Here is a 57,671-nt window from a genome sequence, read left to right as displayed (position 1 = left end):
ATGGTCGCGTACGACTGGTGCGCGTTGACATCCGACGCCGACTGCGCACGCGAGCTCGGAATCGCGCCGCTGCGCGACGTTCGGCTGCCGGTCGTGATCTTTCCGGACGGCTCGCGCCTGTACCAGCCGACGCTTGCCGAGATCGCCGAGCGGCTCGGCTGGGTCGCGACGCCGCGTTTCGTCGAATACGACGTGTCGATCTATGGCGCGGGTCCGGCCGGACTGTCGGCGGCCGTCTATGCGGCGTCCGAGGGGCTGCGCGCGGTGGTGATCGAGCGCGGAGCGGTGGGCGGGCAGGCCGGCACGAGTTCGCTGATCGAGAATTACATGGGGTTTCCCGACGGCATTCCGGGCGCGGAACTCGCGGAACGTGCGCGCGAGCAGGCGATGAAGTTCGGCGTCGAGCTGCTGACGATGCGCGAAGGCGTGCATGCGACGTTCGTCGACGGCAAGATCCGCGTCGAACTCGCCGACGGCTCGATTCTGGTCGCCCGCTCCAACATCTGCGCGACCGGCATCGAATACCGGAGCCTCGGGCTGCCGGACGAGCCGGCGTTTCTGAATGCGGGGCTGTTTTACGGCGCCGGGTCGAGCGAAGCGCCGATGTGCGCGGGCGAGCACGTCTTCATCGTCGGCGGCGGCAATTCGGCCGGGCAGGCCGCGATGAATTTCTCGCGGCATGCGCGCGAGGTGACGATGCTCGTGCGCGGCGCGTCGCTCGCCGACACGTTGTCGCGCTATCTGATCGACCGGATCGAGCGCACGCCGAACATCACCGTCCGGTATCGGTCGACGGTCGGCGCGCTGTACGGCGACGGCTGGCTCGATGCGATCGAGCTGCACTCGGAAGACGGCACGCGCGAGCGCGTGCCGGCCACGCGACTGTTCGTGTGCATCGGCGGCGCGCCGAATACGGACTGGGCGAAGGACACCGACATCATCCGCAATCCGGGCGGCTACCTCGTGACCGGCAGCGACCTGTACGACTGCCCGGCGTTCGAGCGCGTATGGCCGCTCGAGCGCCGCCCGTACTACCTCGAAACGAGCGTGCCGGGATCGTTCGCGGCCGGCGACGTCAGGTCGGGCTCGGTCAAGCGCGTCGCGTCGGCAGTCGGAGAAGGCGCGATGGCCGTGACTTTCGTGCACCGGTTTCTCGGCGAGGACGCGCACCGGCTCACGGCGGCGTGACGCGCGCGCGTCCTGAACGTTCCGATTTCTGCCGTCATCTGGCGTCACCTGGCGTCATTTGGCGTCATCTGGCGTCGGCCTGCGTCGGCGGTGTCCACCCGCCGCCCAACGCGCGCACGAGACTGACCGTCGCGACGGCCAGCGCCTGCCGGCTGTGAATCAGCTGGCGTCGTGCATTCAGTGCGTCGCGATCGGCGTCGATGACTTCGAGGTAGCTGACGTAACCGTGCGCGTAGCGGCTCAGCGACAATCGCGCGGCCGCGTCCGTCGCGCGCGCCGCGTTGTCGTAGCGCAGGATCCGCTCCTTTTGCGCGGCGATGTCGTTGAGCGCATCCTGCACGTCGCGTAACGCGGCGATCGCGGCCGCGCGGTAGTTCGCATCGGCGACGTCCATCCCGGCGCGCGCGGCGGCCACCGCGGCATCGCGCTTGCCGCCGTCGAGCAGCGTCAGCGCGACGTTCGCGCCGAGGCTCCACAGCGAGCTGTTGCGGTCGAGAAACGTGCGCAGGTCGCGGGTCGCGAAGCCGCCGTCGGCGGTCAACGTCAGGCTCGGCAACCACGCGGTGCGCGCGATGCCGAGCTCGAGCGACGCCGCGTCGGCGCGCCGAGCGGCCGCGAACACGTCCGGGCGTTGCGCGAGCAGCGCCGACGGCAATCCGGCCGGCACATCCGGCACGCGCAAGGGCCCGGCGCGCGTATCGATGTCGAACTCGGTCGGCGACACGCCAGTCAGCACCGCGATCGCATCGACGAGGTTCTCGCGCAGCCGGCGGCTCTCCGCGAGATCGGCATGCGCGGTATCGAGATCGGCCGATGCGCGCAGCGCGTCGAGGTCGCTCGCCGCGCCGGCCCGCACGCGGGCGGCGATCACGTCCAGCGCGGTGCGCCGCAGCCCGATCGCGCGCGTGAGCGTCGCGAGATCGTCGTCGACGTAACGCAGCGTCAGGTAATCGGCCGCGACTTCGCTCGCGATTCGAACGCGCATCGCATCGCGGTCGGCCGCGGCCTGCAGCACGTTCTGCGCGCCGATGTCCGCATCGCCGCGCAACCGGCCCCAGAGATCGACCTCGTAGCTCGCGGTGACGGGAACCGACCAGTTGTGCATCGTGCGCTTCGGCAGTGCGTTGTCGACCGTGCCGGACACGCGCGAGCGGCTGAACGACGGATCGATGCGCACCACCGGCGCAAGCGCCGCGTCCCGCACGCCGAGCAGCGCCTGCGCCTGGGCGACGCGTGCGGCGGCCGCGCGAATATCGAGGTTGTGCGCGAGCGCGGCGTCGACGAGGATGCCCAGCTGCGGGTCGCCGAACCACGCGGGCCACGTGTCGAGCGACGGCGCACGAGCGTCGGCCGACGGTGCGGCATGGCGAAATCGGTCTCCGCCGGCCGGCACCGGCGCGAGCGGCTGCGGCGCGATCGAGCAGGCGGCCAGCATGCCGGCGGCGAGCAACGCGAATGCGAGCTTCATCGCGAATCGCCGCCGCGCTGCAGCGTGACGACGACCGACAGCCCGGGCCGGATGCGCGGCTCCGACGCGGCCGGGCCGTCGAGCAGAATCTTCACGGGCACGCGCTGCGTGACTTTCGTGAAATTGCCGGTCGCGTTGTCGGGCGGCAGCAGCGCGAACTGCGCGCCCGTTGCCGGCGACAGGCTGTCGATGCGGCCGGTGAACGCGCGCTGCGGCAGCGCATCGAAGTGCAATTGCACGGCGTCGCCGGCGCGCACGTGACGAAGCTGCGTCTCGCGGAAATTGGCGACGATCCACGGATGCGGCTCGACCAGCGTGAGCAGCGCCTGGCCGGGCGCGACGTGCTCGCCCGTCTCGACGGTCTTCTTGCCGACGTAGCCGTCCGACGGCGCAACGACCGTCGTGTAGCCGAGTTGCAGCAGCGCGTCGTGCAGCTCCGCATCGTTCTGGCTCGACGCGGCGTCCGCGGCCAGCGCGGCGGCGAGGGCGCTGCGCCGTTGCGCGTCGGCCGCCGCGACGCGTGCGCGCGCGGACTTGCGCGCGGCATCGGCCGCATCGAACTCCTGCTTCGACAGGCCGCGCGGCGTCTCGCGGGTCAGTTCACGTGCGCGCGCGTAGTCGAGCTCGGCCTTGTCGGCATCGGCGTGCGCCAACACGAGCGTCGCGTCGGCCTGCTCGATCAGCGCGCGGGCGCGGCTCGCATCGGCGCGCGCCTGCGCGACGCGTGCGCGCTGCGCGGCGACGCGCACGTCGAAATCGCGCCGGTCGATTTGCACGAGCGGGTCGCCGGCATGCACGAACTGGTTGTCGTCGACGAGCACACGCTCGACCGTGCCGGCCACGCGCGGCGAGATCACGTGCAGGTGGCCGGTCACGTACGCATCGTCGGTGCCGCGATCGCGCGCATCGAACTCGTACACGAGCAGCGCGACGAGCAGCAGCGCGAGCACCGCGATTGCCGCGATGGCCGGCCGGCGCGAGCGTGCCGGCGCGGCGGGCGGCGGCGCCTGCGAAGCAGCCGGCGTATCGGAAGAAGGCGAAGTCATGGTCGGTGAGCTCCAACGTACGGGCAGGATTCTACGCACCGCGTTATGCTTGCGCCAACTCGACAGGGGAGCGCCGCTCGACGATGAACACCACGTTCGCCACCGGTAGTGCAACGCCCGCGCCGGCGCTCGGGCCGGCGTCGGACATTCCGACGTTTCGGTCGATCGCCGCGATCGCGGCCGTGCTGCTCGGCGCGGTCATCGCGACGCTGACGTCGCGCATCACGTCGCTCGGGCTCGCCGACGTGCGCGGCGCGCTCGGCGTCGGCGTCGACGAAGGCGCGTGGATCAACACCGCGTTTACCGCGTCGCAGATGTTCATCGGGCCGCTCGCGATCGCCGCGGCGTTCATGTTCGGCACACGCCGCGTGCTCGTCGCGGGTGCCGTCGTGTTTCTCGGCGCCGAAAGCGTGCTGCCGCTTTGCACGCAATTCGGCGCGTTCATCGTGTTCCAGGCGATCGCGGGGCTCGCGTCCGGCGTGTTCGTGCCGCTGACGGTCGGCTTCGTCGTTCGCACGCTGCCGCCGCGGCTGATTCCGTTCGGCATCGCCGCGTATGCGATGAATCTGGAGATGTCGCTGAACCTGTCGGCCACGCTCGAAGGCTGGTACAGCGAGCACCTGAGCTGGCGCTGGCTGTTCTGGCAGAACGCGGTGCTGACCGTGCCGTTCATCGCGTGCCTGATGCTGTCGCTCGCCGACGAGCCGGTCAAGCGCTTCGCGTCCGGCATCGATGCGCGCGGCATGCTGCTCGGCGCGGGCGGATTCGCGTGCCTGTGCATCGCGCTCGACCAGGGCGAGCGGCTGTTCTGGCTGCAGTCGCCGCTGATCGTCGTGCTGCTCGCCGCCGGCATCGTGATGGTTGCCGCGTTCCTGATCCACGAGCTCGCATCGGCGCGTGCGGGCCTCGATCTCGGCTACCTCGCGCGGCCGAACGTCGCGCTGCTGATCGTGCTCGTCGCGCTCGTGCGCTTCACGGTGCTCAACACGAGCTTCATCCCGTCGCTGTTCCTCGCCAGCACGTACGGCCTTCGGCCACTGCAGATCGGCGACACGCTGCGCTGGATCGCGATACCGCAGCTGCTGTTCGCGCCGTGTGTCGCGCTGCTGCTGCAGCGCGCCGATCCGCGCCGGCTGATCGTGGCCGGCTTCGTGATGGTGGCGATCGCGTTCGCGCTCGGGTCGCATCTGACGTCGGCGTGGGCCGAACCCGACTTCATTCCGTCGCAGCTGCTGCAGGCGCTCGGCCAGACGATGGCGCTGACGTCCGTCATCTTCTTCTTCGGCAAGCACGTCACGGCCGAACATGCGCTGACGTTCGGAGCCGTCGTGCAGACGACGCGCCTGCTGAGCGGGCAGCTCGGCACGACGTCGATCGCGGTGATTCAGCGGATCAGGGAGGGTACCCATTCGAATCTCGTCGGTCTGCATGTGTCGCTGTCGGATCCGGAAACGCTCGAGCGGCTGCGGGCCGGCGCGGCGTCGCTGGTCGCGCACGGCGCCACGCTCGCGACCGGCAACCAGGCCGCCTACGCGCTCGTCGACCGCGCGGTGCGCGTGCAGGCGACCACGCTCGCGCTGGCCGACAATTTCCGCGTCGCGATGGCTTTCGCGATCGCCGGCGCACTGATCGGCATCCTGCTGCGCCCGGTGCGGACGTCGTGACCGCGGCACCGTGCGGCTGAAATTTTCTGAAAAATCCTGAACGGCACGCCTGCCGCGGCGGCATGCTCGCCACGGCAGACGGCCCGCGTACGTGTGCTTGCGTGCGCTTACGCCTGCAGGAACGCGAGCAGCTCGGCGTTGATGCGATCGGCGTTCACGACGCACATGCCGTGCGATCCGCCTTCGATCACCTTCAGCACCGCGTGCTTGACGATCTTCGACGACAGCCGGGCCGAATCGTCGATCGGCACGATCTGGTCGTCGTCGCCATGCAGCACGAGCGTCGGCACGTCGATCTTCTTGAGATCGTCCGTGTAGTCGACTTCGGAAAATTCCTTCACGCACAGATACTGGCCGTGGATACCGCCCATCATCCCCTGCGACCAGAATGCGTCGATCGTGCCCTGCGACGGCTTCGCGTTCGGCCGGTTGAAACCGAAGAACGGCACCGCGAGATCCTTGTAGAACTGCGAACGGTTTTCCGCGACGTTCTTGCGGATGCCGTCGAACACGTCCATCGGCAGGCCGCCGGGATTGGTCGGCGACTTCACCATCTGCGGCGGCACCGCGCCGATCAGCACGGCCTTCGACACGCGCTTCGTGCCGTGGCGGCCGATGTAGCGCGCGACTTCGCCGCCGCCGGTCGAGTGGCCGACGAGCGTCGCTTCGCGCACGTCGAGCGCGTCGAGCAGCGCGGCGAGATCGTCCGCGTACGTGTTCATGTCGTTGCCGTGCGACGGCTGGCTCGAACGGCCGTGGCCGCGACGGTCGTGTGCGATCACGCGATAGCCGTGCTGCACGAGGAACAGCATCTGCGCGTCCCATGCGTCCGCGCACAGCGGCCAGCCGTGCGAGAACACGACCGGGCGGCCGCTGCCCCAGTCCTTGAAGTAGATCTGCGTGCCGTCTTTCGTGGTGATCGTGTTCATCGTGTGGGCTCCTGGGTGGGCTGAAGAGGCGCTGCGCGAAGGCGTGCCGGCCGCGGCCGCCATCGCGGGCAGGGCGGCTGCCGCGACGGTCGTCGCGCCCGCCAGCAACATGTCGCGGCGGCGGGGCGACGATACGGCGTCGGTGGGTTCGGAATGCATCTGGACTCCTGGAACGAGCGGCGCAACCTGGCCGCGCGGGATGGTGGATCGGTGACGATCGGCCGCGGCCATCCCGCCCGCGGCCGGTCCGCTTGCGTCGTCGCGCGCACGGTCGTGCAGCGCGGACGAGCGAATGCCGTCGGGAGCGTATCGCGGTGCGGTGCGTGCCGTACTGAAATCCGGCTGAATTTTCTTGAACGCGGCCGCGCCGCGCGGTGGCAATTGCCGCACTGCAGAAAAATTAAGCGCGCGACCGGGACTCTTCAGCGAACGGCGACTATCGTCAGCATCGGGTCACTCGCAACGCGTTTCGTGCCGCGCGCGCGGAACCGAGACCGCATACACCGCCCGTCACTTGCCTGGATATGCCGCCATGGACGCCTTCAATCGTTGGGAGCACATGATCACGTCGCTCAGGCCGTCGCCCGCCGCGAGCGTCCGAATGATGCCGATGCCGCGCGAGCGGACGGCGGACGGCTCGCGCCGCGCGCATGCGGACGATGCGCCGACGCCTTCGAGCGGCGACATGCGCCGGCGCAGCGCGATCGTCGCCGTGGAGCGGCAGACCGATTCGTCGATGCTGGTGTCGTGGAGCGATGCGACGCGCTGCCGCTACGACGAGCAGCGCTGGATCAGCGCGAAGGCGCGCGGGCCGGGGCGCTGCGCGCTGACCGGACAGCGGATTCGGGCGGGCGACCCTATTTACAAGCCGCAGTGGCGCGGCGCGAAACGTCCGGCCAACTGCCGGGAAATGATCCTCGCCGACGCGCTCGAGCGGTTCGTGAGCCGGCACGCAGCCGCGTGATATCGCGCGATGCAGCCGAACGACGCGGCGATTCATTCAGCGGTTCTGCCGAAGCCGATAAATGGCATCGCGCATTACTCTGTGCGACGCATTGCATTGTATTCGTCGGATATATCAAAACGAGAATTCAGATACGAATGCACCATTTGCGCAGGGTGCCCGCGCACGCGCGCCGCTTTTCGGTGCATGAGCCCGCTGGAACTCCGCACTCCACTGCCGCGCTTTTCGTCATTTCAAAAAATTCGAGCGTTTCATTCTGATAATTTGAATCATTCGGCCATGCAAATACCGTAGCATTGAGCGAAACCGGCGGCCGGCTCAAAACGGCGCGCCGTTGAATGTCACCAACAAGAAATTCCCATGATCCGGATTGGAACACTTCACGTTTTTCTCGACAGACGTGAAATACGTTCGAACGGCAAGCTGCTGCGGGTCGGCAGCCGCGCATTCGAAATTCTCGAGCTGTTGATTCGGGCGAACGGTGCGCTGGTATCGAAAGACGAAATCATGCAGCGCGTGTGGCCGCACACCGTGGTGGAAGAAAACAACCTGCAGGTGCACATCGCTTCGCTGCGCAAGGCGCTGGCAGGCGACCGGAACCTGATCGTGACGGTGCCCGGGCGCGGCTATCGGCTCGTGGCCGGCCAGCACGAGGACGACGCACCGGTGCGCCCTGCGATGTCGCGGCCGTCCGTTGCGCCGGGCGCGCTGTTCGGCCGCGAACAGACGGTCGCCGACGTGCTCGCGGCGCTGCAGACCGCGCGCATCGTGACGCTGGTCGGCGCGGGCGGCATCGGCAAGACGCGGGTCGCGATCGAGGCGGCCGCACGCGCGGACGCGCGCTTTCCGGAAGGCACGGTGTTCGTGTCGCTTGCGACGGTCGCGTGTCCGCGCTTCGTGCCCGACGCGCTCGCCGGTGCATTCGGCATCGCGCAGCCGACCGGCTCGCTGACGCTCGAAACGGTGCTCGCCAGCGTCGCGCGCCGCCGGATGCTGCTCGTGCTCGACAATTGCGAGCACCTGCTCGACGCCGCCGCGCAAATCGCGAGCGCGCTCACCGATGCGGACGACGGGCTGTGCGTGCTCGCGACGAGCCGTGAATCGCTGCGCATCCACGGCGAGCGCGTATGCCCGGTGCCGCCGCTCGACGTGCCGGACGAAGGCGCGGGCGGCGGCGACGCGATGAGCGCGAGCGCCGTGCAGTTGTTCGCGGCGCGCGCCCGCGCGGCCGATCCGCGCTTTCCGCTCGATCCGCGCAGCCTGTCGCTGATGGCGTCGGTCTGCCGCCGCCTCGACGGCCTGCCGCTCGCGATCGAGCTCGCCGCGGCCCGTGCCGCCGTGCTCGGCATCGACGTGCTGGCCGCGCATCTCGACGATCACTTCCGGCTGCTGACCGGTGGCTTTCGCACCGCGCTCCCGCGTCATCAGACGCTGCAGGCGATGTACGACTGGAGCTATCGGCTGCTCGGCGATGCCGAGCGCCTGTTGTTGCGCTGGCTCGGCGTGTTCCGCGACGGCTTCTCGATCGAGGCCGTGCGAGCGGTCGTCGGTCCGAATGGACTCGCCGGCGCCGATCTGCTCGAGACGATCGCGGGCCTCGTCGCGAAATCGCTGGTGATTCTCGAGACTTCGCAGGGCGCACCGCGCTACCGGCTGTTGACGACCACGCGCGCGTACGCGCGCCAGCAACTCGACAGTCACGGCGACAGCGCGGCCGCCGCCCGTGCGCACGCGAACTACTTCCTCGCGTTGTTCCGGCAAGCGCCGCACGGCCGCGCGAAGCCCGGCAGCGAGCCCGCCGGCGCGACGCGGCTCGATGCGGTTCGGCGCGAGCTCGGCAACCTGCGTGCCGCGCTCGATTGGGCGTTCTCGCCGCATGGCGATGCGGCGCTCGGCATCGCGCTCGCGGCCGTCGCGGTGCCTTGCCTGTTCGACCTGTCGCTCGTCGACGAATGCCGCGAACGTGCGCACGTGGCGCTCGATGCGATGCGCGATGCGGATGCGGACGCCATGGCGGTGTCCACCGACGCGCGCGTGCGATTGCTCGCCGCGTACGCGGCGGCGCTCGCGCATACGGCCGGATCGACGCAGGCGGCGCATGACGCATGGTCGGAAGTGCACGCGCTCGGACTCGATGCGGCCGAGACTGAAGCGCCGTCGGGCGATGCCTGACGGCGGGCCGGCGCCACGCAGTCCGTGCTTCAGAACGTTTCAGCGCCGATACAGGACGCCGGCGCCCGGCGCGCGTAGATTGCCTGAACGGACGGTGCGGACGGTGCCGGCGCGCGCGTGCCGCCTCTGCACCGGACGGCCTCGCGCGCGCCACTGAATGCCGGCGCACGCGTCACCGCGCATCCCGCTCAACCGACGAACTGCCGCATGAAACCTGCCCACCCCGACCTTTCCAGCCACGCGACCGACCTCGGCCTGCTGTTTCTGCGTGTTTCAGCCAGCGTGCTGCTGATCGTGGTCCACGGCTTGCCGAAGGTCCTGCATTACGCGTCCGAAGCCGCCGCGATCGAGGATCCGTTCCATCTCGGCCGCACGCTGTCGATCCTGTTCGCGATCTTCGCCGAAGTCGTGTGTCCGGTCTTCATGATCGTCGGCGTGTACCCGAGGCTCGCCGCGCTGCCGGTGATGATCGTCACGCTCGTCGCGCTGGTGTTCGTCCATCCGGACTGGCCGCTGCGCGATGCGCAGTTCGCGTGGATGCTGCTGATTCTATTCGGCACGATCGCGATCGCGGGTGCCGGCCGCTACGCGCTGCCGAGCATCGTGCGCCGGCGCGCGTAGCGCTTCGGCGGCGCGCACGCATGATTCCGTCACCAGCGACGACCCGGCCGTCACGCTGCCTTCGCCTTCGCTCCGATATGCGGATACTCTGCGACCCGGCAGGCTACGGTGCGCCGCGCGTGCTCGCCGGCACGCGTCTTCATGCGACCGTCGATGCGATCACTGCGATGACCGTCCGTCAACCGCACAGCGAAGACTCGTTGACGGTGATCCGCAGGAAACCGGAACCAGCAGGCTGATGTGCGAGGCGATCAGCCCTGTCGTGACAGGGGAACGGATGATGATTCGGCCGGCGAAGAAAGCGCACGCATCGTTCGGCCTGATCGCGTGGCTCGAGAAGGAAATGAGCGCCTGCACGATTCGATCGGCCGACGCGCGTCCGCTCGCGCCGCGCTGCCGGCGATGAGCGAGCCGGCCGGCAGCAGCGGGGACGCAAGCCGGCGGCACGCAGTTCGCGCCGCCGGCAGCGGAGATCAGTGACCTTCGCTCGCGCCGAACATCGTCTTCGCGTACGTGATGCCGAGGCCGTAAGCGCCGCCGTGCTGCGCGGCGGTCTTCGTCGTCTGTGCGTACGTTTCGGTGCGCGCCCAGTCGCGTTGCAGTTCGAGCAGGTATTGCAGCGACGTCATCGGACGCGCGCCGGCCTGGATCATGCGCTGCATCGCGCGTTCATGCGCCTCGTCGGACACGTCGCCGCACGCGTCGGCGATCACGTAGACTTCGAAGCCCTGATCGATCGCGGACAGCGACGGGCCGACGATGCACACCGACGTCCACAACCCGGCCAGCACGATCTTGTCCTTGCCGATCGCATTCACGCGCTCGGCGATGCGCGGATCTTCCCACGTATTCATCGACGTGCGGTCGATCAGCTTTTCGTCGGGGAACACCGACGTGATTTCCTCGTACATCGGGCCGGAGAAGGTCTTCTCGGCGACCGTCGTGAGGATCGTCGGCACGTTGAATTCCTTCGCGGCCTTCGACACGAGCGCCGTGTTGTTGCGCAGCAGGTTCGGATCGATCGACTTCGTCGCGAACGACATCTGCGACTGGAAGTCGATCATGATCAGCGTGTGGTTGGTCGGGTCGATGAGGGTCTTGCCGGGTTGGGCTTTCGCGATGGGCATTGCAATTCTCCATGGATTCGGCGGCGTCGGAAGATCGACGCGCCGGTGTTGGGCCATGCCGGCAGCAGGCAGGCATGGCCGGGCAGGGTGCGCGCCCGTGCCGGCGCGGCGTTGGCCGCGCCGATGGGCGCACATCGGACGCGCGGCGCCGGCACTCGGCACCACGCGCCCCGATTCAGGCAGGGCGCGGCTGAGCGCCGCGGATCAGAACGCGAAGCAACTGCAGCCGAGTGCGCCCCAGAAACCCTTGTCGTCGCTCACGGGCACGTCGTGGCGCCAGGCCGCGAGATGGCCGTGACCGTGCACGCCGCACTGATTCGCACAACTGTCGATGCACGCGCGCGCGGTCGCGACGGGGCGGTAGCGGCTGTAGCCGCCGAATTCGGCGACCGGCGACCACTCGGGGCTGACCGGCAGCGACGGCGGCGCAAGCGGCGCAAACTCATCGTCCGCGTGCACGACCTTGCCGTTGACCACCGTGAGCACCGACGACAGGTATTTGATCTGCGGCTCGTCGACGGTGAAATAGTCGTCGGTGAGCACCGCGAAGTCCGCGTACTGGCCCGGCACGAGCGCGCCCTTGCGGTCGTCCTCGCTCGAGAACCACGCACTGCCGACGGTATAGCGGCGCAACGCTTCCATCCGGTCGAGCCGGTTGCGTTCGCCGTACAGCGCGGTGCCGCCGACGGTGCGCCCCGACACCATCCAGTACAGCGAGACGAACGGGTTGTAGCTCGCGACGCGCGTCGCGTCGGTACCCGCGCCGACGGGCAGGCCCGCAGCCAGCATCGCGCGGATCGGCGGCGTGCGCGTGGCCGCGTCCGCGCCGTAGCGCGCGATGAAGTACTCGCCCTGGAACGCCATCCGGTGCTGCACCGCGATGCCGCCGCCGAGCGCCGCGATGCGCGCGATGTTGGCGTCCGAGATCGTCTCGCAGTGGTCGAAGAACCAGCGCAGCCCGTTGAACGGAATCTCGCGGTTCACCGCTTCGAACACGTTCAGGAAGCGGCTGATCGATTCGTCGTACGTCGCATGCAGCCGGAACGGCCAGCGGTTCTGCACGAGCAGCCGGACGACCGCGGTCAGCTCCGCCTCGAGCGAATCGGGCAGATCGGGGCGCGGTTCCAGGAAATCCTCGAAGTCGGCGGCCGAGAACACCAGCATTTCGCCCGCGCCGTTCACGCGCAGGAATTCGTCGCCGTCGCCGGGCTTCGTCATCTTCACCCACTTCGCGAAGTCCTCGATCTCCTGCTTCGCATTCTGCGTGAACAGGTTGTACGCGATGCGCATCGTCAGTTCGCCGCGCTTCGCGAGATCCATGATCACCGCATAGTCGTCGGGATAGGCCTGGAAACCGCCGCCTGCATCGATCGCGCTCGTCACGCCGAGACGGTTCAGTTCGCGCATGAAATGCCGCGTCGAATTCATCTGATCGTCGTAGCCGAGCTTCGGGCCCTTCGCGAGCGTCGCGTACAGGATCCCGGCATTCGGCCGAGCGACCAGCATGCCGGTCGGATTGCCGTGGCGGTCGCGCTGGATCTCGCCGCCCGGCGGGTTCGGCGTGTCTTTCGTGTAGCCGACCGCGCGCAGCGCGGCGCCGTTGAGCAGCGCGCTGTCGTACAGATGCAGGATGAACACCGGCGTATCGGGCGCGATCGCGTTGATCTCGTCGAGAGTCGGCAGGCGCCGTTCGGCAAACTGCAGTTCGTTCCAGCCGCCGACCACACGGACCCACTGCGGCGCGGGCGTGCGCTGCACCTGCCGGCGCAGCATGTCGAGCGCGTCGGCGAGCGACGGCACGCCGTCCCAGCGCAGCTCCATGTTGAAGTTCAGGCCGCCGCGGATCACGTGCAGGTGCGAGTCGTTCAGGCCCGGGATCACCGTGCGGCCGTTCAGGTCGATGCGCGGCGTATTGCCGCCCGCATGACGCATCACCTGATGGTCGTTGCCGGCCGCGAGCACGCGGCCGTCCTTGACCGCGAGCGCGGTGACGAACGACCGCTGGTCGTCCTGCGTGGCAATCTTGCCGTTGAAGAAGATCGTGTCTGCAATCGGCACGTCGTTCGGCTGGGCTGTCATCTGGCGTTCCCCGTAAGGCACTCGCGCGGCGAGTCGTGAAGGCGTGCCGGCTCGCTGTCGCGTGCCGGCGTCGTATCGCTACGGTAGGGGACGCGCGGATTAAAGTCCTGAGCGGCGGCTTAAACGATCTGAAAGGTGCGTGCCGAAGCTGTCGCGCGGGCGTGCGCACGGCGGCCGCCGACCGGTGCGAGGCGGGACTTCAGGCGGGGAACGGGTGTGTCGTCAGCGTGCGCGGTGCGCGGACGGCGCGCGCTCAGGCAGGCTTCGTGAAGCAATCGACCAGATCGGGGCGGTCGAGTTGCTCGACCCACCAGTGGAGTGCGCGGCCGGCCTCGTCGCTGCGCCATGCGAGATAGCAGTGCGTGGTGTCGCGCATGCCGGTCACTTGCCGGGCGACGAGCTTGCCGTCGGCGATCGCGCGTGCGGCGATGCATTCGGGCAGCGTGCCGACCGCCAGCCCTTCGCATTGCGCGTCGAGCTTGGCCGCGAGCGTCGGCACCGCGAGATACGGCTGGCCCGCATCGACCGCAACCGATTGCGGCTGCAGTTCACGCGACGTATCGCTGATCACCGCGCCGCGATACTGGACGACCGACGCCATCGACAGCGGCTCGGGCAGCGCCGCGAGCGGATGGCGCGGCGCGACCGCGAACACGTGTTTCAGCGAGCCGATCGGCCGCGCGATGATGTTCGGCAGTTCGGGCGGCTCGCCCGCGGCGCCGACGACGAGATCCGCGCGGCGCGAGATCAGCGCGTCCCACGTGCCGCCGAGCACTTCGGTCGACAGCCGCAACCGCGTGTCCATCTCGAGCGCATAGAACCGGTGCACGAACGGCCACAATGCATCGAACGGCAGGATCTCGTCGATACAGATGCGCACCTCGGTTTCCCAGCCTTCCTGCGCGCGTTGCGCCTTGAACTCCAGTTGTTCGGCCGCACGCAGCAGCCGCCGGCCTTCCTCGACGACGACGCGGCCCGCATGCGTGAGCTTCGCGCGCCGTCCGCTGCGATCGAACAGCACCACGCCGAGATCGCTTTCCAGCTTTTGGACCAGATAGGTGAGGGCGGACGGAACGCGGTGCAGCAGTTCCGCGGCTTCGGCGAACGTTCCGGTCCGGTCGATCGCATCCAGGGCTTCGAGCGCTTCGAATGACAGCTTCATCGCAAGATCAGAGAGAGGACGGCTGGCGCATCATATCAGTGCCCGAGAAACACGGGCGCGCGTCATTGCGATTTGCTGGAGCGGAATCGGCCAGCGCGACGCGCGCAGCGCAAGCGCGTTCACCTGCCCGGCCGACGTCGCCCCGCGATAGAGCCGAATGCGTCGATCGCGCCGTTGAAAGACGGATCACGCGGATACGGCGAACGATCGGTCCAGTTCTGCGCGGTTTTACCGATACGCCACGGCGCGAAGATGACGCCGTTCGCCGAGCCGATCGCGTCGCCCCTTTTAACATGCCGATAAATGCGCGAAACGTTGGCGATTGATACGTTGGCGAGATATGATCGTCGCCGGTTTTTCGGCCGTCAACTTGTCAGGTGTGCAGAGAGATGGATTCCCACTATTTCATACGGTTGTCATACGACGGATGACGTAGACCGGGATTCCATCGCGCGTCTCAGGCCAATGTCGTGTCCGAGCACGCAGACGGCCTGGCGTAGTGCGCTTCTCCGGCACGATCGCCGCGTCGAGCACGAACGGCATTGTCGGCGCGGCCGGTGCGGCACCTCGGTCCGTGAAGCTGCGCGGTGAATCGCCCTGTGCACACGGCGCCGGAATCGCACCCGGCCGAATTTTTAAAGACCGCGCGGCGTTCGGCCGATATCATTCAGGCGCCCGAAAACGACGCAATCGATCGGCGCGCACCGAAGCCGTGCGCGACCGGCCGCAAGACCGCCGAACCCGGCATGGAGCAAGACCGGGCACGCGGCACGAAGTACGAGGCACGAACGCAGCACGACGGAGAGTATCGAAACGATGAGGATGGCAACAGGTTCGGTGCGACGCGCAATCGCGTTCGCGGCCGGGGGAACGTTGTGCGTGGCGACCGCCGGCGGCGCACACGCACAGGCATCGAATGCGGCGTCGGCGCCGCGCTCCGATGCGTCGGCGCTGCTGCCGAAGATCGACGTGGCCGGCCACGCCAGCCGCGCGTCGCTGGGCCTCGTCGGATTACGCACCGCGACCGCGACGAAGACCGATACGCCGATCGCCGAAATCCCGCAAACGACCAACATCGTGACCGCGCAGCAGATCGAGATGACCGGCGCGACCGACCTGAATCAGGCGTTGCGCTACGTGCCGGGTTTCGCGACGTTCGGCGCCGACAGCCGGACCGACTGGTATGCGGCGTTGCGCGGCTTCACGCCGACACTGTATGTCGACGGCGTGGCGGCGCCGAACGCGGCCGTCATCGCGAACTGGCGCGTCGATCCGTACACGATCGACTCGATCGCGGTGCTGCGCGGCCCGACGTCGGTGCTGTACGGCGCGGGAGAGCCGGGCGCGATCGTCGATGCGCATACGAAGCTCGCGGACGGCGAGCGTGTTCGCGAAGCCGGCGTGCAGATCGGCAACCACGCGCGCAAGGAGACGCTGCTCGACATCGGCGACGCGCTCGACCCGGACGGCACGTATGCGTACCGCTTCGTCGGCGTCGCGCGCGACGGCAACGCGTGGACCGGCCCGAACGCCGACCGGCGTGTCGCGCTCGCGCCGTCGTTCCGCTGGCGGCCGACGGCCGATACGTCGCTGACGCTATCTGCCTCGTTCCTGCAGGACCATGGCGACATATCGTCGAACTACCTGCCGGCGTCGGGCACGGTATTGCCGAACCCGAACGGGCGTCTGTCGCAGGACATCTACATGGGCGACCCGGCGTTCAACGACTATCGGAAGAAGCAATGGTCGCTCGGCTATGCGCTCGACCAGCGCGTGAGTTCGATCTGGACGCTGCACCAGGACGTGCGCTGGTCGCACCTGTCGCTCGACGATGCGACCGTGTTCGGCAACGGGCTCGTACCCGGCAGCACGACGAACATGCGGCGCACCGCGGGGCTGTTCCAGCTGAACTACAGCCGCCTCGACGTCGACAATCGCGCGCAGGCGCGCTTCGCCATCGGGCCGCTCGAACACACGCTGCTGTTCGGCCTGCAGTTCGACCGGCAGACGACGACCAACAGCGTGTGGCTCGCGCTCGCGCCGTCGCTGAACCTGTATCGCCCGATCTATCGTCCGGTGACGGCCGCGATCTTTTCGGGGCCGGCGTCGCTCGGACACATCGATCAGTACACGGCGATGAATACGCTCGGCGCATACGCGCAGGACCAGATCCGCTGGAATCGCTGGACGCTGACGCTCGGCGGCCGCGAGGACCGCGTGAACGCGCGCTACGACGACCGGGCCGCCGGCGCCGGCACGCAGCAGGACGTCAGCGCGTTTTCCGGTCGCATCGGACTCGCTTATCAGGGCGACGCAGGGTGGTCGCCGTACGTCAGCTACTCGACGTCGTTCGATCCGGTGATCGGCGTGCGCATGTACGGCGGCGGTCTGCCGCAGCCGACGCGCGGCAGGCAGATCGAGGCCGGGCTGCGCTGGCAGCCGCCGGGCCGCAACCTGATGCTCACCGCGGCCGCGTACCGGATCGATCAGACCAACGTCGTGACGCCGGCGCCGTCGAATCTCGACCCGACCGGCACGTCGTCGGTGCAGACGGGCAAGGTGCGTTCGCGCGGCATCGAATTGAGCGCCGTCGGGAAAGTGACGCGCGGTCTGTCGATCGTCGCGTCGTACGTCTATCAGGACGTCAAGAACGTACAGGCGAACGATGCGTCGCTGAACAACTGGCCGGTGGCCGTGCCGCTGCCGCGGCAGATGGCATCGCTATGGGCGGACTGGTCCTGGCACACGGGCGCGCTGTCGGGCGTCGGGATCGGCGCGGGCGTGCGCTACCAGAGCGCATTGGCCGGCGCGCCGGACAACGGGCTGACCGTGCCGAGCGTCACGCTGTACGACCTGGCGATGCACTACGACGTGCGTCATTGGCGGTTCGCGCTGAACGTCGCGAATCTGTTCGACCGGCGCTACGTCAGCGGCTGCCAGTCGTACACCGTATGCGTGTTCGGCAACGAGCGGACCGTGCTGGCGAGCGCGAAATACAACTGGTAAACGTGCGGTCGTGCGTGCCACGCAGCGGATGACTACGCGCCGCGCTGCGGCTTCCCGGCGGAAGAACGCACGGCCGCGTGCCGTTGTCGCCGCCATTCGGTCGGCGTGATACCGAAGCATTCGCGGAACGCGGTGGCGAAGTTGGCCGCCGTGGAAAAGCCGATCTCCTTCGCGATGCTCGCGATGCTGAGCGACGTCGAAGCCAGCAGATCCTGCGCGATCCGCAGGCGCTCGCGCCTCAAGTACTCGAACACGGTTTGCCCGAGGTTGTCGCGAAACGCGCGCGACAACCGCTTCTCGTGCGTGCCGACCGCGCGCGCGAGCTGCTCGACCGTCGGCGGATCGTCCAGCGAACGCGACAGATGGCGAATCGCCGCGCGCACGATGATGTCGTCGTCGGTTCCGGACGCGAACGGCCCGCGCGCATCTTCAACATCGGCCGGCAACGGGCGCTTCGTCCGCTTCAACTGCACGCGAATGCGTGCGACGACTTCGGCCGGCTCGAACGGCTTCACGACATAGTCGACGCCGCCGATGTCGAGCCCCTCGATCCGCTCGTGCAGTTCGCCGGCCACCGTCAGGAAAATCACGGGGATCACGCTCGTCAGCGGATCGGCGGCCAGCCGCCGGCATGCGGTGAAGCCGTCCATGCGCGGCATGCGCACGTCCATCAGGATCACGTCGGGCACGAGCGCCTGCGCACGCTCGCACGCCTGCATGCCGTCGAATGCGACGCTGATCCGGCAACCCGTGCCGCGCAGGATGTCGATCAACAGGCGCAACTGCTCGGGCTGGTCGTCGACGATCAGGATGTGGGCGTCGCTCAATGCGGACAATGCGGAGCTCGGTGGAGGCATCGTGCACCTGTTCGGGAAAGGATGCGGGCAGTGTTCCAGCGCGGACACGATTCCGGTTCAGGAAAAGTATCGGAAGCCGCAACACGACCTCGCGAAAGCGCATGGCACGCTCGCATCGACGAGCGGATGTCGCCGGACTGCACGGCGGGCAGCGGCGGCGGAATACCGGCGTTCGTCGTTCTGATCGCCGGCCGTAGAGGTGCGGATGATCGCCGGACCGGAGTCGATGCGAGCGGGAATTGTAGGGCGATATTTTGATCAATGCCATATGACGAGCCACTATTCTCCAATTCCTGTTTTCACGACGCGGCGTTAATTTCGCCACTGCCCATGCGCCGCGTGCCCGCGATGCCATGATCCATTCTTAAAATATTTTTAAATCGCTGCAAACGGCAATCCGCCGCGGCAAAGTTTTTATCCTGCCGAGAAAACATTTTTATGGAGTGGACGTGTGGTAAATCGTTTGCGAATTCGGGTAATTTTGCGCAAGTGTTTGAAAATATTGGAATTCACAATCTATAAAGAATGCCACCTTCTCTAAGCCTGAGGCGTGTCTCATAATTCGCCCGAACTTTGGATGACGAGCGGATCAGTCAGATGAGGTGCGCGGCTCACGTGGCGGACGTTGCGTGATTCGAGTCCGGGGCATCGATTGATGCAGGTGTGATCCGGTATTCGAGGCGCGAAAAATTTCAGGCGTGTCGCCGCCCAGGCAAATTGAAACGTGCGGTGGCAAATCAGTCCGTTCAGTGACAAATGATGAAATAAGAAAGACGGGGTTGGTCGCGATTAGCGCGACATCGAATTCGGAATACTCAGGATGACGGATTGAATCGCGAGATTCAGCCGGGGGCGAACTCGTCCTTGCACATCAATCTGTATTCCTAATGTGTTGATCGAATGATCGGAACGGGCCGGCAATCATGCCGGCTGCCCGATGGACGCGTGCGTCCTGTCGACATGGGCGGTGGCCTCGCATCGCACGCGGCGCGACGGAATCGCGGCGAACGAGCAGCACGTTGCGCACCGAAGTCGAAGTTGGAGTCGAAGCTGAAGCTGTGAATAAACGTAAGTAGTCCGTATTCAAACCAAACGCAAAAAACGGAGCATAAGAAAATGAAGAGGAACCAGATTTCGGCGCTCGTCGCCGCCATGTTCGCAGGTGCAGGTGTGCTGGTCGCTGGGGCCGCACATGCGGACAACTTCGTCGATCGCGGCAACCCGGACAACGCGCTGAACGGGCAGTGCATCGACGGGACCAACCCCGCCTGCATCGCGACGAAGAACGGCACGTTCGTCGCGACCAGCACGACGAATTACACGTCCGGCACGAACGCGAAGGCGAGCTCCAGCGGCATCGCGATCGGCGACCAGTCGAACGCGGGCAGCCAGAGCGGCGGCAGCAGTGGCGGCGGGATAGCGATCGGCGTCGGTGCGCAAGCGCTCGCGAACTCGTCGACGGCGATCGGCACGGTCGCGCTTGCGCAAGGCAATACGGCGCTCGCGATGGGCCGCCAGTCGGCCGCGATCGGCGATTTCTCGATGGCGCTCGGCAACGTCGCGGACGCGCATGGCACCAGCTCGATCGCACTCGGTCACTCGGCACTCGCGAGCGGCGACCGGTCGATCGCGATCGGCGGCGCGAATCCGACCAAGAGCGACGGCGTATCGAACGGTGCGTCGTATGACGCGGCGACGCAGACGCGCGCCGGCGGCACGCAATCCGTCGCGATCGGCGCCGGTGCGCAGACGAACGACAACAACCAGGTCGCGATCGGCTCGGGCAGCGTCGGTGCGAACAACGGCGGCACGCCGGTGTTCGGCGGCACTGCGGCGCCGGTCGGCGGCGCGGTCTCGTTCGGTTCGATGGGCCACGAGCGGCAGATCAAGAACGTCGCGGCCGGTGCGGCCGATACGGACGCGGTGAACGTCCAGCAGCTGAAGAATGTCAACAGCACGCTGAGCACCGGCATCTCGAACGTCGACGCACGCGTGACGTCGGTCGGCAATACGCTGTCGACGTCGATCGCGAACGTCGACCAGCGCGTGACGAACGTCGGCAACAGCCTCAGCACGAGCATCGTCACCGCGACGCAGAACGTCGTCAAATACACCGACGGCACGCATGCCGCGATCGCGCTCGACGGCGCGGGCGGCACGACCATCGGCGGTATCGCGGCCGGCGTCGCCGATACGGACGCGGTCAACGTCGGGCAACTGAAAGGCAGCGTCGCACCGCTGCAGACGTCGCTGTCGACGGCCGCCGCGAACATCGCGAACCTGCAGAACAACGTGACGGGCATCAACGCGTCGCTGAGCACGGCCGCATCGGACATCGGCGCGCTGCAGGCGGCCGATGCGCGCAACGTGAAGTACGACGGCGCGAGCGGCTTCGACTCGGTCACGTTCGCCGGCCCGAACGGCACGACGTTGCACAACGTCGCGGACGGTGTGGCCGCGCACGATGCGGTGAACGTCGGTCAACTGGGCAGCGGGCTCGCATCGCTCAGTACGAGCGTGACCAATAGCGTCAACACGACAATCGGCAATCTGAGCACGTCGATCGCGAACCAGATCGGCAATGCGACGAAGAACGCGGTGCAGTACGACGACGATACGCATGCCGGCGTCACGCTCGGCGGCCAGAGCGCAGCGGCGCCGGTCGGCCTCCACAACGTCGCGGACGGCGTGGCCGCGCATGACGCGGTGAACGTCGGCCAGCTGGGCAAGGCCACCGACACGCTGAACCAGTCGATCGCCAACGTCGGCAACAGCGTGACGAAGCTCGGCGACCAGGTGACGGCGAACACCGGCAACATCGCCGCGCTGCAGCAGGACGCGCTGCAATGGAACGCGAACCTCGGCGCGTACGACGCGAGCCACGGCGGCAACGGTCCGCAACGCATCGGCAATCTCGCGGCCGGCCGGAACGGCACCGACGCGGTCAACGTCGACCAGCTGAACGCGGCGATTCACGACGGCACGAGCCAGCTCGACGCGCTCGCCGTGAAGTACGACGACGCGAGCAAGCGCCAGGTTTCGCTCGGCGCGGGCAACGGCGGGGCGCCGGTGCGCGTGACCAACGTCGCGGAAGGCAACGTCGCGGCCGGCAGCACGGACGCGGTGAACGGCGCGCAATTGCGCAGCACGATCGACGGGACGGCGGCCGCGTTCGGCGGCGGCGCGACGGCGAAGGCCGATGGCTCGATCACGGCGCCGTCGTACAAGATCGGCGGCGATTCGTTCAGCAACGTCGGCGACGCGCTGACGAACCTCGACGGCCGCGTCGGCAGCAACACGACGACGCTCCAGAACCACGAGACGCGTATCGGCAACGCCGAAACCAACATTGCGGTCAATACGAACGCGATCGCGGGGCTGCAGAAGGATGCGCTGCAGTTCGACCCGACGCTCGGCGCATATAGCGCCGCACGCGGCGGTGCGCCGACGAAAGTGACCAGCGTCGCCGACGGCAACGTCGCGGCCGGCAGCACGGATGCGGTGAACGGCGGCCAGCTGTACGGCGTGAAGTCGGACCTCGAGCAGCAGATCACGCAGGTGTCGAACCAGACGGGCGAGGCCGTGAAGAACGTCGTCAAGTACGACGTCGACGGCAACGGCAACCGGTTGAATTCGGTGTCGCTGATCGGCGGCAACCCGAACGCGGCGGTCGTGCTGAAGAACGTCGCGGCCGGCACGGACGACACGGATGCGGTGAACGTGAAGCAGCTGAAGTCGGTGCAGTCGAACCTCGACCAGCTCGGCGCGCTTGCGGTGCAGTACGACGACGCGTCGAAGGGATCGATCACGCTCGGCGGCGCGGGCGGCACGCGTATCACCAACGTGAAGGCCGGCACGCTCAGCGCGGCCAGCACGGACGCCGTGAACGGCTCGCAGCTGTACGCGACGAACCAGCAGGTGGCAAAGAACACGACCGATATCGCGGACCTGCAGGGCAACGTGACGAACATCGCGAACGGCAAGGCGGGGCTCGTGCAGCAGCAGGACGCGAATGGCGCGATCACGGTCGGCAAGGACTCGGGCGGCACCAGCGTGAGCTTCTCCGGCACGTCAGGCGACCGCGTGCTGACCGGTGTCGCGGCCGGCGTGAACGCCAACGACGCGGTCAACATGGCGCAATTCAACGATGCGCTGAAAACGGCGGCGGCGAACGACAAGGTCCGCGCGGCGGCAACCGATGCGAACACGACGTGGATCGCGCGTGCCGATGCGGGTGCGATCGGCTCGACGGCGACAGCAACCGGCAAGAACGCGGTGGCGGTCGGGCAGGGCTCGGTGGCCGATCGCGACAATTCGTTCTCGGTCGGCGCGAAAGGCAGCGAGCGGCAGATCACGAACGTCGCGGCCGGCACGGCGCCGACGGATGCGGTCAACGTGCAGCAGCTGAACGACAACATCAATGCGGCGTCGACCCAGGCGAAGGGCTACACCGACCAGCGGATCGGGCAGGTGTACAACTCGTTCAACGATCTGAAGAAGGACATGTACGGCGGCGTCGCGTCGGCGATGGCGGTGGCCGGCTTGCCGCAGCCGACGGGCGCGGGGCGCTCGATGGTGTCCGCGGCGACGTCGAACTATCACGGCCAGCAAGGGTTCGCCGCCGGGTATTCGTACGTGACGGAGAGCAACCGCTGGGTCGTCAAGGCGTCGGTGACCGGTAATACGCGGTCGGACTTCGGCGCGGTGGTGGGTGCCGGCTACCAGTTCTGACGTCCGCCGGACAGCGTTGAAGGAACGCAAGCGCCGGACCTGCAGTGATGACCGGCGCTTCCGTTACGTGCGTGGCCCGAGGTCGCAAGTCGACCTTGGGCCGTTTCGTTTTGCATGAAGACGCGGATCGCTGTCGCGTGTCGCCCGCACCCGAGCGGCCGTGCAACGCGGTGGCGTTGCCCGGCTCAGTTCCGTTTGACGTAGCGATCCGACACGACCGAGCGCCGCTGAATCCACGCAAGCCCCAGCTCGAGCGCGTGATTGTACGCTTCGCGCGTATCGGCGAAATCCCCGTCGACGCCGAGCGTGCGCGTTTCGCCGTCGCGACCGGTCACGATTGCCGCCGCCGAGTAGCGGCCCGTTTCCGTGTCGGTGACGACGGCCCGGACCTCGTATCCGCCATGTTCGATGATCTTGTCCGTTTGCATCTGGCACCTCCTGCAGCGAGTTGCGAAATGTTGCGCATGCGCGCATGCGTCGCGCGCTTCGCGGCCGGCCCGTGCAGCACGAACCGTACCGTCCGCATGTACGCCGAGAGGCGCGGGCGCCACCGCGGACGCGGCGCGCCCGCCGCTCATGCGGCGAGCCGCAGCCCGGCCGCCCCGCGACGCTTGCCGGACCTGTGCCGCCGCTGTTCACCCGTCTTTTTCGCGCGCCGGGCGGTGCCGTCTCCCGCGAGGAGCGAAACCGACACTGGCGGCGTGGCGTAAAAGAACGACACGTGACGAAGCACGGGTGTGTGCGTTGCTGTTCGTCGCCGCGGGCGCTTCAGGCGCCCGGCTCCACCGACCGTGTGCGCGTCGCGCAACGCGGCGCCGTCGCCGCTGTCATGCAGCGTGACGTCGTTCGCCGCGGCGCGGCCAGCTTCGCGCGGCGGTTGGTTCCAGGCATCCGTGCGACGCGTGCGCCGGACGCGGCGAACGCGAAGCGCGTGTAGAACGGCCGCGCGCTCGCCGCGCTCGCGGCCCGGTGCGGGCCTGCGCCGACGAGAAACGCCCGCACGCGGTTGACGACGCGGCGCGAGCCGGATCTGGGCCGAGTGCGCGAAACGCTTCCAGCGCATCCGTTCACCCCGCCGTCACCTGGATACGTCGCGGCTTCGCCTCTTCGCGGCGCGGAATCTTCAGCTTCAGCACGCCGTCGCGCAGCTGTGCGTCGATGCGCGACACGTCGAAATCCGCGCTGAGCGTGAATGCGCGCGAGAAGTGCGGGTGACGCACTTCGCCGTGCTGTAGGCGCAGACCGGACGGGGTCGGGACCACCGCCTCCGCTTCGATGCTGAGACTGCCGTCGTGCACGCGTACGTCGAGCTTGTCGCGCGGCACGCCCGGCAGGTCGGCATACAACGTGATGCCGTGCGCGTCCTCGACGATGTCGACCGGCGGCGCGATACGCGTACGCTGGGCGTCGCGCTGGGCCGGTTCGCTGTTGGTCACGGCCGTTTGCGTGTCGGCCGGACGCGTCGTCAATTCAGTGGTGTCACTCATGATGTCCTCCGTCATGCGTTCGTGACGTTGCGCGAGTTACTGCACGGTAATCGCGCGTGGCTTCGATGCTTCGGACTTGCCGACGCTGATCGTCAGGCAGCCATTCGTATAACGTGCCTCGATCTTGTCGGGGTCCGCCTGCTGCGGCAGCTCGACCACGCGGCGGAACGTGCCCATGAACCGTTCGTTCGCATAGACGCGCCGCTCGCCGTCGGCCGCGTCGTCGTCCGGCGACACGCGCTCGCCGCTGATCGTCAGCAGCCCGCGATCGACCGAGATGTCGATTTTCGCGGGATCGAGCCCCGGCGCGAATGCGACGATCTCGATCGTGTCGTCGGTGCTGCCGATGTTGACCGGTGGGAATGCGCCCGGGCGCGGCGCGCGCAGGCTGACTGGAAAGCCGGTAAACATGCCGGCCATCTGCCGTTGCAGGCGGTCGAATTCCGCCAGCAGATCGGAGGGGAAGAACAGATCGCTCATGACTCGCTCCTGGTTGCACCTCCTGCGGAGGACGAGCCGGACCACGCGCTCCAGTTCGTCGATCCGCGGGAGGCCGCTGACAAACAAATCGAAACACGCAGCGCGGAAAGCCGCGACTGCCTTGAGCGATACATAAAATAGGACGCGCCGGATGAATTTCAAGGGGGCGGCGCGCAGCAAAACGCGGGGTTCAACGCGGGTGCTTGACGTCTTCATCACGCGCGCGGCCGGGTGTTTGCTTCGACCCTGTCGACCCGCGGTCGCCTGGTGCGGGCGCGCCGGCGCTCCGTCCGGAGTCGTGATCGAGGTCGTGCTGCACCGGATCGCAAATCAGCTCGAACCCGCGCGTCGATAGGCGGCCCCGGCCGCCCGCCGCGCATCGGAAGCGACCGCGGCGCCGGGGCCGCCCGATGCGGGCAGAAGGCGGAATTTGCAACGACTCCAGAAAAGACACGGCATCGCATGCGGCCGGGATCGCACCGTCGCGCCGCGCCGTTTCCGGCCGCTCAGCGGGCCGGGCCGGACGGAGGCTTCACTTCGGACAGGTCGTCCTCTCGAACCTCGGCCTGGCGCACGGTGGTGCCGTCGTCGCCGGTTTCGGAAATATCGGTTTCGAACGTCGACTGCCCGTCGTCGGGTTTCTCGGCGGGCTTCTTGTCATCCGTCTGTTTGCCTGGTTGCTGCTGTTGACTGGTCATCTTGCTCTCCTGATCGCAACGTCGGATGTTGCGCATCTTCCAGGAGAGCAAGCCGCGGGCCGCGTGCGCGTCCAGCTCGATCGAGCCCGCAGAACGATTTCGAGCCCACCGCGTGCAGCGCCGGCGTTACACGTCAGAATCATTTTCCGTCGATATCCGGCCCGCGCGCCGCGCCCGGGCGCGCGTCGGCGCGACGCCGTGCCGCACGAAACGGCATCACACCGTCCCGCGACACGGCCCTGCCTGCCGCCCCCCATTGGGCCACCGCGCACGCCGTATCGGCGCTGCAACATTTTCCGCGCGAATTTCCCGCGCCGGCCGCTTGCCCCGGCCGGCCGCCGTCCCGGTAACGGCGCCGACACCGATTGGCATGGTGTTCGCTTGATCCGATGCGGTGAAACCGATCGTTGCCGCGCGTTCTCGAAGTCGGACGAATCGATGCGCATGCGTGTCGGCCGAGCCCGATACGCGGCACGTTCGCTCCCCGCCGCCCGCCGACGGCGCGACACGGCGCGGATGCCGCCGCGCGATCACGATGCTCGGATCGCGCCAGCAGCACCGTGTTGCGCATCGGCAGTCATTCCCCTTCGACGGGAGAACAAAAATGTTGGCCAAGTCAATCCGGATCCTGCGAGGCTTTCTGATCGTCTTCTCCGTTTGCCTGATGACGTTCGCGCCCGGACGGGCGAACGCGCTGTCGAACCAATTGCTGTTGCTGCTGCCCGACAACTTCACGCTGCCTGACCCGCGTGTGTCCGCGTGGCTCGACTCGGCGGCGGAGGAGGGGCTGCAGATCTCGCTGATCAGCGACACGCAGTTCAAGCAGGGCGGCACGTCGCTGCAGCAGTATCAGGGGCTCATCCTGCCCGACCAGGTGCATACCGTCGCCGACGATGCGCTCGTGACCGCCATCCAGACCTACGCGCTGAACGGCGGGCGCGTGATGCTCGTCTATGACTTCGGCGTACTGAATGCGGCGGGCTTTTATCCGGCCGGGCAATCGCGATTCAGCTCGATGGCCGGCGTGAACTACGTGCTTTACGATACGCTCGGCGGAAGCATGATCGGCCTCGGCCCGGTGACCGGAATGGGCAGCACGTTGCGTGCGCTGCAAATCCCGCCCGGGAAGTCCATGGCATGGACGGGCACCACGACGACCGCCACGGCGCTGGCCGCCACCGCGTCGGCGACTTCGTCCGGCTCGACGGCGATTCAGCCGCTCTTCCTGCACCCGAGCACGTCGAATCCGGGCGGGCTTTCCGGTTACAACCATCAGGCTTATTTCACGTACAAATCGGACAACGGGCGCATCACGGGCGCGCCGCTGAATCTCGGGCATGTATGGAAGGGCGCGAAGGTCAAATCCGGAACGTATTCGCCGGCGTCGACGATGTGGTCGTCGGCGTCGACGGCGGTAACTGGCGCGATGTCGTTCGCCACCGCATCGCCGGCCACGACGACCGACGTGCTCGAAGGCATCTCCGGGTACGTATACGGCTTCCTCACTTATCCGAGCTACGTCACGCAAGGCACGTACACCGGCACGACGCTGCTGACGTCGCCGAACTTCGGTCTCGTCGCCGGTTATCAGACGTACGGAAACGGCGGTGTGTTGTTCGTGAACCTGCCGCTCGCGTATCTCGACGGCCAAACCGACGGGATGCCGATTCACGGGTTCCTGCGTTACTTCACGACCAACATCCTGTCGATGCCGCACCTGTCGCTGCAGCCGCGCGCGCAGGCGGGGATGGTCCTGAACTGGCACTTCTGCGCGGAAGACCAGATCCAGCCGGCGCAGTATCTGAAGAATTACGGCATCTGGAACAGCGGCCCGTACTCGATCGTGATGACGGCCGGCCCGGACGACGTGACGATCGGCGACGGCCTCGGCATCAATCTGACGAAAAACACGCAGGCGAAGCAGCTGGTCACGTTCCTGCTGAGGCGCGGACACAACGTCGGCAGTCATGGCGGCTGGGCGCACGACTACTGGGGGGCGAACGCGAGCGAAACGAACGCGAGCACGTTCACGCAGTATCTGGTGCTGAACCACAATGCGGTCCAGTCGGTGACGGGCAAGCCGGACGTCGAATGGGCGGCGCCCGAAGGCAATACGCCGACGTGGTCGGTGACCTGGCTGGAATCGAACGGTTATTCGGGCTACTACTTCACCGGCCATACCGGTAATGCGCAAACCCGCGCGTATCGCAACGGCTCGCTGCTGAATCCCGGCATCTGGGCGTTTCCCGTGATGCCGTTCGGCAAGTACGCGACGTTCGAGGAGTTCCAGGAGTTCGCGGTGCCGACCGCGGACGTGCAGAACTGGTATCTGTCGCTGATGGATTTCGTCGTCGCGAATCGCACGAGCCGGCTGATCTACATGCATCCGTTGGGCGCGTCCTGGTATCCGAACGTCGTCACGACCTTCCTGAGTCATGCCGCGTCGCTCGCGGCGTCCGGCCAGTTCAAGTGGTTCACGATGGATCAGCTCACGCAGTTCGACCGGCGCCGTCTGCTCGTGAACTGGACGGCCACCGACACCGGCACCGGGTGGACGTTCAGCGCGACGCATCCGACGAGTCTCCAGGACATGACATGGCTGTTGCCGAGGAGCGCGTACCAGCAGCCGAGCGTGAAAAGCGGGAGCGCGACGGTCTTGAGCACCGATCCGGTCAACTGGATCGTCATCGCGGGCACGGGCAAGTCGCTGTCGTTCACGAGCGCGAAGATGCACTGACGCGCGCCGGCACGTTTGCGGGCGGGGGAACACCATGAAGCAGGCATCGTTTGCGCGCGTGCTGCGCATGTTGATCGTGTCGGCGAGCGTCGCGCTCGCGTGCGGCATGTCGTTCGCGCAATCCGCGTCGCGCGCGCCGCGCGGGTTTGCACGGCCGCCGCTCCATCTGCACGGCGCCGCGAAACGGAGTCCGGTCGGCCTGTCGCCGCAGCAGATCCGCCGTTTCTACGGGTTCGACACCTTGCCAGCGCGCGGCTATGGCGGCGATGATCAGATCATCGCGATCGTCGATGCGTACGACAATCCGAACGTCGAAGCGGATTTGCGCTTGTTCAGCAGAACGTTCGGTCTGCCGTCGTGCGCGTCGCCGCGCTGCTTCACGAAGGTCTACGCGACCGCCGACAAGCGGCCGCCGCCGCCCGACGCATTGTGGGCGCTCGAGAGTTCGCTCGACGTGCAGTGGGCGCACGCGATCGCACCGAACGCGCGGATCGTGCTGGTCGAAGCCGCATCGAGTTCGCTCGACGATCTGATGAGCGCGGTCGCGCTCGCGACGCGGGCGGCGCCCGCCGGGGTCGGCGCGAAGATCGTGTCGATCAGTTGGGGCAGCGCCGAATTCCTGGCCGAAACGCAATTCGACGGACAGTTGGCCAGCGCGAACGGCGTGTCGTTCGTCGCCGCGTCCGGCGACGGCGGCAACGGCATCGACTATCCGGCCGCGTCGCCTTACGTGCTGAGCGTCGGCGGCACGTCGATCGCGCTCGATGCGAGCGGCGCCTATGCCGGCGAAACGGCGTGGGCCGGCAGCGGCGGCGGGCAGAGCGCCGTCGAGCCCGAGCCGGCGTATCAGTCGAGCTTCGGGATGCCCTCCGACACGCTCGGGCTGCGCGGCGTGCCCGACGTCGCCTACGATGCCGACCCGGCGTCCGGCTTCGCGGTCTACGATTCGTACGGCTATGCGGGGCAGAGCGGCTGGTTCGTCGTCGGCGGCACGAGCGCGGGCGCACCGCAATGGTCTGCATTGATCGCGATCGCGAACAGCTTGCGCATCGCGGGCGGCAAGACGACGCTGAACGCCGTGAGCGCGATTCAGACCGTGCTGTACGGGCTTGCATCGAACGCATACGCGGCGACCTTCCGCGACATCGTGGGCGGCTCGAACGGCGCGTGCGGCACGCTCTGCAACGCGGCGGCCGGATACGATTACGTGACGGGTCTCGGGCGCCCGATGGCCGCCAATCTTGTCCAGGCACTGATTGCCGCACCTTGATGCGGGCACGGCCGCAGCGGAGCCGAGGCTGGCTCCAAGCCGCGACGCCTCCTATAATCGCCAGCAGCTTGCCCGCGAAATTGCAGTGACCAAGGTGAGGAGTGCAAATGGGACAGTGCCGTCGCATTTATTCACGCTTCATCGTCACGAGCTCGATCGCCGGTCTGGCAATACTTGCCGGCTCGGGCCACGCGCATGCCGACGGCAATGCGTCGAACTTACCGATCGACTTCAAGCCATCGGAAAGAACGCTCGACGCGTATGCGGTATTTGGCGACGGACGTTCGACCGACGGTGGCGACATGCACTGGCGCGCGTACGAAGTCGGCTTCGGCGACGTCCTGAACGATTACCTGTCGGTCTACCTCGCATATGTGAACGAGGGACATCCGCTCGATCACCACCGTGACGGCTTCGCCGCGCTGGGCTCGTTTCGCTGGCCCGTCGGCAATCGCGTCGCGCTCGAATTGTCGGCCGGGCCGTATTTCAGCATGGACACCACGCACGTCGACAACCAGGTGCGTAACGACAAGCGATGGGGCGTGCGGGCGTCGGCGGCGGTGCGGTATTACGTCGTGCCCAATCGTTTCTTCCTGAAGCTGCAGTACAACCATGTCCAGATGTTCGGCGGATTCAATTCCGACGCGGTGCTGTTCGGCATCGGCTCGGATTTCGGCGGCGATCCCGGCCGGGCGTTGTCGGACGGCAAGACGCAGGTGAGCGTGTGGGCCGGGACGTCGCAGACCAACCGCCCGCAGGTGCCGATCGAAAAGGGGTACATGGTCGAAGTCAAGCGGCCGCTCGGCAATGCGTGGGCCTATTCGGCAAGTTTCATCTACGAAGGCAACAATGGCATCGCCGGCCGGCGAGGTGTCGCAGCGCAGTTCTGGTACGTCGCGCCGATCACGAGCAAATGGACGCTGTCGGCGGGCGTCGGTCCGTATCTGTCGCATGACCGCGACGAGGCCTCGAGCAGGACAAGACTCAATGCGCTGCTCAGTGCGCAGGTGACGTATCAGGTCACGAACGATTGGGCGGCGAGCTTGCGCTTCAATCGCGTCGCGACGCGCAACGACAAGGACCAGGACATGTTCATGGTCGGCGTGGCGCGGAATTTCTAGCGGTTCGCCGGTTTCGATTTCGTCATATCGAAGCCGGGCTGCCGTCGCGGAACGTCCCGTGCAGCGGCGCGATCTGCCCGCCGCATGCAAATATTTTCGCGTCGAGCAGGCAGCCGAGGCCGTGGACGCCGATCAGCATGCGCCACGTCATGTTCTTCCATCCCATATCCGCCCGCGCCGAGAGGCGTGGGCCGCCGGCCACGGGCGCATGCGCTTCGTGTCCTTGCAGCCGGGACGAATTCGGCCCGCGCCGCGCGACCCGCACGGCCGTCACGCGGGGCGCGCCGCGACACCGCGCGCTATCGCGTCCGCGTCAAGCGCATCCGCTTCGTATTCGGCAACGGCTCGTGCTGCAGCGGGCCTTTGACGAGTTCGCTCATCGCGTCGCGAATCCAGCGGTTGGCCGGCTCGTGATGAAAGCGCGGATGCCAGTGCAGATGAAGCTCGTACGTGGGCGCGGGGAAGGGCAGCGGCAACAGCTTGACGTTCACGAACTCCGCGAAACGCCGCCCGACGGCCTGCGGCACCGCCGCAATCATGTCCGAGCCGGCGACGACGAACGGCACGCCGATAAAGCGGGGCACACTGAAGCGTACGTTGACGCGAATCCCGAGGCGCTCGTGCGTGCGAGCGAGCACGTCCTGCTCGCGGCCTTCGGGATGCACGAGCACATGCTGCGCGGCGCGGTACTGTTCGAGCGACAGCGTGTCGCCGATTTCCGGATGGTCGTCGCGCGCGATACACAGATACGAATGCCGGTACAGCGCCTTGCGCTTCAGCGATTCGCTGTTCAGGCCCGGAAAGTAGCCGATCGCGACGTCGACGTCGCCGCTCGCCAGCCCTTCCTCCAGCTCCGGCATGCTCAGCGCGACGGTCTTGATGCTCACGTGCGGCGCGGTCTTGTCGAGATAGCTTTGCAAGCGCGGCAGAAACACCATTTCGCCGATGTCGGACATGCACAGCACGAAGTTTCGCGACGACTCGGCGGGGCGGAACTCGGGCATCGGCAGGATTTCGGTCTGCACCAGATCCAGTAGCCGCGCGACCGGATCGCCGAGCGCCTGCGCGCGCGGGGTCGGCTCCATGCCGTGGCCGGTCCGCACGAACAGCGGATCCTCGAACAGCTCGCGCAGCTTCGATAACGCGTAGCTCATCGCCGGCTGGCTGAGCCCGATGCTTACGCCCGCCTGTGTCACATGGCGCTTTTTCAGCAGCGCATCGAACACTTTCAGCAGATTCAAGTCGACCTGACGAATATCCATGGTTTGGATGATACCTATCGACATTACATAATTGACGGATTTTATCGCGCTTCCTAACATGGTTTCCACAACAAAGGAGTGAGACACCATGTCCGATGGACGCAAGCCGCAACGCCCGTTGCGCAGCAATTTCCCGCGCGGTTCCTACCTCGGCGCGGTGCGCGCCGCCCAGTGGCGCAATCTCGGCATCAGCGAGGAGGACCTCGACAAGCCGAAGATCGCCATCGTCAATTCGTCGTCCGAACTCGCCACCTGCTTCAGCCATCTCGACGGCATCGCCGTGCAACTCAAACAGGCGATCCGCGCCGCGGGCGCGCTGCCGTTCGAGATCCGCACCGCGGCGCCCAGCGACTTCATCACCGGCGCGGGCGCCCGTGGCGCGTACATGCTGGCCGCGCGCGATCTCGTCACGAACGACATCGAAGTAGCCGTCGAGGGCGCGCAGCTCGACGGCATGGTGTGCCTCGCGTCGTGCGACAAGACCGTGCCGGGCCAGTTGATGGCCGCCGCGCGGCTGAATATCCCGAGCATCGTCGTCGCGTGCGGCTATCAGCCGAGCGGCGAATATCGCGGCGAGCACGTGGATATCGAGGACGTGTTCGTCGGCGCGATGCATGCGCTGACCGGCAAATTGCCCGTCGAGGACCTGATCGGCATGAGCCAGAACGCGATTCGCGGCCCCGGCGTGTGCTCGGGCCTCGGCACCGCGAACTCGATGCACATGGTCAGCGAGGCGCTCGGCATGTCGTTGCCCGGCAGCACGCCGGTCGCCGCCAACAGCGACAGGATGTTCGCGTTCGTGCGCGACGCCGGCGCGCGCATCGTCGAGATGGTGCGCGACGACCTGAAGCCGCGCGACATCCTCACGCGCGGCGCGTTCGCGAATGCGGTGAAGACGGTGCTCGCGGTCGGCGGCTCGATCAATACGGTCAAGCACTTGCAGGCGATCGCGGCCGAGGGCCAGCTCGACGTCGACGTGTATGCGCTGTTCGAGCAATTCGCCGCGCACATCCCGGTGCTGACCGGCGTGCGCCCGGTCGGCTCGCACACGATCGAGCAACTGGAGGCGGCCGGCGGCGGGCGCGGCGTGATGAAGCGGCTCGAAGCGTGGCTCGACGTCGATGCGCTGACGGTGACCGGGCGCACCGTGAAGGACAACCTGGCCGATGCGACGATCGCCGACGACGACGTGATCCGCCCGCCGCAGCGCCCGTTCGCGAACCATCCGGCCATCGTACTGGTGCGCGGCAACCTCGCGCCGCAGGCGGGCATCGTCAAATTCGGCATCTCGCCGACCAAGCAACGCGCGTTCACCGGCGAAGCGATCTGCTTCTCGACTTCCGACGATGCGATCGCCGCGATCAAGGACGGCCGCGTGCGGCCGGGCAAGGTCGTCGTGATGCGCGGCGCGGGCGTGTGCGGCGGCCCGGCGATGGGCGGCGGCGCGTCGCGCGTGGTGTTCGCGATCGACGGCGCGGGCCTGTCCGAGCAGGTCGCGATGCTCACCGACGGGCATCTGTCGGGGCTCGTCTGCAAGGGGCTGGTGGTCGCGGAAGTATCTCCGGAAGCCGCGACCGGCGGGCCGCTCGCGTTCGTCGAGGACGGCGACACGATCGAAATCGACCTGGACCGGCGCGTGTGCGACCTGAGGGTCGACGAAGCCGAGCTGGCGCGCCGCTGCGCGGCGTGGCAGCGTCCGGCGCCGGTCAACGACACCGGCTGGCTGAAAATCTACCGCGCGACGGTCGGCACGATGCCGCAAGGCGCGGTGCTCGGCGCGGACCGGCCGGCGCGGGAGCGTTGACATGAGCGGCGAAACCGTAATCGACATCGGCACGGTGATCGAGCGCCACCAGACCGCCCGCTTCGGCGTGCTGTTGATCGTCGCGATGGGCGTGATGATGATGACCGAGGGCTACGACCTTGCCGCGATGGCGTTCGCGGCGCCGGCGCTCAGCCGCGCGTGGCACCTCGAACATGGCGTGCTCGGCCCGGTGTTCGGCGCATTCGTATTCGGCACGATGATCGGCGCGTTCGTGCTCGGCTATCTCGGCGACGTGATCGGCCGCAAACGCATGATCGTGATCGGCAGCGTCGTGCTCGCGGGCTTCACGCTCGCCGCGTCGCGCGCGACCGGCCTCGAACAGCTGCTCGTGCTGCGCTTTCTGGCCGGGATCGGCATCGGCGGCGTGGTGCCGAACGCGATCGCGTACACGACGGAGTTCGCGCCGAAGCGCTGGCGCGCGACGTGGGTCACGCTGATGTACAGCGGCTACACGATCGGCAGCAGCGTGGGCGGTCTCGTGTCGGCGTGGTTCGTGCCGAAGTTCGGCTGGCAGGTGGTGTTCGTGATCGGCGGCATCGCGCCGCTCGTGTCGGCCGCGATGTTGTGGTTCGCGGTGCCGGAGTCGATCCGCTTCCTGACGCTCAAGGGCCGTCATGCCGACGTCGCGCGCATCGTCGCGCGGATCGCGCCGGGTTTTGCCGTCGCGCCGCATGCGCGCTTCGTGATCGGCGGCGCTTCGCCGGGGCACGCACACGACAGCGGCCGCGACGGCTCGCTGCGGCTGCTGTTCGCGGGCCGGCTGCGCGCGCTGACGCCCGTTTTGTGGGCCGTCTACATCGCGAACTCGATGGCGCTGTTTTTTCTCAGCAGCTGGCTGCCCGTGCTGATCGAAAGCGTGGGGCTCGCACCGCGCGAGGCGGCGCTCGTGTCGACGATGTTCCAGCTTGGCGGCACGCTCGGCGGGCTCGCGCTGATGCGCTTCGTCGACACGCGCGGCGCCATCATCATCACCGTGCTGCCGCTCGTCGGCACGCCACTCGTCGCGCTGCTCGGCACCGGACTGCCCGGCCCGATCCTGATCGCGGCGGTGTTTCTGACCGGCTTCACGGTGGTCGGCACGCAGTTTGGCCTGAACGCGGTCGCGGCACTCGTCTATCCGACCGCACTGCGGGCGAAAGGCACCGGCGCGGCGGTCGGCATCCAGAAGATCGGCGCGATCGCCGGGCCGATGATCGGCGGGATGCTGATGTCCGCGCATCTGCCGGTCGAGCAGATGTTCTTCCTCGGCGCGGTGCCGGTCGCGTTCGTCGCGCTGCTCGCATTCGCGCTCGGCCGCCTGCATCGTCGCGGCGACGATGCCGCGCCGGATAACGCTCAAACAGGAGCAGCCCATGTCGCTTGAAGTCGTTCCCATTGACGCCGCGCGTCCGGATTTCGTCGGTCTCGCGAGCGGCATCGATCTGACGGCGCCCGTTTCCGAACCGCTCGCATCCGCGATCGACGCGGCGATGAACCGCTACGCGGTGCTGGTGTTCCGCGGTCAGCCGCTCACGCAGGACCAGCAGCTCACGTTCGCGCGCGCCCTCGGACCGCTCGATCTGGGCTTCAAGCGCGTAGCGCGCCCGCATGCGCGGCTCGCATACCAGGAGCTCGCGGACATCTCGAACGTGGACGAATCCGGACAGATCGCGGACCGCGCTCACCGGCGCATCGTCGGCAATCTCGCGAACCAGCTGTGGCACAGCGACAGTTCGTTCCAGCAGCCGGCGGCGCGCTATTCGATGCTGCATGCGGTGATCGTGCCGGAGTGGGGCGGCGAGACCGAGTTCGCGGACATGCGCGCCGCGTGGGATGCGCTCGACCCTCGCGAGCAGCGCGAACTCGAAGGGCTCGAAGCGGAGCACTACGCGCTGCACTCGCGATTTCTGCTCGGCGACACCGACTACGACGACGAGCAGCGCAACGCGCTGCCGCCGGTGCGCTGGCCCCTGGTGCGCGAGCACGCCGGGTCGGGGCGCCGGCATCTGTTCATCGGCGCGCACGCGACGCATGTCGTCGGTCGCACGCTGGCCGAAGGCCGCGTGATGCTGATGGATCTGCTCGAACATGCGACCGCCCGCCGTTTCGTGTATTCGCATCGCTGGCTGCCCGGCGATCTCGTGATCTGGGACAACCGCTGCACGTTGCACCGCGGCCGCCGTCACGATCTGTCGGTGCGCCGCGAGCTGCGGCGCGCGACGACGATCGACGTCGACCGGCACGCGGCGGCGCAGGCGGAGCCACTCGAACCTGCACAGGGGGCACACTGAATGCAGTTGAACGACGACGAACGGGCGATGCTCGACGGCCGCGACGGCGCGGCCGTGCAGCGCGCGATGGATCTGCTGGTGCGCTACGGCGAAGCGCTCGGCGCATCCCGCCTGGTGGACACCAACAACGTATGCGGCACGGTCGGCGCGACGATGCCATTCCTGCGCGATTACGCGGCAAAGCACGGCGGCCTCGACGCGGTGTTTTCCGAATTCAATCTCGACAGCCCCGAGGTGGTCGAGGTGCCGAAGGCGAAGGTCTTCAGCAGCCATCTGCAGCAGGGGCTCGATCCGCAGCATGCGCAGCGTCAGGGCATCGACGGCGAGATCGTGAAGCTGTACCGCCAGGGCGAGGCGTTCACGGGGCGGCTCGGCATCCAGCCGCTCAACACCTGCGCGCCGTACCTGACCGGCAACGTGCCGGTGCGCGGCGAGCACTGCGCGTGGATGGAGTCGTCGGCGGTGATCTACATCAACGCGGTGCTCGGCGCGCGCACCAATGCCGAAGGGCGCGAGAGTACCGGCGCCGCGATGCTGACGGGCAAGATTCCGTACTGGGGGCTGCACCTCGACGAAAACCGCGGCGGCACGCATCTGATCGAACTCGACGTCGACGTGGAGACGGTGCAGGACTGGGGGCTGCTCGGCTATTACGTCGGCGAACTCGTGCAGGACCGCATTCCGGTGATCGACGGGCTACGCGGCGTGCCGAACCTGCCGAAGCTCAAGCACTTCGGCGCGGCCGCGGCGTCGTCGGGCGGCGTCGAGATGTACCACATCGTCGGCCAGACGCCGGAAGCGCGCACGCGCGACGAAGCGTTTCGCGGCCGCAAGCCGCTCGAGACGATCCGCTACGGCGCGGCCGAGCGGCGCATCGCGTACGAGCGCGTCAACACCACCGCGAAGGATACGCAAGTCGACTTCGTGATGCTTGGCTGCCCGCACTATTCGATCGAGCAGATCTGGGAGGTTTGCCAGTTGCTCGACGGCCGCCGCATCGGCGCCAACACGGAACTGTGGATCTTCACCGCGCGCGCGACGCGCCAGCTCGCGGACCAGGCCGGCTATACGAAGCTGATCGAGGATGCAGGCGGGGTGCTGATGACCGACACGTGTTCGGCGATCGGTCGCGTGATGCCCAAGGGCACGCGCGTCGTCGCGCTCGATTCGGCGAAGCAGGCGCACTACCTGCCGGCGATCATGGGCGTGCAGGCGTGGTTCGGCACCACGGCCGACTGTATCGAGGCCGCGGTGAGCGGCCGCTGGAGCGGAGGGCTGGCCGGATGAGCACGAATCACGACATGACGGGCAAGGCCGGCGCGCCGGTCGTGCTGCGCGGACGCAAGGTGGTCGGCGGCTGCGTCGAGGGCGAGGCGCTCGTCACGCGCGATCGCATCTCCGGCTGGGGCGGCATCGATCCGCGCACCGGCACGATCATCGAGACGCGTCACGAACTGCGCGGCCAGAGCTTCGCGAACAAGGTGCTGGTGTTTCCCGGCGCGAAGGGTTCGTCCGGATGGTCGAGCCAGTTCCATATCGCGCGGATCGCCGGCACCGCGCCGGCCGCGATGCTGTTCAACGAAATGACCACGAAGATCGCGCTCGGCGCGGTGGTGAGCCACGCGCCGTCGCTGACCGACTTCGACATCGATCCGCTCGACGTGATCGAAACGGGCGACTGGGTGCGCGTCGATGCCGAGCACGGCGTCGTCGAGGTGCTCAAACGCGGCCGCGCGTGATTCCGGCGACCAGGCTCGCTCGCGCGGCATCGCCATGGTTTTTCAAGGAGAAAATGTTTTGAAGACTGGTACTCGTATCGTCCGCCGCGACGGCCGGCCGACGGGCTGGAAACTCGACGCCGACGTGTGCATCGTCGGCGCGGGCATCGCCGGCACCTCGGCCGCGCTCGAAGCGGCCGCGCTGGGCCGCAAGGTCGTGCTGGTGGACAGCCTGCCCGCGCTCGGCGGTCAGGCGGTCAACTCGATCATCGGCACGTTCTGCGGGCTGTTCTCGAACGGGCCGAAGCGCTTCCAGGTGACGCACGGCATCGCGGACGGCATCTTGCGCGACCTCGGCGAGAAGGGCGCGCTGCACTACAAGGAAGGGCCGCTGACGACTGTCGTGCTGTACGACGAAGTCGCGCTCGCGCGCTGGATCGAGCAGAAGATTCTCGACGCAGGCGTCACGGTCGTGCTCGGCGCCGTGTTGCGCGACGCGGTGCGCGAAGGGCGGCGCGTGCGCGAGCTCGACGTCGCGACACGCTACGGCGACGTGCGCATCGCGGCCGACGGCTTCGTCGACGCGAGCGGCGATGCGGCGCTCACGTGGCTGGCGGGATTCGACTGCCAGGAGCCGGAAACGCCGATCCGCGGCACGCAGATGATCGTGCTCGAGAACCTCGACGAGACCGATCTGCCGACGCCGCCCGCATTTCGCGAGCGCGTCGAGGAAAAGGCGCACGCATACGGGCTGGAGCGCAAGGACGGCCTCGTGTTCTATTTCCGTGGCCGCAACATCGGCATTGCGAACATGACGCACATCGAGACGCCGCTCGAACCGATGGCGGCGTCGCGCACCGCGCTCGTCGGCCGCGACCAGGCGGACCGCGCGTTCGAATTCCTGCGCGGCGAGTATCCGCACATCTATCGCAACGCGCGCATCCGCAGCTACGGGTTGCCCGGCATCCGGCAGACGCGCTGGATCGTCGGCACCCAGCAGTTGCGCTCGACAGACGTGGTCGCCGCCACGAAGTTTCCGGACGCGGTCGCGCGCACGTCGTGGCCGATCGAATTGCACGATCGCGACGAAGGCTATGAATGGAAGCCGTTCGGCGACGACCATCTGCATACCGTGCCGTTCGGCAGCCTCGTCGTGAAGGATGCGGACAACCTGCTCGCGGTCGGCCGCTGCATCGACGCGGACGCGACCGCACTGTCGAGCGTGCGGGTGATGGGTCCGTGCATCGCGATGGGCGCCGCGGCCGCGCACGCGTTCGATCTCGCGGATGGCGGCAGCGTCCACGACATCGATCGCGGCATGCTGCGCGAGCGGCTCGCCGACAACGTCGATCGGATCGACCCGCCGCATCTGGAGGGCTGACGCAACACCCGCCGGCGGCGCGGCGATACTAAAGAGGTGCATCGGGCGCTCCATGAGGAGGCTCGCGACCAGCACCCGCTGCCGCGCCGGCCAGAGACGAAACGACGGAACGCGCGACGCGCCGGGATTTTGCCCGGCCGCGGACGCGCAACCTGTGGAGGAGACGATGATTCAATCCTTGCCCGATGCGCGCACGGTGGACGTGTCGCGTCTGATCGACGAACAGAGAATCGGCCGCTTCGCGATCCTGCTGATCGCATCGACATGGCTCGTGATGCTGACCGACGGCTACGAGCTGAGTGCGCTGGCGTTCGCCGCGCCTTCGCTGATTCGCGCATGGCACATCGAGCGCAGCGTGCTCGGCCCGGTGTTCGGTGCGAACATCTTCGGCATCATGATCGGCTCGATCCTGTTCGGCTATATCGGCGACCGGATCGGGCGCAAGCGCGCGATCCTGCTCGGTGCGTTCTGGTACGGGCTCGTCACGCTCGTGACCGCGTGCGCGTCGAGCGTCGATCACCTGCTGTGGCTGCGCTTCGCCGCCGGCATCGGCATCGGCGGCGCGGTGCCGAACGCGTTCGTGCTCGTGTCGGAATTCGCGCCGAAGCGGCTGCGTGCCACCTGGGTCACGCTGATGTTTACCGGCTATACGCTCGGCGCGGGTTTCGGCGGCGGCGTTGCCGTGTGGCTCGTGCCGCATTTTGGCTGGCCCGCGGTATTCGTGGTCGGCGGGGTCGCGCCGCTCGCGGTGGCCGCCGCGCTGTCGTTCGTGATGCCGGAGTCGCTGCGCTATCAGGTGCTGAAGGGCTGGCCCCGCGATGGTATAGCAGCGACCGCCGCGCGCGTGCGGCCCGAACTCGCGTTGCCGCCGGATGCGCGCTTCGTCGTGACCGACGAGCGCCGCGTCGCGAAGTTCTCGCCGCGCACGCTGTTCGCCGGCCGCCTGCGCTACGTGACGACCGCGCTGTGGCTCGCGTACGTCGCGAATTCGATGGCGCTGTTCTTCCTGCAGAACTGGCTGCCGGTGCTGATCGAGGCGACCGGCGTCGCCGCGCACCGCGCCGCGCTGATGACGACGCTGTTCTCGGTCGGCGGCACGCTCGGCGGCCTGGTGCTGATGCGCTTCATCGACCGCCACGGCGTGCGGCTCGTCACCTGTCTGCCGCTCGTCGGCTTTCCGCTCGTCGCGGCGCTCGGCATGAACCTCGGCTCCGCTTGGCTCACGGCCGCGGTGTTCGGCGTCGGCTTTTGCGTCGCGGGCACGCAGGCCGGCCTCAATGCCGTCGCATCGATCGTCTATCCGACCAGCTTCCGCTCCAAAGGCACCGGCACCGCGATCGGCGTCGCGAAGATCGGCTCGATCTCGGGCCCGATGATCGGCGGGATGCTGCTCGCCGCGCATGTGCCGGTGCGCGAGCTGTTCCAGGTCGCGGCGCTGCCGGTCGTCACCGTCGCGGTGCTGATGTTCATGCTCGGTCGCATGTACCGGCCGGGCGACACGCACGACGACGGGCTCGCCGAGTGCGATCCCGCAAGCGCGGAGGCGCCGCTGCCTGCTGCGGAGCGCTAGGAACGGCCGCAGCGGCGGGGCCCGGCGGGCGCGCCGCTGCGCGCGGTCGCGCATGATCGCGAGAGCGATGCATGCGGCGCGTTCGCGCCCGGCGCTCGTTCCCGCCGCGTTCTATCCGCATCACCTCACTACCTCGAAACCGGAGAAGCACAATGAAAACGGCAGTCTGCACTGCTGCGGCGGCTTGCGCCCTCGCGGCGCCGCTCTCGGTCCACGCGCAAAGCTCGGTCACGCTGTACGGCATCATCGATACGGGCATCGCGTGGACGAATACGGTCGCGTCGTCGATCAGGGCGCAGGGCGCCTCGCGCTGGTCGATGGCGACGGGCTGGGGCAGCGGCGACCGCGTCGGCTTCCTCGGACGCGAGGATCTCGGCGGCGGCCTTTCCGCGGTGTTCCAGCTCGAAGCGGGCTTCAGCGGACTGAACGGCACGTCGTCGCAGGGCGGCCGGCTGTTCGGGCGGCAGGCGTACGTCGGCTTGTCGAGCAAGCAGTACGGCAAGCTGACGCTCGGCCGCCAGTACGACTACACGTTCGACTACGTCGCACCGTTGATGGCGTGGCTTCAGTTCGGCAGCATCTACGGCGCGCACATCGGCGACGTCGACGACAGCTTCCAGACGTTTCGGCTGAACAACAGCGTCAAGTACGAAGCGAGTCCGCTTGCGGGACTGAAGCTCGGCGCGCTCTATGCGTTCAGCAACCAGGCGGGCGGCGGCGCCGGCCAGGGCTTCGGCAACAACCGCGCGTACGGCTTCGGCCTGGATTACCTGCGCGGCCCGCTGCATGTGGTCGCAAGCTACCTGCAGCTGAACAATCCGTCGGCGGGGATTGCGTCGTCGGGAAATAATCCGAACGGCGCGATCGGCGACGAGTACAGCGGTTCGACGAGCATCTTCTATAACGCGGGCTTCGTCGAGCGCCAGCGCATTTCGGCACTGGGCGCCGGCTATTCGTTCGGCGCGGCAGCGGTGAATCTGGTCGTCACCGACACGCGGCTCGATTATCGCGGCGGTCAAAGCCTGCGCGTCGACAACTACGAGATCAACGGACGCTACAACTTCACACCGGTGCTGATTGCGGGTGTCGGCTACATCTTCACCGATGGCCATGGGTATACCGGCAGCGGTGCGACCGCGTTCGCGACCGGCGACCGGCCCAGATGGCATCAGGTGGATGCGGGCATCACGTATCTGCTGTCGAAGCGCACCGATCTGCATATGTCGATGGTCTATCAGCGGCGGGCCGGCGATGCGAGCACCGTCGCGATCAACTTCTTCGGACCGGCCGGGGCGGGGCGCAGCAGCCAGATCGCGGTGCTTGCGGGGCTGCGGCATCGTTTCTAGCATTGCGAATGCCGTGCGGTGAGGCCGCGCCTTGCCGAACCGGACGGCATCATCACGACGATCCGTAAACGGATCGTCGTGCATGACATCGCGCCGGTGCAACGCGTTACGCGTCCTTCAACCAGGGCATTTCGACGGGCGACACGACCAGTTGCCGGAATTCGCGTTTCAGATCGAAGATAAATCCGACCAGGATCATGGAGTCGGCGTAAGGAATCGGAAAGACCTGCGGATTTTCCGGGGTACGCAGCGGGCGCTCGGGTGTGTCCGCCGTCGCCGCAGCGTTTTCGCGAACGCTTTCCAGGTCGTCTGCCATGGCCGGCCCACCCAGTTTCAGCACACGACTACGCAGGTCGCTGAAGGGTTCGATGCGCGCGGCGTCTTCGTGGTATTCGGGCACTTCATAAACGAACCAGGACATTGTCGTCTCCCATGAGAAGGGGCGAAATTCTAACGCTACGCGAGAATCCGCCGAAAATCGACCATGGCCGTGCGATGGCGTCGGTCGCTGCGGGCGCTCACACGGGCGATTTCGAACAAGACCGGATCGAAAGCGTTACCTTGCTCAGGACGGTGAGCCGCTTTTCGGCACGACTGAACCGGAACTTGCAGGGCTATGCCGCGGCGGCGGGGTTTTGCTTGCTACCAGACTTTTGGGCTAGCGCGACCCACGCAGCGTTGGCCGTTGTAGTTTGCGGCGGAATCCAATTTCTTGCACCGGAGTTGGTTGATGCCGGTAGCAGCGGTCACCAGGCGGCGCGTTGGCCACCGAGGGCAGATTATGCTGCGCGACCCCATGGAGGTCGTCGACAAGAGCGGTGTGCACCGGGGCGGAATATCTTGGCGTCGAATGAACGCCCGACCCATGCATTCTCCTCGGAGATACGGCGCCCGCCCTTGCCAATAATGACCGCAATTTCGCGCTCGTAGCCGAGCCGGCGGGACTCCGCCGGTCGCGAGATGTCCCGGCCATGAGCAACTTGGGAGTCTGCGGTGCGCGTGAAGATCACAGGCGATTCGGTGATCTCCTTGCGGGTTTTCCGCATGTGCTCGTCTTAATTCAGTCCGATGCAGACGTTCTCGCTCAAATATCCGGCAGATCGCACAGCGGTACCGACGACAACGGCACCGCGCCCTCGGCCGTAATCAGTACCTGCTCCTCGAGCTTGACGCCCTCAATCCCGTCCTTTTCGCCAATGAAGCTCTCGACCGAGACCACCATGTTCTCCTCGAACACCCCGTCGTAACCCCATTCCTCGAAGTCGACCGCATAGGCCACGCTCGGGAACTCGTCCACCAACCCGCAGCCGTGCACCATCATCATGTAGCGGTTATGGACGTACTGCGACGGTACCGCCCAGCTTTTCTCGGCGAACTCGCGAAAGGTCACGCCCGGACGCAACAGCGCGCAATTGTTGCGCGATCTGATCGCGGGCACGGCCGAACAGCGTACGTTGCGCGGCGGAAGGCGCCTTGCCGGGACACACGAAGCTGCGTGAAATATCGGAGAGATACCCGCCCGGCCCGACCATGTCGGTGTCGAAGCCGACGATATCGCCGGCGAGGATCTCGCGATTCGTGGCATCGCGGAACCAAGGGTTGGTGCGCGGCCCGGAGCTGAGCAGCCGCGCCTCGCTCCATTCGCCGCCGTGTGCGGTATTGGTGTCCTGCAACACGCTCCAGAGCTGGTTCTCGGTGATGCCGGGGCGCAATGCCTCGCGCATCCTCGATACGCCGAGGTCACACACGCCCATCGAAATGAGGTGTTGCTCGATTTCCTGAGGGCCCTTGATCATGCGTGCCATCTCGGTTAACGGTTGCGCGTCGTGCAAGGACAGGCCCTCCGCGCGCAGCCATTCCGCGCCCCATGGGTCGCACTTGTCGAGCGCGAGCCGGCGGTTGCCGGCGCCGTGCTGTCGCACCACGTCCGCGGTACTACGGGCCCAGTCGCGTGCTTTCTCGTCCACGCGCGGGCCGGCGAGAAAGAAGTTCCACGGGATGGTCGGCCGGATCTCGTCGATCGTCTCGATACCTTCGCTGTTGTGCCGGCTGGTGGCGAAGTCGAACAGAATCACGGGGCCGTCCGTGGCGACGAACACGTAACGACTCGGCGAGTGCATCACCCAGACGCCGAGACTGTTGGTGTCGGTTGCGTAACGGATGTTGATCGGGTCGGCCAGCAGCATCCCGGCGTAGTCGTGCCGCTTCAGTTGCGCACGCAATCGCTCGAGTCGATAGGCGCGCAGCGCGGGGCGGTCGAGTGCCTCGAACGCCTCGATCAGCCCGGCGTCGACGGAACTGGCGCGATGTCCTAGCGAGAGCGGGTCCTGCCGGAACTGGCAGCGTTCGCTCGCGGCGGCCTTCGATGCACCCGAGTCATCAGTGAAGCGGCGGTTCATTCGATTACCTGTCAGTGAGGGGGAGGGGGACCGACGACGCGAAACCGGGAATCGGTGGCGTCACTTCGATCTGAATTGATTAGTGATACAGATAAATAGGAGCGCGGTTTTGCGACGCCCTTCGTCGGGGCGGGCCAACGTCGTCCGGCCCCGTGGCACCAGTATCGTTCGCGGCCCGTCCCCGCGTAAACGCAAGGAAAAAATATCCGCCTGTTAATGGAAAGTGAACGTGTGCGGCCGGCGCGTCAGGCGGCCATCTGCTGGACAAAGGAGCCCTTGACCCACGACACCACGGCCTCGGTGGCCGGAGTGCCGGACGAGTTGCGCGCAACCGTCAGATGGAAGCCGTGGCAACGCACCGGATCGGTCCGGATGGGCTGCACGAGCAGCCGGCTGGCGAGAAAGCGGCTCATCAGTGGCGGTCCGATCAGCGCGAAGCCTTGCCCGTCCAGCGCGGCCTGGACCAGGTTGGTATAAGTGTTGACGGTGATGTTCGGCTTGGTTCCGTCCATGCTGACGCCATGGTTGGTAAACCAGGTGGACCAGCGTGTGAGGCGATCGTACGGCCCTTCGAGGTGGATCAGCGGATGCCCGAGCAGGTCGGCGGGAGCGAGCGGCGTGTCGTGGTCGACCAGATAGGTGGCCGAGCAGGTGGGCGCGATGGTCTGCGAGGTCAGCAGGATCGAGTCCTCGGCGGGCGGCGCGGAACTGTAGGTCACCGCGAGATCCACGTCCTTCTCGCCCAGATACGGCAGGTCCGACACAATGAAGCGCAGCTCGATGTCGGGGTATTGCGCGCGGAAACTGCCGAAGTTCGGCAGCAGCCAGTAGGTCACGAAGCCGGCGGTCGCGCTGATCGTGACGATGTTGTTCGCCGGCCGCGAACTGATCTCGATGGTGGCTTGCCCGACCTGCCGCAGCGCGGACGAGATGGCCGTGTGATACCGCACTCCGCTGTCGGTCAACCGGATGGTGCGGTCGGCACGGTCGAACAGTTGCACGCCGAGGAAATTCTCGAGCGCCTGGATCTGCTGGCTGACCGCCACGCGCGACACGTTCAGTTCGACGGCCGCCCGCGAGAAACTCAGATGACGGCCGGCTGCCTCGAACACGATCAAGCTGTTCGGTGGCGGCAGCGTCGCTTTCAATGAACTCATGTATCAGGTCTCCTGTCCACACGCGGCTTAGCGACGCATTGGCACGACTGTATCGTGCCGCTCGGCAGCGTGCTCGCGCGCGTCGCCGCAGAAGGCGCGGATTTGTGCCTGTCGGCGCTCCTGGCCGGGTGTCAGGCCGAAGGTCTTGCGGTAGGCGGAAGTGAACGCCGAAAGCGACTGGAATCCACACGCTACCGCAATATCGGTCAGCAACATGGCGCTTTGCTGCAGGAACTGGCGAGCCCGACGCAGGCGTAACAGCCGATAGTGCTGCATCACCGGCTGCCCCACCGCCGACCTGAACAGGCGCAGCAGCCTGCGCTCGCGCACGCCGGCACGCTGCGCCAACGCCACGAGCGATAGGGGCGTCTCGATGTGCGCTTCCATCAATTGAAGCACGCCGGCGAGCAGCCGGCTGGTGGAGCCGTAGCCGGCGGCCGGTTGCAGCGCGCCGGGATGCCGAACCCGGTCCACCGCCAGATAGCTCGCGATGCGCTGCACGAACGCATCGCCCGTCGACAGGCCGACGACGTACAGCATCATCTCGAGCGGCGCCACGCCGCCCGCGCAGGTGATGCGATCGCGGTCGATGCGGAAGATACTGCGCTCGAACGTGACGTCGATGAAGCTTTCGGCTTGCGCGTGCAGGTATTCCCAGTGGATCACGCAGGTGTGGCCGGCCAGCAGGCCGGCCTTGGCCAGCACGTACGTGCCGGTGCAGATACTGCCGAGCAGCGCACCGGCATGCGCGAACTGGCGCACCCGTTGCAGATGTGCCGGCGTGGTGGCGCGCTGCACCTCGTTGCCGGCGCAGACGAACACGATATCGGCCGGGCCGGGCGTTTCCGGCGCATCGGCTGACAGCATCAGGCCGTTGCTCGCCTGTACGGGCTGCCCGTCCACGCTGATCAGGGACCAGCGGTACAGGGGCCTGCCGCTTAACTGGTTCGCGGTCCGCAATACTTCGAGCGCGTTAACGAACGCGATCATGCTGAAATTCGGCACCAGCAGAAACACGAAATGCGAGGCGCCGGCGATCCTCGCCAGCGTTTTGTCGGCCGGCACCGGCGCTTGCGGTGCGAGCGGGAGCAGGGCGGCATGATCGGACGGTATCCGGTGGGTAACGGGACGCGCGGCTACGGCCGAATCACGGCCTTCACTTCGAGATAGGCCTCGAACCCGGCTTCACCGCATTCCCGGCCGTTGCCGGACTGCTTGAAGCCGCCGAACGGGGCGCACGAATCCCAGGGCGGCGTGTTGATTTCCACCTGGCCCACGCGCAGCCGCGCGGCAGCCTCCGAGGCCGCCGTCGCATCGCCTTGCACATAAGCGGCCAACCCGTAGGGGGTATCGTTGGCGATCTCGATCGCCTCGTCGACGGTGTCGTAGGCGATCAGCGATACGATCGGCGCGAAGATTTCTTCCCTGGCGATGCGCATGTCCGGCGTGACCTGCGCCACGACCGTCGGCGCGATGAAATAGCCGGTGTCGACGCCGGCCGGCAGGCCGAGGCCGCCCGTCACGACGATGGCGCCTTCCTGCTCGGCCGACGCGAGTAGCGCGCGTGCCCGCTCGAACTGGATCTGGTTGACCACCGGCCCGAGCGTGGTGCCCTCGTCGAACACGTCGCCGCAACGCAGCGTTTCGGCGGTAGCCTTGGCGCGCGCCACCGCTTGTTCGTATTGCGGCCGGTGTATCAGCATGCGCCCCGGCGCCGTGCACGACTGCCCGGCGTTGCGATACGCGGCGCGCACGCCGGCGGCCACCGCCGTGTCGATGTCGGCACCGGGCAGGATCAGGTTGGCCGAGTTGCCGCCCAGCTCCTGGTGGACGCGCTTCACTGTGTCGGCCGCGGCCCGGGCCACCTGGATGCCGGCACGGGTCGAGCCGGTGAAGGACACCATTTCCAGATCCGGGTGCTCGGCGATCGCGGCACCGACGGTGGCGCCGTCGCCGTTGACGAGGTTGAACGCGCCGGGGGGCAGGTCGGCGTCGTGCAGCAGCTCGGCCAGGTAGAGCGCGCTCAGCGGCGAGTATTCGCTGGGCTTGAGCACGACGGTGCAGCCCACCGCGAGTGCCGGGATCAGCTTCGTGACGATCTGCAATATCGGGAAATTCCACGGCGTGATCAGGCCGCACACGCCCACGGGTTCCATTACGAGGGTGGTCCTGCCGCGCGTCTTTTCGAACTCGAATCGCTCGAGGATCTCGATGCCGTTCTGGATATGCGCCAGCGAGCCCGCCACTTGCGCCTGCCGCGAGAAGCTGATCGGCGTGCCCATTTCGAGCGTCATGCGCCGCGCGAACTCCTCGCTGCGCTCGATGAACAGCGTTTCGATACGCCGGAGCATGGCGAGTCGCGTACTGACCGACGAGGTGGAGAATGACGGGAACCGGCGTCTGGCCGCCGCGACGGCGGCGTTCACGTCCTCGCGCGTGCCCATCGCGATCTCGCCGACGGGCGCCAGGGTCGCCGGATTGATCACGGCGCGCCGCGCCGGATGCGTGGCGGGAACGAATTGGCCGTCGATGTAGAAGTGGTCGAGGTATCGCACGATAGTCCTTGAATTGAGTGGCAACGGGAAGCGGCGCGCGCGGGTTCAGGCCGCCGTGGTCGGAAGGCCGGCGGTCTCGGGCACGCTCGGTTGCAGTTGTCCGCGCACCTGCGGCGGCACGATGGCTCGCACCACGTCGCGCATCGCGCACTGACCGACTACCGCGCCGCCGCGGGTCACCGCGAAGCTCCGGTCGAGATCGCCTTGCGACTTCGCCAGCGCGGCCTCGAGCGTGTCGCCTTCGTCGAGCGTGTCGCCGGCCCGGTACAACTCGGATGCCGACGGCCTCATCACCGAGCCCACCTTCAGCACGCGCGCGCGGTTGATGTCGTTGACGAATCGCTGGATGTAGTCGTCCTTCGGCTGCAGTACGATACTTTCCGGGCTGCCTTGCTGCACGACCTTGCCGTCCTTGAGGATCACGATGTGATCGGCGATCTTGAGCGCCTCCTCGAGATCGTGCGTGATGAACACGATGGTCTTGTTCAATTCCCGCTGCAGCTCGATCAGCAGGTCCTGCATGTCGGCACGGGTCAGCGGGTCGAGCGCCGAGAACGCCTCGTCCATCAGCAGCACCTCGGCGTCCGAAGTCAGCGCCCGCGCGATCCCGACCCGTTGCTGCATGCCGCCCGACAGCTGGTGCGGGTAGCGGCCTTCGAAGCCCGACAGGCCAAGGCGCGCGATCCATCGACGTGCCTCCTGCTGCACGGCCGGCCTGGCCTGGCCGCATACCTTTTTCGCGAGGCCGACGTTGTCGAGCACGGTCAGGTGCGGCATCAGCGCGAAGTTCTGGAACACCATCGACACGTTCAAGCGGCGGAACTCCAGCAATGCGCGCCCTGACAGCCGGGTGATGTCGCGCCCGTCCACGAGGATCTCGCCGGCGGTCGGCACGATCAGGCCGTTGAGATGGCGGATCAGCGTCGACTTGCCTGAGCCCGACAGGCCCATCACTACCGTGATCGCACCGGCACGCATGTCGACGTTGATGTCGTGCAGTCCGATCACGTGGCCATGCTTGTCGAGCAGTTCTGCCTTGCTGATACCGTTCATCACGAGCGGCATCATCGACTTGGCCTCGGGGCCAAACACCTTGTAGCACTGGCGCACGGCGATCTTGATGTCCTGGCTCACTGCTGGCCTCCTTGTTTGTGGACGGCGAGACGCGACATCGATACCTTGGTGACGCGATCGAACAGGATCGCGAGCAGCACGATCGACAGCCCGGCCAGCAGACCCACGCCGAGCTCAAGATTGTTGATGCCGCGCAGCACCAGCACGCCGAGTCCCGGCGCCGATACCAGCGAGGCGATCACGACCATCGACAGCGACATCATGATGGTCTGGTTCACGCCGGCCATGATGCTGGGTAGCGCCAGTGGCAGCTCCACGCCCACCAGCTTCTGAAGCCAGCTCATGCCGAACGCGGAGGCCGCCTCGCCGACAGTGCCGTCCACCTGGCGGATGCCGAGATCGGTGAGCCGGATCATCGGCACGATCGCGTAGAGGATGATCGCGATTCCGTAAAGCTTCGGGTCGGTCACGCTGAACAGGAAGATCAGCGGGATCAGATAGACGAACGAAGGCAGCGTCTGCAGCATGTCGAGCACCGGCAGCATGCTGCTCTTGAGGCGGTCGCTCTTCGACATCGCGATACCTGCCGGGATGCCCAGCACGACGCAGATCAGCGTGCAGGTCAACACGATCGCCGTGGTCTGCAGTGCGTAGTGCAGATAGTCGACCAGCCCGAGGCAGAAGAGCAGGGCGGCCGTCATCGCGGTCACCTTCTTCGAACGCGACAGGCCGTACGTGATGGCCAGCAGCGCCAGCGTGGCCAGCCACCACGGCACGATCTCGACCATGTGCAGCGAGAGCTGCAGCATCCACGACAACGGCTGGGTGAGCGGGTCCAGTACCAGCTTCAGGCCGTGGCGGATGTGCAGGAAGCCCTGCTCGATGCCGGTGGTCAGGTCGCGGGTGCGGGGGATGGCCGCGCAGTCCGCATTCAGCGCGTCGAGCGACGGAAACGGGAAGTTCCATCCGCTGCCCTGGTTCGACGACGAAGCGGCGGACTTCGACAGCAACTGCGCGAGGGAGACCGGCCCCGACTGGGCATGGGCATCGCACCATGGCCGCAGGCCGATCGAGTCAAAAAATGCGTTATCGATGTTCATGGATGTCAGTCCTCGCGTCCGGGGCCGCTCGGGTCATGGATGCATTGCGTTCGGGCAGGGCGCGAAAACGATGCATCGGCCTCCGGGTACGCCTGCCTGCCCGGAGCCGATGGGGTGCCTTACTTGATGACGGAGCTGACCTTGGCCAGCGCGGCGGGCGACACCCAACCCTTCCACTGGTCTTTATAGTGCGTCAAAAAATAGGCGGCGGTTTCATCGGCCGTGGCCTTGTTCGTCTCCTGCCAGGACAGCAGCTGGCTCATCAGCGTATTCGAGAACGACACGCGGCTCATCAGGGCCGCGATGTCCGGATGCGCGTCGCGGAACGGCTTCGACATGGTGGTCAGCACGGGGGCACGAGGCCAGCCCGTCTTTCCCGGCGTCGGGCAGTCCAGGCGCGCGTTGCACTTGGCGATGGCCGGTACCACGGGGCCCATGTCCACGCTGACCATCGGATACTTGCCGAGCAGCGCGGTCGGCGCCCAGTAGTAGCCGAACCACGGCTTCTTGTCCTTGTAGGCGGCCGCCAGCGAGGCCGCGAGCGTTTCGCCGGAGCCGAAGCTGACCACCTTGATGCCGTGTTTCTCCAGTTCGAAGGCCTTGATCAGGTTGTTGTTCGATACCGTCGAGCCCCAGCCGGGCGGGCCGTTGTCGAACTGGCCGCCGACCAGTTCCGGATGCGCAAGGATGCCGTCGAGGGTCTTCAGTTCAGGATGCTGGTCCACCAGATACTTGGGCACCCACCACCCATCCTGGCCGCCGTCGGCGATCACGTTGGCGAGCGACACGATCTTTCCCTGCTTTTCCAGCGTGTAATACACGTCGGCCACCGCCGGCCAGACTTCGGTGAGGATGTCGGGCTTGCCGGTTTCGGACAGCGAGGTCAGCGCCGGCACCGTCGAGGTCGGCACCTTCTGCACCTTGCAGCCGTAGCCCTGTTCCATCAGGAAGCTCGACACGGCCGTGACGATGGCGGCGGATGACCAGTTCATTTCCGTGATCGTCACCGAGCCGCATTCCGCCGCCATGGCAGGGGTGGCGATCGGGCCGATCAGGAGGGCTGCAGCGAGAATTGCGAGTCGTGATTTCATGACACTGAATCTCCAACAAAGGCTGAGTGGACAGGAACGGCAAAACAACGAGGCTCGAGCCTCCTTACGTCTGCTGCACGGCGTCGACAGCCGTTGCGGCTCGATGTGCGGCGAGAATCATGTCGGCGCCCTTCTCGCCGATCACGAGGCTGATAGCATTGAGATTGCCGCTCGGAATCTGCGGGATGATCGAGGAATCGACCACGCGCAGGCGGTCCACGCCGATCACTTTCAGCTCCGGCGTGACCACCGCATCGGCATCGATCCCCATCTTGCAAGTGCCGCACGGGTGGAAGCTGCCGCCGGCGTTCTCGCGCAAGTAGGCGAGCCATTCGTCGTCCGTCTGCACGTCGTCACCGGGCTTGCACTCGCCGGTCACATAGGGCGCGAACGCGCGCGAGCGCAGCGCCGCGCGTGCGATGCGGGCCCCGGCGATCAGCGTTTCGCGATCGTAGGCGTCGGCGAGCATGTTGAACTGGATGCTCGGCGGCGCGAGCGGATCCGACGATTTCAGTTTCACCTCGCCTCGGCTGCGCGAATTGTTCACGTTGGGCTGCAGGTTGATCGCGGCCTCGGGCTCCATGCGGATGCCTTGGTCGGTGTAGCTCGAGGAAAACGCGCCGAAGTGATACTGGATGTCGGGATAGGCGAGCTCGGGCCGCGTGCGGATCAGGCCGACGCCGCTGTACGAAAAGGTGGCTTGGCCGGAGCGCGACAGCAGGAAGCGCGTGCCGTACTTGAGCATGCCGAGCGCGTTGAATTCCTGGTTGGCGGTGCGCACGTTTACATAGGCCTTGACCTGGCAGGCCGGATGCTCCTGCAGATTGCGGCCCACCGCGCGGTTCTCGACGATCACCGGAATGCCGGCCAAGTTCAGCTGGTCAGCCGGGCCGACGCCCGAATGCATCAGGATCTTCGGCGAATTGATGGCGCTCGCGCTGACGATGACCTCGCCGCGACAGCGTTCTACGCGGCGCGCGCCGCCGAGATCGAATTCGACGCCGACCGCCGTGCGGTTCTCGATCAGCACGCGCCGCACCAGCGCGCCGGTCAGCACGCACAGATTGGGGCGGCGCCTGGCCGGATCGAGATAGCCTCGCGCCGCGCTCCAGCGCAGGCCACGATGCTGGGTCGAGTGCAGGATGGCCACGCCCTCGGTCGGCTCGGCATTGAAGTCGACGTTCTTCGGGTAGCCGAGTTCTTCCATCGCGTCGAGGAATACACGCGTGAGAGGCGGCACGCCGCGGATCTCGCTGATCACGATCGCGCCGGCCGTTCCGTAGGTGTTGCTGACGCCGTCCCGATTGCATTCCACCTTGCGGAAGTAAGGCAGCAGTTCGTCGTACGACCAGCCGGTATTGCCGAGCGCGGCCCAATGATCGTAGTCGCCGCGATTGCCGCGCACGTACCAGGTCGCATTGATCGAGCTCGACCCGCCGAGCACCTTGCCGCGCGGCACGATCTCGGTGCGATCGTTGCGCGTGGGGTCGGGCTCGGTCGGAAACATCCAGTCGGTTTCCGGATCGTTCATGGCCTTCATCGCCAGGGCCGGAATCTTGATGGCAAAGCGGTTGTCGCTGCCGCCAGCCTCCAGCAGCAGCACCCTGTGGCGAGGATCCGCACTGAGGCGATTCGCCAGTACGCATCCCGCCGACCCTGCACCGATGATGATGAAATCCCAGCTCATTGTTTCGTGCCCTCTCCAACCTGTACGGGTGCCTGGCAATCGCGCGGCGGACCGAAAACCGGAAGACGCGTGCCTGGCCGCGTGCGCGGGCGGGGGATGCCCGTCCGCGCCCGGCGCGTCACGCCTGGCGCGCGGCAGCCGGCTGGCCGCGCGTGCGTTCCACCAGCCGCGTCAGCGTGCGCATCAGCACGGCGATATCGCCGGCCGACACGCCGTCGAGCTGCGCATCCTCGAACGCGATCCAGCGCGCGCGGATCGACTGGCGCAAGGCCAGCCCCGCGTCGGTCAGCCGTACGCCGCCGTCGGCGGCGCGGATCAACAGCGCCTTCTGGGTCAGCCAGGTCACGGCGTCCTCGACGTCGCGCTGGCCGAGATAGGTCTGGCGGGCGACGTCGCCCACCTTGATGCCGGGGCTCGCGTGAACACTGGCCAGCACGCGTGCCACCGCGATGCTCACGCCTTCGGCGCGGCGATGTTCATCGAAAGCTTCGGACAGCGCATGGTGCGTGTCGAAGATGAGTTGCAGCAGGTTGTTGCCGGACGGCCCAGTGCCCGCGTTGGCGATTTCGGCCGAATCGCCCGGCACCTCCGGCGGCTCGCTGGCGATGCAGTACTGACCCTGACTGAAGATGAGCGGCACGCCTTCGAAGCGTGTGAGCCGCGTGACCCGGCCGATCAGCAGCAGGTGGTCGCCGCCGTCGTGGCGGGCGTGCACGTCGCATTCGAAATGGGCGAGGCAGCCGTCCAGCAGCGGCGAGCCGAACGGGTCCGGGTGCCACGCCACGTCCGCGAACTTGTCCTCGATCTTGCTGGAGAAATGGCGCGACAACTCGATCTGTTCAGATGACAGGATGTTGACCGCGAAATGCTCGCAGTTCGAGAATACCGGGAAGCTGCGCGATTTCCGGTCGATCGACCACAGCAGCAGCGGCGGATCCAGTGACAGCGATGAGAACGAGTTGACGGTGACCGCCGACCGGCGCTCGCCGTCCGCGGTCGTGACGATGGCGATGCCGGTGCCGTACTGGCTCAGGCCGCGGCGGAACAGGCGCGGATCGTCGGCAGGGTTGCCCTGTTCGATCGGCACGCGCGCGCGCTGCGTGGAAGATTCGGAGATGCGCATGATCGGTTTGACAGTCTCAAGAGAGTTTCACGAAATCCGGCGTTCCCTGCATGTCAGGCATAGAGGCTGCGCGGTTCCGGCAACCCGAGGTTCTGGCGCAACGTGGTTCCTTCGTATTCCGTACGGAACCGTCCACGCCGGCGCAGTTCGGGCAGCACCTGATCGGCGAAGTCGTGCAGTGCGTGCGGAAGGTGGGTCGGCGCGATATTGAAACCGTCGGCGGCCTTGCCGTCGATCCAGGCTTCCATTGCGTCGGCGACGTCGTTCGCGGTGCCGATCACGGTCAGATGCTCCTGCGACATCGCGACTCGCTTGTACAGTTGCCGGATCGTCAGGCCTTCGCGCTGCGCCGTCTCGTAGTACATGCTCGCGCTGCTGCGCAGTCCGACGTCTTCGAGCGGCGGGGGCGGCACGGGGCCGTCCAGGTCCATGTGCGACAGGTCGCCGAACGAGCGTTTCAGGATCGACAGGCCGACCAGCGGATCGATCAGCTCCTGAAGCATTGCGTATTTCTCCTGCGCCTCGTCGCGCGTGCGGCCGACGATCGGTGTCAGGCCGACCATCATCAGCAGTTCGTCCTCGCTGCGGTCGAGGGCCGGCAGGCGATCCTTGACCGACGCGTAGTATTTCTGCGCGGCTGCCATGCTCTGCTGGGCGGCGAACACGATGTCGCAGTGTTTCGCGGCGATCTGCTGGCCGACCTCGGAGGTTCCGGCCTGCACCAGGATCGGCCGCCCCTGCGGCGAGCGGCGCACGCTCAGCGGGCCGCGCACCGAGAAGTGCTTGCCCGTATGACCGAGCACGTGCAGCTTCGACTCGTCGTAGAACACACTCGATTCCTTGTCGTGCACGAAGGCATCGGCGTCCCAGCTGTCCCACAGCCCGGTCACCACGTCGACGAATTCCGCCGCGCGCTCGTAACGGGTGTCGTAGTCGAGATGCTTGGCGCGGTTGAAATTCCACGCTTCCTGCTCGGACCAGGACGTCACCACGTTCCAGCCGGCGCGCCCGCCGCTGATCTGGTCCAGTGAACCGTATTTGCGTGCGATGTGGTACGGCTCGTTGTAGGTGGTGGACGCCGTCGCGACCAGGCCGATCTGTCGCGTCTGGCTGGCGAGGGCGGACAGCAGGGTGAGCGGCTCGAGCTCGACGTTGTGGCTCGAGCGGCACAGCGAGCCCTTCGGCACGTCGTCGTAGCGCACGCCGATGCCATCCGCGAGGAACAGCAGGTCGAACTTGTTGCGCTCAGCGAGCTTCGCGATGTCCAGATACAAATTGAACTGCGACGCAGCATCGGCCTGCAGCTCCGGGTGGCGCCACGCGCCGAGGTGGTATCCCATGTACCTGATCGACAGGCCAAGTTTCATCTGCTTCTTGCTCATCGGATCCTCTGCATTTCCGTATCCATCGCGACAGGCGCGAGGTGTGCCCCGGCTGTCAGGTAGGTTGGCCGGACTGCTCGGCCACCAGCGTGCTCCGTGCCGTTTCAGTTGCGCTTCGGCAGTAAGTGAAACTGATCATATCGACGCGGCCATGGCCGGTAAACGCAGGAAAATAATATCGGAACGTAAAGTTTTTCTTAACTTAGGGTTTGCGAGATTTGGTCAGCGGAAACTCGCTGCACGACCTTTTGCCAAAAGGCGTCGCGTCGCACGGGCCTCGGGCGATCCTGGAACCGCGGCACGCTGGACACCGTCGCGTTCCGTGCAAAAAGTCGGAGGTTGATGGGGTAATCCTTGCGCGAACGTATGGACCGAACGCGGTAGCGACTTCAGATCTTCGCTGCTACATGCAAACTCCGATCTCCGCGGGGTGCTCATGAGCGCTCATGCAGGGGGAATCGGTGGTCATCAGATGCTCGGCGGTGTCCCGATCCTGTGCAATCCGATTGCCCGCGGTGAGTCCGCTCGTGTCGCGTCGCGGACATTCGAGTAGCACGTCGCAGGCGGGCCATGACCGGCAAAGGCAACGTCGCCTTCGCGACGCAGACGAACGACGCACGGCTGGTCGATTCGCGTGATACCAATTTTTCCTCGGCGCCGTCCGCCCCACGCTGATGGAAACGGCTCCGGCGGCGCAGGCACGCGGCTCGGCATCGAAGCCTCACTTTAGGGCGACGCCCATACTTCGGTTGCCTGTTAACCCAGCCTTATCACGTGCTCTTTTTTTTTCTGCGTTTACGACCGCACGTGGACGAAGCAAGATTCGTCTTGCCACCTCAAGTCTACGCAGCGCACTCGCTTAAGGATCTGGCTCCGTCAACTGACAGCCGGAGCCCGGGAGCATTGAATATCAGGATGCCAAAATGAATATGGATCGGATTGAAGACGCGCGTGAAGCGATGGCGCGAGGCTCGATCGTCGTTGTCGTAGACGATGAGGATCGGGAAAACGAGGGGGATCTCATCTTGGCTGCCGAGCATGCAACGCCCGAGGCAATCGCGTTCATGGTGCGATATACGAGCGGTATGCTCTGCGTCGCCCTCGCGGGTGAGCGCCTTGACGAACTCGAGCTTCCTCTGATGGTAGAACGCAACACTGATTCGATGAAGACCGCGTACACCATAACCGTCGACTACCGCCATGGGACGACGACCGGCATCTCTGCCGCCGACCGTGCGGCGACGATACGCGCGTTGGTCGACGAACGGGCCACTGCGGGCGACTTCAGTCGGCCTGGGCATGTGTTCCCGCTACGTGCGGTGCCAGGTGGTGTATTGCATCGGCAGGGACACACAGAGGCCGCGGTTGACCTGGCTCGGCTCGCAGGCCTCAGGCCCGGCGCTGTACTGGCGGAGGTGGTCAATGACAATGGAACCATGGCGCGCAGGCCGGAACTGCAGGCATTTGCGAGGCTGCACGGCTTACCGATCGTCTCCATTGCTGACCTCGTCACATACCGGAGCAGGAAGACGAACGTCAGGCACGAATCCGCAACCGTCTTTTCGACGATTCCTTGTACTTTTCTCGCATAAATACAAGCAAAGCGTCGCGGCCGACAACCCCATTCCGTCGTAATTATTTGGGGGCGCAAGACGAGGCCTTGCCAGGCGTGAACGCGCCTACTCGGAAAAGGCATGGAAATCAAAGGCGCCCCGGGTCGCCTCCGGTAGGAGGATCCGACTACGGACGTGATAGCGGCCGGCGGAGTTCGTAACGGCCGCGGACGTGCATGGACGGCACGCCAGCAGTCAAAAACACGACATTAGGATATGGCTGCCACACCCTAATGTCATACCCGGATTCAGACGTCGTAGCGCCAGCTAAATACAGATGTCGCATGTTTCATCGGTCTTTCCATCCTTTA

47 protein-coding genes (1 of these 47 running past the window's edge) are annotated in these 57,671 nt (G+C 66.7%); 20 read left to right on the top strand and 27 right to left on the bottom strand.

The annotated features are described in order from the left end of the window. On the top strand, window positions 1-1,188 hold the 3' portion of the coding sequence (locus BSE24067_RS22445) for an NAD(P)/FAD-dependent oxidoreductase (RefSeq protein ID WP_151064278.1). The gene continues 84 nt to the left of window position 1, outside the view; the window shows 1,188 of its 1,272 coding nt (coding positions 85-1,272); its start codon lies beyond the left edge, outside the window; the stop codon is at window positions 1,186-1,188. A gap of 64 nt (window positions 1,189-1,252) precedes the next feature. Here the strand turns inward: BSE24067_RS22445 and BSE24067_RS22440 are convergent, their stop codons facing one another. Then, window positions 1,253-2,656 (bottom strand): efflux transporter outer membrane subunit, encoded by a 1,404-nt coding sequence (locus BSE24067_RS22440; RefSeq protein WP_151064277.1) that lies wholly within the window; start codon window positions 2,654-2,656, stop codon window positions 1,253-1,255. Beyond that, entirely contained in the window at window positions 2,653-3,702 is a 1,050-nt protein-coding gene (locus BSE24067_RS22435; RefSeq protein ID WP_151064276.1) for an HlyD family secretion protein, read from the bottom strand. Before BSE24067_RS22435 ends, BSE24067_RS22440 begins: the two co-directional genes overlap by 4 nt. Before the next feature lie 83 nt (window positions 3,703-3,785). Here BSE24067_RS22435 and BSE24067_RS22430 point away from each other — a divergent pair, with 83 nt between their 5' ends. Continuing rightward, a complete protein-coding gene (locus BSE24067_RS22430) occupies window positions 3,786-5,366 on the top strand; it encodes an MFS transporter (protein WP_151064275.1) in 1,581 nt (526 codons plus the stop codon). A 107-nt stretch (window positions 5,367-5,473) separates the two neighbouring features. On the opposite strand, the gene BSE24067_RS22425 is transcribed toward BSE24067_RS22430, so the two are convergent. Further along, a complete protein-coding gene (locus BSE24067_RS22425; protein WP_151064274.1) occupies window positions 5,474-6,454 on the bottom strand; it encodes an alpha/beta fold hydrolase in 981 nt (326 codons plus the stop codon). Window positions 6,455-6,827: 373 nt separating this feature from the next. On the opposite strand from BSE24067_RS22425, the gene BSE24067_RS22420 reads away from it, so the two are divergent. The 4 genes from BSE24067_RS22420 (at window position 6,828) to BSE24067_RS32830 (ending at window position 10,458) form a co-directional block, all read left to right on the top strand. Then, window positions 6,828-7,259, top strand: a complete 432-nt coding sequence (locus BSE24067_RS22420) for a DUF3331 domain-containing protein (protein WP_151064273.1) — start codon at window positions 6,828-6,830, stop codon at window positions 7,257-7,259. A gap of 360 nt (window positions 7,260-7,619) precedes the next feature. Further along, window positions 7,620-9,431, top strand: coding sequence for an ATP-binding protein (locus tag BSE24067_RS22415; protein WP_151064272.1), 1,812 nt, complete (start codon window positions 7,620-7,622; stop codon window positions 9,429-9,431). 207 nt (window positions 9,432-9,638) lie between these two features. Then, entirely contained in the window at window positions 9,639-10,052 is a 414-nt protein-coding gene (locus BSE24067_RS22410; RefSeq protein ID WP_151064271.1) for a DoxX family protein, read from the top strand. 277 nt (window positions 10,053-10,329) lie between these two features. Beyond that, on the top strand, window positions 10,330-10,458 hold the full coding sequence (locus BSE24067_RS32830; RefSeq protein WP_279612906.1) for a hypothetical protein: 129 nt from the start codon (window positions 10,330-10,332) through the stop codon (window positions 10,456-10,458). Window positions 10,459-10,525: 67 nt separating this feature from the next. On the opposite strand, the gene BSE24067_RS22405 is transcribed toward BSE24067_RS32830, so the two are convergent. From BSE24067_RS22405 to BSE24067_RS22395, 3 genes are all read right to left on the bottom strand, one after another. Then, window positions 10,526-11,179, bottom strand: a complete 654-nt coding sequence (locus BSE24067_RS22405) for a hydrolase (RefSeq protein WP_151064270.1) — start codon at window positions 11,177-11,179, stop codon at window positions 10,526-10,528. Window positions 11,180-11,383: 204 nt separating this feature from the next. Continuing rightward, window positions 11,384-13,258: an amidohydrolase gene (locus tag BSE24067_RS22400; protein WP_151064269.1), complete on the bottom strand. Its 1,875-nt coding sequence runs from the start codon at window positions 13,256-13,258 to the stop codon at window positions 11,384-11,386. A 253-nt stretch (window positions 13,259-13,511) separates the two neighbouring features. Then, window positions 13,512-14,420, bottom strand: coding sequence for a LysR family transcriptional regulator (locus BSE24067_RS22395; RefSeq protein WP_151064268.1), 909 nt, complete (start codon window positions 14,418-14,420; stop codon window positions 13,512-13,514). 816 nt (window positions 14,421-15,236) lie between these two features. Here BSE24067_RS22395 and BSE24067_RS22390 point away from each other — a divergent pair. Beyond that, window positions 15,237-17,426: a TonB-dependent siderophore receptor gene (locus BSE24067_RS22390; RefSeq protein WP_151064267.1), complete on the top strand. Its 2,190-nt coding sequence runs from the start codon at window positions 15,237-15,239 to the stop codon at window positions 17,424-17,426. Window positions 17,427-17,458: 32 nt separating this feature from the next. On the opposite strand, the gene BSE24067_RS22385 is transcribed toward BSE24067_RS22390, so the two are convergent. After that, window positions 17,459-18,283 carry a response regulator transcription factor gene (locus tag BSE24067_RS22385; protein ID WP_151064266.1) on the bottom strand — a complete coding sequence of 275 codons (825 nt, stop codon included), beginning with the start codon at window positions 18,281-18,283 and terminating at the stop codon, window positions 17,459-17,461. Between the two features lie 1,116 nt (window positions 18,284-19,399). Here BSE24067_RS22385 and BSE24067_RS22380 point away from each other — a divergent pair. Continuing rightward, window positions 19,400-23,014, top strand: coding sequence for a YadA-like family protein (locus BSE24067_RS22380; protein WP_151064265.1), 3,615 nt, complete (start codon window positions 19,400-19,402; stop codon window positions 23,012-23,014). Window positions 23,015-23,199: 185 nt separating this feature from the next. Here the strand turns inward: BSE24067_RS22380 and BSE24067_RS22375 are convergent, their stop codons facing one another. The 5 genes from BSE24067_RS22375 to BSE24067_RS22355 all read right to left on the bottom strand — a co-directional run bounded on the left by BSE24067_RS22375 (window position 23,200) and on the right by BSE24067_RS22355 (window position 25,679). Next, window positions 23,200-23,442, bottom strand: coding sequence for a hypothetical protein (locus BSE24067_RS22375; protein WP_151064264.1), 243 nt, complete (start codon window positions 23,440-23,442; stop codon window positions 23,200-23,202). 146 nt (window positions 23,443-23,588) lie between these two features. Then, on the bottom strand, window positions 23,589-24,077 hold the full coding sequence (locus tag BSE24067_RS22370; protein WP_151064263.1) for a hypothetical protein: 489 nt from the start codon (window positions 24,075-24,077) through the stop codon (window positions 23,589-23,591). 4 nt (window positions 24,078-24,081) lie between these two features. Next, window positions 24,082-24,501 carry an Hsp20/alpha crystallin family protein gene (locus BSE24067_RS22365; RefSeq protein WP_151064262.1) on the bottom strand — a complete coding sequence of 140 codons (420 nt, stop codon included), beginning with the start codon at window positions 24,499-24,501 and terminating at the stop codon, window positions 24,082-24,084. Window positions 24,502-24,537: 36 nt separating this feature from the next. Next, complete coding sequence (locus BSE24067_RS22360) at window positions 24,538-24,981, bottom strand: Hsp20/alpha crystallin family protein (RefSeq protein WP_151064294.1); 444 nt, start codon at window positions 24,979-24,981, stop codon at window positions 24,538-24,540. A 506-nt stretch (window positions 24,982-25,487) separates the two neighbouring features. Further along, window positions 25,488-25,679 carry a hypothetical protein gene (locus BSE24067_RS22355; protein ID WP_151064261.1) on the bottom strand — a complete coding sequence of 64 codons (192 nt, stop codon included), beginning with the start codon at window positions 25,677-25,679 and terminating at the stop codon, window positions 25,488-25,490. Window positions 25,680-26,283: 604 nt separating this feature from the next. Between BSE24067_RS22355 and BSE24067_RS22350 the strand changes: the two genes are divergently transcribed. The 3 genes from BSE24067_RS22350 (at window position 26,284) to BSE24067_RS22340 (ending at window position 30,807) form a co-directional block, all read left to right on the top strand. Then, entirely contained in the window at window positions 26,284-28,416 is a 2,133-nt protein-coding gene (locus BSE24067_RS22350; protein ID WP_151064260.1) for a polysaccharide deacetylase family protein, read from the top strand. A 34-nt stretch (window positions 28,417-28,450) separates the two neighbouring features. Beyond that, window positions 28,451-29,686 (top strand): S53 family peptidase, encoded by a 1,236-nt coding sequence (locus BSE24067_RS22345; RefSeq protein WP_151064259.1) that lies wholly within the window; start codon window positions 28,451-28,453, stop codon window positions 29,684-29,686. A gap of 107 nt (window positions 29,687-29,793) precedes the next feature. After that, the gene (locus tag BSE24067_RS22340) at window positions 29,794-30,807 is read left to right on the top strand and encodes a hypothetical protein (protein ID WP_151064258.1); all 1,014 of its coding nucleotides are present in this window, start codon (window positions 29,794-29,796) and stop codon (window positions 30,805-30,807) included. A gap of 22 nt (window positions 30,808-30,829) precedes the next feature. Here the strand turns inward: BSE24067_RS22340 and BSE24067_RS22335 are convergent, their stop codons facing one another. Both BSE24067_RS22335 and BSE24067_RS22330 read right to left on the bottom strand, forming a co-directional pair. Beyond that, window positions 30,830-31,081, bottom strand: a complete 252-nt coding sequence (locus tag BSE24067_RS22335) for a hypothetical protein (RefSeq protein WP_151064257.1) — start codon at window positions 31,079-31,081, stop codon at window positions 30,830-30,832. A 25-nt stretch (window positions 31,082-31,106) separates the two neighbouring features. Then, window positions 31,107-32,069, bottom strand: coding sequence for a LysR family transcriptional regulator (locus BSE24067_RS22330; RefSeq protein WP_151064256.1), 963 nt, complete (start codon window positions 32,067-32,069; stop codon window positions 31,107-31,109). A gap of 88 nt (window positions 32,070-32,157) precedes the next feature. Between BSE24067_RS22330 and ilvD the strand changes: the two genes are divergently transcribed. The 8 genes from ilvD to BSE24067_RS22290 all read left to right on the top strand — a co-directional run bounded on the left by ilvD (window position 32,158) and on the right by BSE24067_RS22290 (window position 42,179). Next, window positions 32,158-33,873 carry a dihydroxy-acid dehydratase gene (gene ilvD / locus BSE24067_RS22325; protein ID WP_151064255.1) on the top strand — a complete coding sequence of 572 codons (1,716 nt, stop codon included), beginning with the start codon at window positions 32,158-32,160 and terminating at the stop codon, window positions 33,871-33,873. Between the two features lies 1 nt (window position 33,874). Beyond that, window positions 33,875-35,257 (top strand): MFS transporter, encoded by a 1,383-nt coding sequence (locus BSE24067_RS22320; RefSeq protein ID WP_151064254.1) that lies wholly within the window; start codon window positions 33,875-33,877, stop codon window positions 35,255-35,257. After that, the gene (locus BSE24067_RS22315) at window positions 35,247-36,164 is read left to right on the top strand and encodes a TauD/TfdA dioxygenase family protein (protein WP_151064253.1); all 918 of its coding nucleotides are present in this window, start codon (window positions 35,247-35,249) and stop codon (window positions 36,162-36,164) included. The genes BSE24067_RS22320 and BSE24067_RS22315 overlap by 11 nt, the downstream gene beginning before the upstream one ends. Beyond that, window positions 36,165-37,451 (top strand): aconitase X, encoded by a 1,287-nt coding sequence (locus tag BSE24067_RS22310; protein ID WP_151064252.1) that lies wholly within the window; start codon window positions 36,165-36,167, stop codon window positions 37,449-37,451. Next, window positions 37,448-37,903, top strand: a complete 456-nt coding sequence (locus BSE24067_RS22305) for an aconitase X swivel domain-containing protein (RefSeq protein ID WP_151064251.1) — start codon at window positions 37,448-37,450, stop codon at window positions 37,901-37,903. The genes BSE24067_RS22310 and BSE24067_RS22305 overlap by 4 nt, the downstream gene beginning before the upstream one ends. 34 nt (window positions 37,904-37,937) lie before the next feature. After that, entirely contained in the window at window positions 37,938-39,263 is a 1,326-nt protein-coding gene (locus BSE24067_RS22300) for an FAD-dependent oxidoreductase (protein ID WP_151064250.1), read from the top strand. Window positions 39,264-39,429: 166 nt separating this feature from the next. Then, window positions 39,430-40,833, top strand: coding sequence for an MFS transporter (locus BSE24067_RS22295; RefSeq protein ID WP_151064249.1), 1,404 nt, complete (start codon window positions 39,430-39,432; stop codon window positions 40,831-40,833). A gap of 152 nt (window positions 40,834-40,985) precedes the next feature. Continuing rightward, complete coding sequence (locus BSE24067_RS22290) at window positions 40,986-42,179, top strand: porin (protein WP_151064248.1); 1,194 nt, start codon at window positions 40,986-40,988, stop codon at window positions 42,177-42,179. Window positions 42,180-42,285: 106 nt separating this feature from the next. On the opposite strand, the gene BSE24067_RS22285 is transcribed toward BSE24067_RS22290, so the two are convergent. The 13 genes from BSE24067_RS22285 to BSE24067_RS22230 all read right to left on the bottom strand — a co-directional run bounded on the left by BSE24067_RS22285 (window position 42,286) and on the right by BSE24067_RS22230 (window position 55,747). Continuing rightward, window positions 42,286-42,600 (bottom strand): helicase, encoded by a 315-nt coding sequence (locus tag BSE24067_RS22285; RefSeq protein WP_151064247.1) that lies wholly within the window; start codon window positions 42,598-42,600, stop codon window positions 42,286-42,288. 358 nt (window positions 42,601-42,958) lie between these two features. Then, the gene (locus tag BSE24067_RS22280) at window positions 42,959-43,225 is read right to left on the bottom strand and encodes a fumarylacetoacetate hydrolase family protein (protein ID WP_151064246.1); all 267 of its coding nucleotides are present in this window, start codon (window positions 43,223-43,225) and stop codon (window positions 42,959-42,961) included. Window positions 43,226-43,263: 38 nt separating this feature from the next. Beyond that, the gene (locus BSE24067_RS32640; protein ID WP_254600363.1) at window positions 43,264-43,569 is read right to left on the bottom strand and encodes an aminopeptidase P family protein; all 306 of its coding nucleotides are present in this window, start codon (window positions 43,567-43,569) and stop codon (window positions 43,264-43,266) included. Continuing rightward, a complete protein-coding gene (locus tag BSE24067_RS22275; protein WP_254600362.1) occupies window positions 43,511-44,578 on the bottom strand; it encodes a M24 family metallopeptidase in 1,068 nt (355 codons plus the stop codon). The genes BSE24067_RS32640 and BSE24067_RS22275 overlap by 59 nt, the downstream gene beginning before the upstream one ends. A gap of 245 nt (window positions 44,579-44,823) precedes the next feature. Beyond that, entirely contained in the window at window positions 44,824-45,735 is a 912-nt protein-coding gene (locus BSE24067_RS22270) for a LysR substrate-binding domain-containing protein (protein WP_151064245.1), read from the bottom strand. A gap of 27 nt (window positions 45,736-45,762) precedes the next feature. After that, window positions 45,763-46,800 carry a GlxA family transcriptional regulator gene (locus BSE24067_RS22265; RefSeq protein ID WP_151064244.1) on the bottom strand — a complete coding sequence of 346 codons (1,038 nt, stop codon included), beginning with the start codon at window positions 46,798-46,800 and terminating at the stop codon, window positions 45,763-45,765. 71 nt (window positions 46,801-46,871) lie between these two features. Next, entirely contained in the window at window positions 46,872-48,290 is a 1,419-nt protein-coding gene (locus BSE24067_RS22260; protein WP_151064243.1) for an aldehyde dehydrogenase family protein, read from the bottom strand. A 45-nt stretch (window positions 48,291-48,335) separates the two neighbouring features. Further along, window positions 48,336-49,424, bottom strand: coding sequence for a quaternary amine ABC transporter ATP-binding protein (locus BSE24067_RS22255; RefSeq protein WP_151064242.1), 1,089 nt, complete (start codon window positions 49,422-49,424; stop codon window positions 48,336-48,338). Then, the gene (locus tag BSE24067_RS22250; protein ID WP_151064241.1) at window positions 49,421-50,464 is read right to left on the bottom strand and encodes an ABC transporter permease; all 1,044 of its coding nucleotides are present in this window, start codon (window positions 50,462-50,464) and stop codon (window positions 49,421-49,423) included. Before BSE24067_RS22250 ends, BSE24067_RS22255 begins: the two co-directional genes overlap by 4 nt. 119 nt (window positions 50,465-50,583) lie before the next feature. Further along, window positions 50,584-51,555, bottom strand: coding sequence for a glycine betaine ABC transporter substrate-binding protein (locus tag BSE24067_RS22245; RefSeq protein ID WP_170297448.1), 972 nt, complete (start codon window positions 51,553-51,555; stop codon window positions 50,584-50,586). A 64-nt stretch (window positions 51,556-51,619) separates the two neighbouring features. After that, the gene (locus tag BSE24067_RS22240; protein WP_151064240.1) at window positions 51,620-53,242 is read right to left on the bottom strand and encodes a GMC family oxidoreductase; all 1,623 of its coding nucleotides are present in this window, start codon (window positions 53,240-53,242) and stop codon (window positions 51,620-51,622) included. A gap of 118 nt (window positions 53,243-53,360) precedes the next feature. Next, window positions 53,361-54,365: a flavin reductase gene (locus BSE24067_RS22235; protein ID WP_244130521.1), complete on the bottom strand. Its 1,005-nt coding sequence runs from the start codon at window positions 54,363-54,365 to the stop codon at window positions 53,361-53,363. A 53-nt stretch (window positions 54,366-54,418) separates the two neighbouring features. Then, window positions 54,419-55,747, bottom strand: a complete 1,329-nt coding sequence (locus BSE24067_RS22230) for an LLM class flavin-dependent oxidoreductase (protein WP_151064239.1) — start codon at window positions 55,745-55,747, stop codon at window positions 54,419-54,421. A gap of 923 nt (window positions 55,748-56,670) precedes the next feature. Here BSE24067_RS22230 and ribB point away from each other — a divergent pair. Next, the gene (ribB, locus tag BSE24067_RS22225; protein ID WP_151064238.1) at window positions 56,671-57,339 is read left to right on the top strand and encodes a 3,4-dihydroxy-2-butanone-4-phosphate synthase; all 669 of its coding nucleotides are present in this window, start codon (window positions 56,671-56,673) and stop codon (window positions 57,337-57,339) included. Window positions 57,340-57,671 lie beyond the last annotated feature (332 nt).

It is taken from the genome of Burkholderia latens (assembly GCF_902499045.1).
Classification (GTDB): Bacteria; Pseudomonadota; Gammaproteobacteria; order Burkholderiales; family Burkholderiaceae; genus Burkholderia; species Burkholderia latens.
This window is presented reverse-complemented; position numbering and strand designations above follow the sequence as displayed.

Excerpts from the sequence above, each read along its gene's own strand:
- BSE24067_RS22440 (WP_151064277.1), bottom strand. The coding sequence starts at position 2,656 with ATGAAGCTCGCATTCGCGTTGCTCGCCGCCGGCATGCTGGCCGCCTGC.
- BSE24067_RS22435 (WP_151064276.1), bottom strand. The coding sequence starts at position 3,702 with ATGACTTCGCCTTCTTCCGATACGCCGGCTGCTTCGCAGGCGCCGCCG.
- BSE24067_RS22430 (WP_151064275.1), top strand. The coding sequence starts at position 3,786 with ATGAACACCACGTTCGCCACCGGTAGTGCAACGCCCGCGCCGGCGCTC.
- BSE24067_RS22425 (WP_151064274.1), bottom strand. The coding sequence starts at position 6,454 with ATGCATTCCGAACCCACCGACGCCGTATCGTCGCCCCGCCGCCGCGAC.
- BSE24067_RS22420 (WP_151064273.1), top strand. The coding sequence starts at position 6,828 with ATGGACGCCTTCAATCGTTGGGAGCACATGATCACGTCGCTCAGGCCG.
- BSE24067_RS22415 (WP_151064272.1), top strand. The coding sequence starts at position 7,620 with ATGATCCGGATTGGAACACTTCACGTTTTTCTCGACAGACGTGAAATA.
- BSE24067_RS22410 (WP_151064271.1), top strand. The coding sequence starts at position 9,639 with ATGAAACCTGCCCACCCCGACCTTTCCAGCCACGCGACCGACCTCGGC.
- BSE24067_RS32830 (WP_279612906.1), top strand. The coding sequence starts at position 10,330 with ATGATGATTCGGCCGGCGAAGAAAGCGCACGCATCGTTCGGCCTGATC.
- BSE24067_RS22405 (WP_151064270.1), bottom strand. The coding sequence starts at position 11,179 with ATGCCCATCGCGAAAGCCCAACCCGGCAAGACCCTCATCGACCCGACC.
- BSE24067_RS22400 (WP_151064269.1), bottom strand. The coding sequence starts at position 13,258 with ATGACAGCCCAGCCGAACGACGTGCCGATTGCAGACACGATCTTCTTC.
- BSE24067_RS22395 (WP_151064268.1), bottom strand. The coding sequence starts at position 14,420 with ATGAAGCTGTCATTCGAAGCGCTCGAAGCCCTGGATGCGATCGACCGG.
- BSE24067_RS22390 (WP_151064267.1), top strand. The coding sequence starts at position 15,237 with ATGAGGATGGCAACAGGTTCGGTGCGACGCGCAATCGCGTTCGCGGCC.
- BSE24067_RS22385 (WP_151064266.1), bottom strand. The coding sequence starts at position 18,283 with ATGCCTCCACCGAGCTCCGCATTGTCCGCATTGAGCGACGCCCACATC.
- BSE24067_RS22380 (WP_151064265.1), top strand. The coding sequence starts at position 19,400 with ATGAAGAGGAACCAGATTTCGGCGCTCGTCGCCGCCATGTTCGCAGGT.
- BSE24067_RS22375 (WP_151064264.1), bottom strand. The coding sequence starts at position 23,442 with ATGCAAACGGACAAGATCATCGAACATGGCGGATACGAGGTCCGGGCC.
- BSE24067_RS22370 (WP_151064263.1), bottom strand. The coding sequence starts at position 24,077 with ATGCGCTGGAAGCGTTTCGCGCACTCGGCCCAGATCCGGCTCGCGCCG.
- BSE24067_RS22365 (WP_151064262.1), bottom strand. The coding sequence starts at position 24,501 with ATGAGTGACACCACTGAATTGACGACGCGTCCGGCCGACACGCAAACG.
- BSE24067_RS22360 (WP_151064294.1), bottom strand. The coding sequence starts at position 24,981 with ATGAGCGATCTGTTCTTCCCCTCCGATCTGCTGGCGGAATTCGACCGC.
- BSE24067_RS22355 (WP_151064261.1), bottom strand. The coding sequence starts at position 25,679 with ATGACCAGTCAACAGCAGCAACCAGGCAAACAGACGGATGACAAGAAG.
- BSE24067_RS22350 (WP_151064260.1), top strand. The coding sequence starts at position 26,284 with ATGTTGGCCAAGTCAATCCGGATCCTGCGAGGCTTTCTGATCGTCTTC.
- BSE24067_RS22345 (WP_151064259.1), top strand. The coding sequence starts at position 28,451 with ATGAAGCAGGCATCGTTTGCGCGCGTGCTGCGCATGTTGATCGTGTCG.
- BSE24067_RS22340 (WP_151064258.1), top strand. The coding sequence starts at position 29,794 with ATGGGACAGTGCCGTCGCATTTATTCACGCTTCATCGTCACGAGCTCG.
- BSE24067_RS22330 (WP_151064256.1), bottom strand. The coding sequence starts at position 32,069 with ATGGATATTCGTCAGGTCGACTTGAATCTGCTGAAAGTGTTCGATGCG.
- ilvD (WP_151064255.1), top strand. The coding sequence starts at position 32,158 with ATGTCCGATGGACGCAAGCCGCAACGCCCGTTGCGCAGCAATTTCCCG.
- BSE24067_RS22320 (WP_151064254.1), top strand. The coding sequence starts at position 33,875 with ATGAGCGGCGAAACCGTAATCGACATCGGCACGGTGATCGAGCGCCAC.
- BSE24067_RS22315 (WP_151064253.1), top strand. The coding sequence starts at position 35,247 with ATGTCGCTTGAAGTCGTTCCCATTGACGCCGCGCGTCCGGATTTCGTC.
- BSE24067_RS22310 (WP_151064252.1), top strand. The coding sequence starts at position 36,165 with ATGCAGTTGAACGACGACGAACGGGCGATGCTCGACGGCCGCGACGGC.
- BSE24067_RS22305 (WP_151064251.1), top strand. The coding sequence starts at position 37,448 with ATGAGCACGAATCACGACATGACGGGCAAGGCCGGCGCGCCGGTCGTG.
- BSE24067_RS22300 (WP_151064250.1), top strand. The coding sequence starts at position 37,938 with ATGGTTTTTCAAGGAGAAAATGTTTTGAAGACTGGTACTCGTATCGTC.
- BSE24067_RS22295 (WP_151064249.1), top strand. The coding sequence starts at position 39,430 with ATGATTCAATCCTTGCCCGATGCGCGCACGGTGGACGTGTCGCGTCTG.
- BSE24067_RS22290 (WP_151064248.1), top strand. The coding sequence starts at position 40,986 with ATGAAAACGGCAGTCTGCACTGCTGCGGCGGCTTGCGCCCTCGCGGCG.
- BSE24067_RS22285 (WP_151064247.1), bottom strand. The coding sequence starts at position 42,600 with ATGTCCTGGTTCGTTTATGAAGTGCCCGAATACCACGAAGACGCCGCG.
- BSE24067_RS22280 (WP_151064246.1), bottom strand. The coding sequence starts at position 43,225 with ATGCGGAAAACCCGCAAGGAGATCACCGAATCGCCTGTGATCTTCACG.
- BSE24067_RS22275 (WP_254600362.1), bottom strand. The coding sequence starts at position 44,578 with ATGAACCGCCGCTTCACTGATGACTCGGGTGCATCGAAGGCCGCCGCG.
- BSE24067_RS22270 (WP_151064245.1), bottom strand. The coding sequence starts at position 45,735 with ATGAGTTCATTGAAAGCGACGCTGCCGCCACCGAACAGCTTGATCGTG.
- BSE24067_RS22250 (WP_151064241.1), bottom strand. The coding sequence starts at position 50,464 with ATGAACATCGATAACGCATTTTTTGACTCGATCGGCCTGCGGCCATGG.
- BSE24067_RS22245 (WP_170297448.1), bottom strand. The coding sequence starts at position 51,555 with ATGAAATCACGACTCGCAATTCTCGCTGCAGCCCTCCTGATCGGCCCG.
- BSE24067_RS22240 (WP_151064240.1), bottom strand. The coding sequence starts at position 53,242 with ATGAGCTGGGATTTCATCATCATCGGTGCAGGGTCGGCGGGATGCGTA.
- BSE24067_RS22235 (WP_244130521.1), bottom strand. The coding sequence starts at position 54,365 with ATGCGCATCTCCGAATCTTCCACGCAGCGCGCGCGCGTGCCGATCGAA.
- BSE24067_RS22230 (WP_151064239.1), bottom strand. The coding sequence starts at position 55,747 with ATGAGCAAGAAGCAGATGAAACTTGGCCTGTCGATCAGGTACATGGGA.
- ribB (WP_151064238.1), top strand. The coding sequence starts at position 56,671 with ATGAATATGGATCGGATTGAAGACGCGCGTGAAGCGATGGCGCGAGGC.